Raw genomic sequence first — 50,000 nt, 5'->3', positions numbered from 1 at the left:
GTCGACGCGTGAGCAGCCCGCCCGTGACCTCCCGCCCCGGCGACCTGCTGGTGCTCGCCGTCTCCGCGGCCCGCGAGGCCGCGGCGCTCGTGCGCGAGGCGCGCACCGGCGTCGTGCAGGTCGCGGACACCAAGAGCAGCTCCGTCGACGTCGTGACCGTCACCGACCGCGCGAGCGAGGCGCTGATCCGTGACCGGATCCTGGCCGCCCGCCCCGACGACAGCTTCCTGGGGGAGGAGGGCGGCCGCAGCATCGACGGCTCGAGCGGGATCCGCTGGATCGTCGATCCGATCGACGGCACCGTCAACTTCCTCTACGGCATCCCCGACTTCGCCGTCTCGATCGCGGCCGAGCGCGTCGACTCCGACGGGTCCGGCAAGGGCGAGGTGATCCTGGGCGTCGTCATCGACGTGGCCACCGGCACCGAGTACGCCGCGACCCACGGCGGCGGTGCCACCCGCGACGGGCGACCGATCGGCGTACGGGGAGAGGTTCCGCTGGCCGAGCGGCTGGTCCTGACCGGGTTCTCCTACTCCTCCGAGATGCGCGCCGTCCAGGCCGCGAGCGTGGCGCGGATGCTGCCGAGGGTGCGCGACATCCGCCGGCTCGGCTCCTGTGCGCTCGACCTGTGCCGCATCGCGGCCGGCAACGCCGACGGGTACGTCGAGGAGGGCACGCAGCTCTGGGACCACGCCGCCGCCGGGCTCATCGCGCGTGAGGCTGGCGCCCGGGTCGAGATCACGCGGGGCACCTTCGGTCGCGACCTGGTGATCGCTGCGCCTGAGCAGGGCTTCGCGGAGTTCCGGACGCTGGTCGTGGCCTGCGGCTTCCTCGGCTGATCGCGGGAATAGAACGCACCGCCGCACAGTTCACGGCACGCAACACTGCGATGCACGTGCATAGACGCTGGCGATGGTGCACAATCTGGCGCGCCGCCGTCGGGAGTTGCACGGAGCTACGGCGGTAGACGGAAGACCTGGGAGATACGCATGGCGACTGATTACGACGCACCTCGCAAGACCGAGGAAGAGCAGAAGGAAGACTCGATCGAGGAGCTCAAGGCTCGTCGAAACGACAAGACCTCGGGCAAGGTGGACGAGGACGAGGCGGAGGCCGCCGAATCATTCGAGCTGCCCGGCGCCGACCTCTCCCACGAGGAGCTGACCGTCGAGGTCAAGCCCAAGCAGGAGGACGAGTTCACCTGCATGAGCTGCTTCCTGGTGCACCACCGCAGCCAGCTGGCCGACGAGAAGTCGATGACCTGCCGCGACTGCGCCTGATCGCTGGGCCTGTTCACCGGGCCTGATCCAGGATGCGCGAAGGCCGCTGTCCCCTCGGGAACAGCGGCCTTCGCGCGTCTTCAGGCGAGCGTCACTCGACGCTGGCACCGACGATCGTGCCGAGGTCGTCGGAGGGGGAGTCCTTCGACTTCTTGCGCTTCCCCTTGCTCGACGCGGGCGCCTTGTTGCCGTCGGCCTGCAGCTCCGCGGGGAGGTGGCCTGTCGACTTGAGGTAGTAGTTCGCCGCCCGGCGGGTCGCCAGCATCTTGAGGATGTTGACGAAGGTGCCGCTCGCAGCGGCCCAGGCGACCGCCTCCCAGACGTTGACGTCGGGGTCGGCCGGGTTGGCCGGTGGCGTCTTGCCGGTGGCCTTGGTCCAGCCGGTGTTGAGCGTCTTCTTCGCGACCGCAGCGCTGCCAACGGCGGCACCGAGCGACATGATCGACCAGGCCTTTGAGCCCTTAGCCATCGGTGAACCCTTCCTCGGGGTGGACGTTTCCGACCACCCTAGTGCGGAAGCAGTCTCAGCGAGCGAGGCGACCGGCCAGCGCCGCTGCGAGCTGCTTCGGCCGGCGGGTCGAGATCAGCCAGTACGGCGTCGGGTCGGCCGGATCGGTGATCTCGACGCGGACCGAGCGCTTGACGTAGGGGCGCATCGCGAGGTGAGCGCGCGCATTGGCGTCGCGTCCGGCGAGGAGGCGGGTCTGCTCCTTGTCGAGCGGCGTCACCTCGCCGACGTACGTCAGGGGGAGGTGGGCGCGGCCCGCACGGAGCTGGCCGTCGACGACCTCGACGCGGAAGGCGCCGAACCGCACGAACGCCGCGGCGACCAGGGCAGCCATCGCGCCGACGATCAGGTTCGCCGCAAGGAGGGGCACGGCCACGACCAGGGCCAGCCAGAAGGTCGCCACGAGCATGGTCGCCTGCACCCACCACCGCAGGGGGACGAACAGGCGCTCGGTGTACTCCACGGGGGAGATCCTGACATCCCGCCCTCGCGGGCACGCAGGTAGGGTCGTCGATCATGTGTGAGATCGCCATCGTCCGGCTCGACCCGGACGTGCCGCTGCCCGGCTACGCGCACCCCGGCGACGCCGGTGCCGACCTGGTCACGACCGTCGACGTGACGCTCGCGCCGGGGGAGAGGCAGCTGGTCCCGACGGGCATCGCGATCGCCCTCCCCGACGGCTTCGTCGGTCTCGTCCACCCGCGCAGCGGGCTCGCCTGGAAGGCCGGCCTCTCGATCGTCAACGCCCCGGGCACCGTCGACTCCGGCTACCGCGGCGAGATCAAGGTCTGCCTGGTCAACCTCGACCCGTCGACGCCCATCGAGCTGCGCCGCGGCGACCGGATCGCCCAGCTCGTCGTCCAGCGCGTCGAGCACGCGCGCTTCGTCGAGGTGGACGCGCTCGACGAGACCGCACGCGGAGCCGGCGGCCACGGTTCGACCGGCGGCTTCGCCTCCTCCACCATGCCCACCCCTACTGGCTTCACTGCTGGGAGCACCCACTGATGTTCAACCGCCGCAAGAAGAACGACGACGTCACGACGCTGGGCGCGCAGCCTGCTGCGGACGAGGCGCCTGCGGCGCCCGCCCAGCCCGCCCCGCCCCGTCCCCTCGACATCAGCGAGGTCGACCTCGAGGACGGCACCCCCCGCGTCGACCTCGGTGGTCTGGTGCTGGTCCAGGTCGAGGGCTTCGAGCTCCGGATGCAGGTCGAGGAGGCCACCGGTCAGGTGCAGTCGGTCCTCTTCGCGGCCGAGGAGGGCGCCCTCGAGGTCCGTGCCTTCGCCGCCAGTCGGGGCGACAGCATGTGGGACGAGATCCGGCCGCAGATCGCTGCCGACGCTGCCAAGCGAGGCGGCACCGCCACCGAGGCACCGGGGCGCTTCGGTCCCGAGCTGGTCTGTAGGGTCCCCGCGGCGCTGCCCGATGGCACCCAGGTCCTGCAGGAGACGCGGATCGTCGGCATCGACGGCCCGCGCTGGTTCGTCCGAGGCACGTTCATCGGCGCTCCGGTGCGCGACGACCTGGTCCGCGGCCCCTACGACGACGCGCTGGCCTCGCTCGTGGTCCGGCGTGGAGCCGGTGCGATGGCGCCCGGCGACCCGTTGCCGCTGACGGTTCCCGGCAACGCGCGCCGCGCCTGAGTTCTGCGCCTAGGCTGGAGCCATGGGAGACGGACGCTCGCGCCTGAGGCGCACCATCAGCCGCTGGGCCGACAGCTCCGACCAGCACGCCCGCGACCTGCAGCGGACGGTCGAGGGCTCGGGCTGCTGCTCGATCGCAGCCGCGCCCGACCGCACGCACCTCAGCCTGCAAGGGGCCCTGCGCACCGTGACGCTCCGCCCGCGCGGCGGTGTCCCGGCCCTCGAGGCCGAGCTCTTCGACGGCTCCGACGTCCTCACCCTGGTCTGGCTCGGCCGACGCCGGATCACCGGCATCACGCCCGGTCGCGAGCTCCGGGTCGAAGGCCGGATCGGGCTCCAGGACGGTCACCGGGTGATGTACAACCCGCGCTACGAGCTCACGTCGTGAACGACATCGCGGACCTCCGCGGCCTGGGAGACCAGCCCGCGACCACCGAGACGGTCGAAGCCGTCGTACGCCGCCAGCTGGCCACCGCGCTCGGTGGCAAGCGCGGCATGGTCGAGGCGGCCGTGCCGACGATCGTGTTCACGGTGCTCTTCCTGACCACGCGCGACCTCCGGTTGGCGCTGGCCCTGAGCCTGGGCGCCGCGCTGGTCGCGCTCGCCGTCCGCGTGGTGCAGAGGCAGACGGTGCAGTTCGCCGTCAACGCGCTCTTCGGCATCGGCATCGGTGCGGCCTTCGCGTGGCGGGCGGCCCGCGGCGGGGGCAGTGCCGACGAGCAGGCGCTGGCCTACTTCCTGCCCGGGGTGCTCTACAACGCCGGCTACGCGGCGGTGCTGATGCTCTCGATCCTCACCCGCTGGCCGGTGGTCGGCTTCATGGTCGGCAGCGTGACGGGTGACCCCACCGGGTGGCGTGAGGACTCCCAGGTCCGCAAGCTGTGCAGCCTGCTGACCTGGGTGCTGGTGGCGCCGTGCATCCTGCGCGTCGTCGTGCAGGCGCCGGTCTACCTCGCCGCCAGCCAGGGCCCCCTCGACACCGGCGTCGCCGTCGGCATCCTGGGTGTGTGCAAGCTGGTCATGGGCTGGCCGCTGCAGCTGGCGTCGCTGGCGCTGATGGTCTGGCTGCTCGGCCGTGACCGCACGCCGGTCACGCCCCAGTCGGCCGCCTGACGCAGCGCCGCCGCGGTCACCCGTGGGTGCGCGGCGACAGCAGGTGCTCGAGCTCCGCCTCGACCTCGGCACCCGCGACGAAGAGGAGCTCGTCTCCGGACTCGAGCGGCTGGTCGGCATCAGGCGCATAGACCTGGCCGTCGCGCAGAATCGTGACCAGCGCGCAGTTGGCCGGCCACTTCACCTGACCAGCGGGGATCCCGACGTGCGGTGAGTCCGCGGGAAGCACCATCTCGACGAGGTTGGCGTTGCCCTTGCGGAAGGTGAAGAGGCGGACCAGGTCACCGACCGAGACGGCCTCCTCGACGAGCGCCGACATGATGCGCGGTGTCGAGACACTGACGTCGACCCCCCAGGCCTCGGTGAAGAGCCACTCGTTGTTGGGGTGGTTGATCCGGGCCACCGTGCGCGGCACCCCGAACTCGGTCTTCGCCAGCAGCGAGGTGACCAGGTTGACCTTGTCGTCACCGGTGGCCGCGATCACCACGTCGCAGTGCTCGAAGCGTGCCTCCTCGAGCGAGCTCAACTCACAGGAGTCGGCCAGCAGCCACTCGGCGTTGGGGACCCGCTCGGGGCGGATGGAGTCGGGCTCCTTGTCGACGAGGAGGACCTCGTGTCCGTTCTCGATGAGCTCGCGGGCGATCGAACGGCCCACGGCACCTGCTCCAGCGATGGCGACCCTCATCAGTGCTCCTCCGGGCCCTTCGAAATGACGTCGTAGACCGAGCCCGCGGTCTCCTCGCGCATGACCAGGTGGAGTCGGTCGCCCTCCTGGAAGAAGGTCTCGCGCGTCGGGAGGATCCCCTCACCGAGCCGGTCGATCCAGGCGACGCGAGCGCCCGACTGGATCTGGAAGTCGATCATCTTGTGGCCGATCCAGGCCTCGGGTGCGGCGATGTGGTCGACGCGGATCGTGCCCGACGGGTCGCGGAAGTCCGGCTCGGCGCCCGCCGGCAGCAGCCGCCGGAGCACCTGGTCGGCCGTCCACTTGACCGTGGCGACCGTGGTGATGCCGAGCCGCTGGTAGACCTCGGCGCGACCCGGGTCGTAGATCCGGGCGACGACCTGCTGGATGCCGAACTGCTCGCGGGCAACGCGCGCCGCGATGATGTTGGAGTTGTCACCGCTGGAGACTGCGGCGAACGCGTCGGCGCGGCGGATGCCGGCCTTCTCCAGGACCTCCTGGTCGAAGCCGTAGCCGACGACCTTCTCGCCGTTGAACGACGGGCCGAGGCGTCGGAAGGCATCGGCGTTGTTGTCGATCACCGCGACGGTGTGGTTCCGGTCCTCGAGGCTGCGCGCGAGCGTCGAACCGACGCGGCCGCAGCCCATGATCACGACGTGCACGTGAGCACCCTAGCCCGTGGCGCACCTCTCGTGGGTCGCTGGCGCAGGCGGGAGGCTGGTCAGGGTCTAGCCTGTCTGCTCGTGAGTGTCGGCGACGTATCGAAGCGCATCCTGCTGGGGCGCAAGCTCAGTTCCTCCCAGCTGGGAGAGACCTTGCTCCCGAAGCGCATCGCGCTTCCCGTCTTCGCCAGCGACGCGCTCTCGTCGGTCGCCTATGCGCCCGACGAGGTCTTCATCATGCTCTCGGTGGCTGGCGCCTCGGCGTACGTCTGGTCCTGGAAGATCGGCATCGCGGTCGCGCTCGTCATGCTCACCGTGGTCGCGTCCTACCGCCAGACCGTGCACGCCTACCCCTCCGGTGGCGGCGACTACGAGGTGGCGACCGTCAACCTCGGCCGCACCGCCGGTGTGACCGTCGCGAGCGCGCTGCTCGTTGACTACGTCCTGACCGTCGCGGTGTCGATCTCCTCGGCAGCGCAGTACGCCGCGGGCGCGATCCCGTCGCTCATCGGCCACGAGGCGATGGCGGCAGCGGTGGCCGTCGTCGCCCTGGCGGCCATGAACCTCCGCGGCGTGCGCGAGTCGGGTGCGTTCTTCGCGGTGCCGACCTACCTCTTCATGCTCGCCATCCTGGGGATGTGCGGCTACGGCCTGATCGAGCTGGCCAACGGCACGCTGCCCCTGGCCGAGAGTGCCCACCTCGAGATCGACCGGGCGGAGGGCTGGGAGGGGCCGCTGACACAGGTCGGCCTGATGCTGCTCCTCGCGCGGGCGTTCTCGTCCGGCTGTGCGGCCCTGACCGGTGTCGAGGCGATCTCCAACGGCGTGCCCGCCTTCCAGCGTCCCAAGTCGAAGAATGCCGCGACCACGCTGCTCCTGCTGGGCCTGATCGCGATCTCCATGATGATGAGCGTCATCGTGCTCGCCAAGCAGATGATGATCCGCTACGTCGACCCGCACGAGCTCGACCGGCTGCGAACGTCGGCAGGGGGAGCGCTGCCCGACGGCTACGAGCAGCACCCGGTCATCTCGCAGATCGCTGCCGGTGTGTTCGCCGACTTCTCGCCGGGCTTCTACTTCGTCACGACGGTCACGGGTGTGATCCTCGTGCTCGCTGCCAACACGGCGTTCAACGGCTTCCCGGTGCTCGGCTCGATCCTCGCGCAGGACGGCTTCGCGCCCCGGGCGCTCGCCTCGCGTGGTGACCGGCTCGCCTACAGCAACGGCATCATCTTCCTGGCGGTGATGGCGATCGTGCTGATCCTCGCCTTCGACGCGGAGACGACCAAGCTGATCCAGCTCTACATCGTGGGCGTCTTCGTGTCGTTCAACCTCAGCCAGCTCGGCATGATCAGGCACTGGACACGCCACCTGAAGACCGAGCGTGAGCCGGCCGTACGCCGCCGCATGGTGCGCTCGCGGATCATCAACGCCTTCGGCCTGGGCATGACGTCGGTCGTCCTGGTCATCGTGCTGGTCACCAAGTTCCTGGCCGGCGCGTGGATCACGATCATTGCGATGGTCGTCTTCTTCATCATCATGAAGGGCATCCGCTCGCACTACGACCGGGTCGCGGTCGAGCTCGAGGCGGACGAGCAGGACAAGATCATGCCGACACGCGTGCACGCGGTCGTGCTGGTCTCCAAGCTCCACAAGCCGACCTTGCGCGCGCTCGCGTTCGCGAAGGCGACCCGGCCCAACACCCTCGAAGCGGTCTTCGTCGACATCGACGACAACGCCACCCGGCGCCTGCTCGACCAGTGGGACGAGCGCGGCATCGACGTACCCCTCAAGGTCCTGCACTCGCCGTACCGCGAGATCACCCGGCCGATCGTCGACTACGCCGTGGAGGTCCGGAAGCAGTACCCCCGCGGCGTCGTCGCGGTCTACATCCCGGAGTACGTCGTCGGCCGGTGGTGGGAGCAGCTGCTCCACAACCAGACCGCGCTGCGCCTGAAGGGCCGGCTTCTCTTCACCCCCGGCGTGATGGTGACCTCCGTTCCGTTCCAGCTGCGGTCCTCCGCGGTGGCGCTGGAGCGTGAGCTGCGCGACGAGGGTCGCGTGCACGCCGGCGACCTGCGCAGTGGACGTGCGCGTGACAATGACAGTGACAACGTGGGGAACGAGACCGAATGAGCACCAACCAGCACCGCCGCCGCAACCCGCGGGTCAACCGTGAGCGGAAGGCGCGCGGCGCCTCCGTCGTCGGCCAGCGGCACACCGTCGAGGTGGGCAACATCGCCCACGGTGGCTTCTGCATCGCCCGCGTTCCGGTCGGTGAGGCGGGCGAGACCCGTGTCGTCTTCGTCCGGCACGCGCTGCCCGGGGAGACCGTCGTCGTCGAGCTGACGGAGGGCACCGAGGGCGACCGGTTCTGGCGCGGTGACGCCGTCGAGGTGCTCACGCCGTCGAAGGACCGGGTCACCGCGCCGTGCGACGTCGCCGGGCCTGGCGGGTGTGGCGGTTGCGACTTCCAGCACGTGAAGCCGGCGGCGCAGCGCGAGCTCAAGGCGACCGTCGTGCGCGAGCAGCTGGTCCGCATCGCGAAGCTCGACCCGGCTGACCCGCTGGTCACCGGGCTCGTGGTCGAGGACTGCTCCGGCGGCGACAAGCAGCTCAAGGCCGGCCTGCGCTGGCGCACGCGGACGACGTTCGTCGGGCTGCCCGGTGCGCCCGGCCGCAAGGGTCTGCGCAAGCACCGCTCGCGCGACGTGATCGAGGTCGACGACTGCCTGATCACCGTCCGCGAAGAAGCCGACCACCCGGCCGACGGCGGTGGGATCGTCAGCCGCACCGTGACCGCGGACGCGGGGGAGCGGACCTACCAGGTGGAGGCCGACGGCTTCTGGCAGGTGCACCCGCACGCGCCGCGGATCCTGGTCGACACGGTGCTGTCGCAGCTCGATCCCCAGCCGGGGGAGAAGGCGCTCGACCTCTACTCCGGCGTGGGCCTCTTCGCGGCGTACCTCGCGGAAGCAGTCGGTGCGGGCGGCAAGGTCGTCGCCATCGAGGGTGACGCCGTGGCGACGACGCACGCCAAGCGCAACCTCGCAGCGTTCCGGCACGCGACGGCAGTGGCCGGCGGGGTCGCCGAGACGCTCAAGGAGTCCTACGACGAGCCGTTCGACCTCGTCGTCCTCGACCCGCCCCGCGAGGGCGCCAAGCAGGCTGTCGTCACGCAGATCGTCGACCGCGCTCCGCGGACCGTCTCGTACGTGGCGTGCGACCCCGCCGCCCTCGCCCGCGACGTGGCGCTCTTCGGCCAGCACGGCTACCGGCTCACGGCGCTTCGCGCGTTCGACCTCTTCCCGATGACGCACCACGTCGAATGTGTAGCCCGTTTCACTCGACGTGATGTATCTTGATATCAAGAGACTTCGGTTTCTGAGACTTCCACCGTCGCACTACCCGCCACCGCGGGTGCACGGCAGGATGGGTCCGAGTTGCGCAGCACTACCAACACGAGGAGTAAGTGACTGATGGCCAGTCAGGACAGCTTCGGCGCCAAGGGCGCCCTCGACGTCAACGGGACGTCGTACGAGATCTTCCGGCTCAACGCCGTCGCGGGCGAGGGCCTCGACGTCGACAGCCTTCCCTTCTCCCTCAAGGTGCTGCTGGAGAACCTCCTCCGCACCGAGGACGGCGCGGACATCACGGCCGACGACATCCGTGCGCTTGCCGGTTGGGACGAGACCGCGGAGCCCGACAAGGAGATCCAGTTCACGCCTGCGCGCGTGATCATGCAGGACTTCACCGGCGTCCCCTGCATCGTCGACCTCGCCACCCTGCGTGAGGCTGCGGCCGACCTCGGCGGCGACCCGTCGAAGATCAACCCGCTCTCGCCGGCCGAGATGGTCATCGACCACTCCGTCATCGCCGAGGCGTTCGGCTCGAAGGACGCGTTCGAGAAGAACACCGAGATCGAGTACCAGCGCAACCGTGAGCGCTACCAGTTCCTCCGCTGGGGCCAGACGGCGTTCGACGACTTCAAGGTCGTCCCGCCGGGCACCGGCATCGTCCACCAGGTCAACATCGAGCACCTGGCCCGCACGATCTTCACCCGCACGGTGGACGGCGTCCTCCAGGCCTACCCCGACACCTGCGTCGGCACCGACTCGCACACCACGATGGTCAACGGCCTCGGCGTCGTCGGCTTCGGCGTCGGCGGCATCGAGGCAGAGGCGGCCCTCCTCGGCCAGCCGGTCTCGATGCTCATCCCGCGCGTCGTCGGCTTCAAGCTCACCGGCGACCTGCCCGAGGGCACGACCGCGACCGACCTGGTCCTCACGATCACCGAGCAGCTCCGCAAGCACGGCGTCGTCGGCAAGTTCGTCGAGTTCTACGGCGCCGGTGTTGCCGCGCTCCCGCTCGCAAACCGCGCCACCATCGGCAACATGTCGCCCGAGTTCGGCTCTACGATCGGCATCTTCCCGATCGACGACGAGACGATCAACTACCTCCGGCTGACCGGCCGTGACGAGCAGCAGCTCGCGCTGGTCGAGGCGTACGCCAAGGAGCAGGGCCTCTGGCTCGACCCCGACGCGGAGCCGCGCTTCTCCGAGAAGCTGGAGCTGGACCTCTCGACGGTCGTCCCGTCGATCGCCGGCCCGAAGCGTCCGCAGGACCGTGTCCAGCTCACCGATGCGGCCACGTCGTTCGCCGGCCACCTGCCGACGTACACGACCCAGGTCGACGCCAAGGTCCCGGTCACGCTGGCCGACGGCACGTCGTTCGAGCTGGAGAACGGCGCCGTCACCATCGCGTCGATCACCTCCTGCACCAACACGTCCAACCCGTCGGTCATGCTCGGCGCCGCGCTGCTGGCGAAGAAGGCCGTCGAGAAGGGCCTGACCCGCAAGCCGTGGGTCAAGACCACCCTCGCGCCCGGCTCCAAGGTCGTCACCGACTACTACGACAAGTCCGGCCTCACGCCGTACCTCGAGAAGCTCGGCTTCGACCTCGTCGGCTACGGCTGCGTGACCTGCATCGGCAACTCCGGCCCGATCATCCCCGAGGTCTCCGCCGCGGTGAACGAGCACGACCTCGCCGTCGTGTCGGTCCTCTCCGGCAACCGCAACTTCGAGGGTCGTATCAATCCCGACGTGAAGATGAACTACCTGGCCTCCCCGCCGCTGGTCATCGCCTACGCCATCGCCGGCAACATGAACATCGACCTGTTCAACGACGCGATCGGCCAGGACACCGACGGCAACGACGTCTTCCTCAAGGACATCTGGCCCTCGCCGACCGAGGTCGAGCAGGTCATCGCCGAGTCGATCACCCAGGAGATGTTCACCAAGGACTACGCCGACGTCTTCGCCGGCGACGAGCGCTGGCAGTCGCTGCCCACCCCGGAGGGCAACACCTTCGAGTGGGACGAGTCCTCGACGTACGTCCGCAAGGCTCCGTACTTCGACGGCATGTCGCTGGAGACCTCCCCGGTCACCGACGTCACCGGTGCGCGCGTCCTGCTCAAGCTCGGCGACTCGGTCACCACCGACCACATCTCGCCGGCGGGCAACATCAAGGGCGACACCCCGGCAGGCCAGTACCTCACCGCCAACGGCGTGGAGCCGCGTGACTTCAACTCCTACGGCTCGCGCCGCGGCAACCACGAGGTCATGATCCGCGGCACGTTCGCCAACATCCGCCTGCGCAACCAGGTGGCCCCGGGCACCGAGGGTGGCTACACCCGTGACTTCACCGTCGAGGGTGGTCCGGTCGGCTTCATCTACGACGCCTCGCAGAACTACCAGGCCGCGGGCATCCCGCTCGTCGTCCTGGCGGGCAAGGAGTACGGCTCGGGCTCGTCGCGTGACTGGGCCGCCAAGGGCACCTCGCTCTTGGGCGTCAAGGTCGTCATCGCCGAGTCGTACGAGCGCATCCACCGCTCGAACCTGATCGGCATGGGTGTCCTCCCGCTGCAGTTCCCGGCCGGCCAGAACGCCGACTCGCTGGGCCTGACCGGCGAGGAGACCTTCTCGGTCACCGGCGTCACCGAGCTCAACGAGGGTCGTACGCCGAAGACGGTCCGCGTGTCGACCGACACCGGTGTGGAGTTCGACGCGGTCGTCCGCATCGACACCCCCGGTGAGGCGAACTACTACCGCAACGGCGGCATCCTGCAGTACGTCCTGCGCAACCTGGTCAACAACGGCTGACGCTGTCGCTGACGATCCGGGCCGCCCGGGAAACCCTGCCTGTGCACGGTTTCCCGGGCGGTTCCGGCATTTCACGGGTGTGAAACCGTTCCTGTGCACGGTTTCCCGGAGCCGACCCCTCCTTATGCCCCGCTCGTGGCGTGAGTACAGGTGAGACTTCATCCCGAGGAGGAGCGATGACCGAGCAGCTGCACCAGCGCCTGGCCGACCTGGCCGGTGATGTGGCGTCACCGGGGCCCGCTGATCCCGCTGTGTTGTGGCGCGCGGGCAAGCGGCGGCAGCGCCGGCGTACGGCGGCGGCAGGGCTCGCCGCCTGCGCGGTGCTCGCCGGCATCGGTGCGACCGGGCTGGCACTTCCGGGGACCGGGTTGGTGACCACCCCCGTGCCTGCGGTCCAAGGTGACACGTTGCGTGTGCCCGACCGGCTGCACGTGCCTTCCGCGTGGCTCCCGACGACAGCAGAGGAGGGGCCGATCGGCCCGCTCGCGCTCGTGATCACGGGTGGCGTGGAGCGTGACCTGGTCGGAGGCGAGACGGCGTACGTCGGTGTCTCCGCGGTGACGGGGCAGTATCGCTTCCTTTCGCTGCCGGGTCTGAGCACGACTGGTGGGGCATGGGGCGACACCATCGCGCTCTCCGCAGATGGCCGGAAGCTGGCCTACTGGTACGGCGGGGGTGGGCATTCCGCCGACGAGTTCGCCATCGAGGCCGACGGAATCGCGGTCTACGACACCGTGACCGGCGATGTCGTGCGCCGCGCCATCGACTCGCCTCATGGGATCGGTGGCGAGCGCCCGGCATGGGTCGGTGACAAGGTCTGGGTCTCGTGGTTCGAGCGGGTGGAGGGGGACCCGAGCTCGGGCGTCAACGGACGCACGATGTCGTGGGACCCCGAGACCGACCGCATGGAGCGACTCCCGGGCGGTGTCGTCCTGCCGGGGGAGATGGCCACGACCACGGGCTCCCGAGCCGTGCTCTCGGGCCGGTCCGGCGTGACGATCCTGGATGCGCGCGGCCGCACCGAGCGGACCGTCAAGGTCGCGCGCGGATGGGAGGGCGAGCTCCTGCTGAGCCCCGGCGGAACGATGCTCGCCGGACGCCATGATCCAGACGGAGACCCATCGAGCTACAGCAACGAGCCGGCACCCGTGCTCGTCGGCCCGGCATCGGAGGCGGAGGCGGCCCGGCTGCAGTCCGGTGCCGTCTGCAAGGTCTGCCCGGCTGTGAGGTTGGACCAGGTTCCTCGCTCGACGGGCCTCACGCCGGTGGCGTGGCGCGACGAGGAGCACCTCGTCGTCACCAGGGTGGCGGACCGGAACACCGATCACGAGCGCTGGGAGTACGTGGTGCTGGACGTCGAGACCGGTGCCGTCGACGAGTTCATCGAGCCTGCCCGGGCAACTGGAAGTGGCAATCACCTTTTCGCAGCCGACGCGTGGACCTGGCCCACGTGGGACGCCCCGGCCCCCGATGCACCGCTGAATCCGCGCGTCGTCCTCGGCGTCGGCCTCGTGATCGTCCTGGCCAGCGGGCTCGGTTCCCTCCTGCTGTGGAGGCGTTCCCGTGTCGTCCGTTGAGGAGCAGTTCACCGCGTACGTCGGAGCGCGGCGCCCGGCGCTGGTGCGCACGGCGTACCTGCTCACCGGCAACGGAGAGGACGCCGACGATCTCGTGCAGACAGCCCTGATCAAGGCCGTGCCCAAGTGGGGGCGGATCGCTGACGACCCCGAGCCCTACGTCCGCGCAATCCTTGCCCGGGAGAGCGTCAACCGCTGGCGCCGTCGGCGCTGGCGCGAGATCGCTTCCGCGGAGCTCCCGGAGCAGCACCAGCCCGACGTCGACGTGGCCGGGCGCGAGGCGCTCCGCTCCGCTCTTGCAACCCTCGCGCCGCGGCAGCGGGCGGTCATCGTGCTGCGCTACTACGAGGACATGACCGAGCGGCAGACGGCAGAGGCGCTCGGCATCTCGGTCGGCACGGTCAAGTCGCAGTGCCGTGACGCGCTCGCTCGCCTGAGGGTGAGCGACCTCGTGCCGGGTGTCGGAGCCCCGCACTAGCCTGACGCCATGCGCTCCGAGGTGATCCAGGTCCACACCGGCCGGCAGGAGGTCGTGCTCGACCTCACCGCCAGGTGCGCCGACTTCGTCGCAGCAGCAGCCGATGGCCTCCTCCACGTCTTCGTCCCGCACGCCACGGCGGGGGTGGCGATCCTCGAGACCGGTGCGGGCTCCGACGACGACCTGCTCCACGCGCTCGCTGACCTCCTCCCCAAGGACGACCGGTGGCGCCACCGGCACGGCAGCAGGGGGCACGGTCGCGACCACGTGATGCCGGCCTTCGTGCCGCCGTACGCCACCATCCCGGTCATCCAGGGCCAGCTCGCGCTCGGCACGTGGCAGAGCATCTGCCTGGTCGATCTCAACGTCGACAACCCCGACCGCGAGGTCCGGCTCAGCCTCCTCGAGGGCTGACGTGGCCGAGCGACCGGACCCGCCACCGGAGTGGGTCGACCGCATCGACGCGACGCTCAGCAGGCTCCCGCAGTGCAGGCAGGCCCGGGCCTGGACCGGCACCAGCTGGAAGGTCGGAGCAGCGACCGTCGCCCACGTCTTCGGGGGCGAGGACCAGCTGATCCGCCTCGTCGTACGTGCGGAGCCCGACGAGGTGATGGCGCTGCAGCACCTCGGGCCGCCGTACTTCAAGGCGAGCTGGGGAGCGAACGTCGTCGGCCTCGCGCTCGACGATGACACCGACTGGGACGAGATCGCCGAGCTGCTCACCGACTCCTACTGCGTGCAGGCCCCTGCGCACCTGGCCGAGCAGGTGCCGCGCCCGGGTGGGAGACTGGACGCATGATCGTGGCGTTCAGCATCAGCCCCAGCACGGGTGACGAGACCGGCGGTGTCAGCGAGGCGGTCGCCGCTGCCGTCCGCGTCGTCCGCGAGTCCGGGCTGCCGCACGAGACCAACGCCATGTTCACCAACATCGAAGGTGACTGGGACGCCTGCATGGACGTCGTGAAGCGCGCCGTCGAGGCGGTGGCGGCTGTCAGCCCGCGGGTCAGCCTGGTGCTGAAGGCTGACGTCCGGCCCGGCTGGGACGGTCAGCTCGCGGCGAAGGTGGAGCGCATCGAGGCCCTGCTGGGCCCGGAGAACCCGCAGACGCCGGAGACCCCCGGGAGCGACGCGAACGCCGAGGGCTCCGCGTGAGCCGCGCGCCCTGGGTGGCAGTCGGCCTCGCGGGGGTGCTGGCAGTCGGTGGGCTCGGTGCCGCGATCGCGGTGCCCGACGAGGAGACATCGGTCAACGACGTCCGCGCCTACACGATCACCAGCCGCGACCACGTCCTGGAGCCCCACTGGGAGACCTCACCGCCGGCCGGCGGTGAGCACGCGCCCCAGTGGCTCGCCTGCGGCGTCTACGACCGCCCGGTCGACGAGGGCCTCGCCGTCCATGCCCTCGAGCACGGCACGGTCTGGATCACCTACGAGCCGGGCCTCGACGAGGACGACGTCGCCGACCTGGCCCGCAAGCTTCCCGCCGAGGGCATCCTCTCGCCGTACGACGGGCTCCCCGGTCCGGTCGTCGCGACTGTCTGGGGCCGCCAGCTCGTCCTCACCGGTGCCGACGACGAGGGCCTGGACGCCTTCCTGGAGGAGTACGCCGACGGTCACACCGCTCCGGAGCCGATGGCGAGCTGCGCGGGTGGCGTGGTCCGCTACGCCACCTCGGCGGGCACGGCGGCCTGAGCCGTGCACCGCACTGTCAACGTCCTGCTCGTCAATACGGCCGGTGAGCTGCTCCTGCAGGAGCGCGATGAGCTCGCCCCGCGCTGCCCCGACCAGTGGGGGCCGCCGGGTGGCCATGTCGAGCTGGGTGAGAGCCATGAGGACGCCGCCTACCGCGAGCTCGCCGAGGAGACCGGCGTCGTGCTACCGGCGGGGTCGCTCCGGCTCTGGCGCGACGAGGTCTTCCGCTACGCCGAGGAAGACCGCGTTGCGCACTACCAGCTGTGGGCCGGCCGGGCGGCGCTGACCGACGCCGAGGTCGTCTGCCACGAGGGTCGGCAGATGGTGTTCGTCGATCCGGCGACGGTGCAGGGGCTCGACCTGTGGGAGTCCGCACGCCACTTCGTCCCCGCCTTCCTCGCCTCGACCACGTACGCCGCGCTGGCGGGCGGCCGATGACCGCCGGGTGTGCCGCCAACCGGGCCGTCGACCGTGTCTTCGCCAGCGTTGCGCTCGTCGATCCGCGTGGCTGGATCCTCATGCAGGAGCGCGACGAGCACCCCGAGATCGACCCCGAGAAGTGGGGCCTGCCCGGAGGCCACGTGGAGCCGGGGGAGGAGCCCCTCGCAGCGGCGTACCGGGAGCTGCTCGAGGAGACCGGCCTGACGCCGGACGGGCCGCTGGAGGAGATCGGCGTCGCGCTCGTCCAGCACCGTCCGGGGCGGCTCGACGCCGTCCACCTGTACGCCGGGGCCACCGCGGCCACCGATGCCGACGTCGTCTGCGGGGAGGGACGGCAGATGGTCTTCGTGGCAGGCGAGGCCGTGCTCGCACTCGACCTGACGCTGGGTGCCGCGGCGCTGCTGCCCGGGTTCGTCGGCTCGGCGAGCCACAGCGCGCTGGCCGGGCATCCGCACGGCTAGACTTCCCATTCATCCACAGCGAGGCCGGAGGAGATCAATGGGCTACCTGGAGTCGATCTCGACCCCTCGTGACCTCGACGGCCTGACCGCCGCGCAGCTCGACGAGCTGGCTGCGGAGATCCGCGAGACGCTCGTGCAGACCTGCTCGCGCACGGGTGGGCACCTGGGCCCCAACCTCGGCGTGGTCGAGCTGACGCTGGCGATCCACCGGGTCTTCGACTCGCCGCATGACCGGGTCGTCCTCGACACCGGCCACCAGTCCTACGTTCACAAGCTGCTGACCGGCCGCGCGGGCCTCTTCGACACGCTCCGGCAGGAGGGCGGCCTCTCCGGCTACCCGAGCCGTGCCGAGTCCGAGCACGACGTGGTGGAGAACTCCCACGCGTCGACCAGCCTCAGCTACGCCGACGGGCTGGCCAAGGCCTACGCCCTGCGTGGGGAGGACCGCCACGTGGTCGCCGTGATCGGTGACGGCGCGCTCACCGGCGGCATGGCCTGGGAGGCGCTCAACAACATCGCGATCTCCCACGACAGCCGGCTGGTCATCGTCGTCAACGACAACGAGCGGTCCTACACGCCGACGATCGGCGGCCTCGCGACCGCACTCACCAGCCTGCGGACGGACCCGCGCTACGAGCAGGCGCTCGACGTGGTCAAGCGCCGCCTCAACGCGATCCCCGGTGTCGGTCCGCTCGCCTACGACGCCCTGCACGCGATGAAGAAGGGCGTCAAGGACGCCATCGCCCCGCAGGGCCTCTTCGAGGACCTCGGCTTGAAGTACGTCGGCCCGATCGACGGCCACGACCGCGAGGCACTCGAGCAGGCCCTCGCGCTGGCCAAGCGCTTCAACGGCCCGGTGATCGTGCATGCCTTGACCCGCAAGGGCAACGGCTACGTCGCAGCCGAGCAGCACGAGGCCGACCAGTTCCACGCGCCCGGTCCGTTCGACGTCGCGACCGGTGAGGAGCAGCCGAAGGCTGCGATCTGGACCGACGTCTTCGCCGACGAGATGGTGAAGCTGGGGGAGGAGCGCAGCGACATCGCCGCGATCACGGCGGCGATGATGCACCCGGTGGGCCTCGACCGCTTCGCCGCGCGGTTCCCCGAGCGCACCTTCGACGTCGGCATCGCCGAGCAGCACGCGGCGACGTCCGCCGCCGGCCTGGCGATGGGTGGGGTCCACCCGGTGGTGGCGGTCTACGCGACCTTCCTCAACCGCGCCTTCGACCAGGTCCTCATGGACGTCGCGCTGCACCGCTGCGGGGTCACCTTCGTGCTGGACCGTTCGGGCGTCACCGGTGACGACGGCGCGAGCCACAACGGCATGTGGGACATGTCGATCCTCCAGGTCGTCCCGGGGCTGGCGATCGCCGCGCCGCGCGACGGCGCCCGCCTGCGCGAGCTGCTCCGCGAAGCGGTCGCGGTCGAGGACGCCCCGACCGTGGTCCGCTTTCCCAAGGGCCCGCCGCCGCTCGACCTGCCGGCCGTCGACCGCGTCGGCGGTGTCGACGTGCTCGCGCGCGGAGCGGCCTCCGACGTCCTGATCGTCGCCGTCGGCGCGATGGCCGCGCCGGCACTCGAGACCGCGGCGCTCCTCGAGGCGCGCGGCATCGGCGTCACCGTCGTCGACCCGCGCTGGGTCAAGCCGGTCGACCCTGCACTCGTGGAACTCGCTCGCACGCACCAGCTGGTGGTGAGCATCGAGGACAACGGCGTCATCGGCGGTGTCGGCGCCGCGCTGCTGCAGACGCTCACCGCCGCCGGCGTCCGCACGCCGGTCCAGCTCCACGGCATCCCGCAGGAGTTCCTCGACCACGCCAAGCGTGCCGTGATCCTGGAGCGGGTCGGCCTGAGCCCGGAGCGCCTCACCGAGGCGATCGCAGCTGCTGTCGATGCCCAGCGCGTCGGCTGACCCGCGACGCGGCCCGCGCCGGCCGCTGGCGACCTTGGTGCTCGGCACCCTGCTGCTCGCGGGGTGCACCTCGCCGACCACCAGCGCACCGGAGCCGTCGCCCGACAGCCCGTCGGCCGACGCGGCGCTCACCTCGCTTCTCGCCGGCCGCGCGAAGGCGGTCATGCTCCACGACCAGCCGGCGTTCATGGACTCCGTCGACCCACGGCCGTCGCCGTTCCGGAAACGCCAACAGCGGCTCTTCGCCAACCTCCAGGAGCTGCCGCTCGCGGCGTACGACCTCGAGGCGCACGGCGTCACGCAGCTCCCTGACGGCCGCGCGCAGGCCGAGGTCACCGTGATCATGCAGCTCGAGGGGTACGACGCGGTGCCGGTGCGCACGCCGGCGCTCTTCACCTTCGCCCGGGTGGACGGCGAGTGGGAGCTGGCCTCCGACCACGATGCGACGTACGACGGCGCGCACGACGTCGACCTGCAGCCGTGGGAGCGCACCCGCATCGAGGCAGAGCACGAGGGTGGCGTGCTCGGCATCTTCGACACGCGCAGCATCGACGACGCCCACCAGGTGATGCGCGCGGTCCGACGCGGCCTGGCTGACATCGCACCGCGCATCCCCGTCGAGTGGTCCCACCACGTCGTCGTCTACGCGCTCAGCGACGTCGCGCAGATGGCCTCGCTCGACGAGCTGCCGGGCGGCGACCCGGAGCGGCTCGAGGGGGTCGCGTTCAGCGTGCCGGCCGGGGGCAGCAACCCCGCGCTCGCCTCGGTCCGGTTCATGCTGCATCCGCGCATGCTCGGTCGCGACGAGCCCCGGCGAGACCGGCTGATCCGTCACGAGCTGACCCACGTGGCGATCGCCGAGCGTGACGACCGGGTCCCGATCTGGCTCGCGGAGGGCATCGCGGAGTGGGTCTCCGTCCGCGACGTCCCGCGCGAAGAGCGGGTCATCGCGCGTGACGCGGTGGAGATGGCACAGGGTGGCCTGACCGCGCTGCCGGGCGATGCCGACTTCAACGCCGAGCACACCTCCGCCAACTACGGCATCTCGTGGTGGGCCTGCGAGGTCGTCGCCGACCGCTTCGGCGAGGACCGGCTGTGGGCGCTCCTGGCCGAGATGGGGGCGGGCGACGGCACCACCGAGAGCGGGCAGGACGAGGTGCTGCAACGCGTCGTCGGGATGACCGGCTCCGAGCTCGCCGCTGAAGCGGGGCGCCAGATCGTGAGGAACTTCGGCTGACCCGCGTCCGCTAGCGTTTCGGGCATGAACGTACTGCGCACCAAGTCGGTCGAGGAGTCCCTCGCCGAGACCGCCGAACCCGAACACCGGCTCCGCAAGGACCTGACCGCCCTCGACCTCACGGTCTTCGGTGTGGGTGTGGTCATCGGTGCCGGCATCTTCACCCTCACCGGCCGGGTCGCCCGCGACTACGCGGGGCCGGGTGTCGTGATCTCCTTCCTCATCGCAGCGTTCTGCTGTGCGCTGGCCGCCCTCTGCTACGCGGAGTTCGCCTCGACGGTGCCGGTCGCCGGGTCGGCGTACACGTTCTCCTACGCGACGCTCGGCGAGCTGGTCGCCTGGATCATCGGCTGGGACCTGCTCCTGGAGTGCCTGCTCGGTGCGAGCGTGGTCGCCCAGGGGTGGAGCACCTACTTCGTGACCTTCCTGGACCAGCTGGGCGTCACCTGGCCCGCGGGCCTCGGCCCCGACGGCACGTTCAACCTCGCGGCGTTCGTGCTGGTCGCGCTGCTCGGTGCGCTGGTCTGCTACGGCATCAAGGAGAGCATGCGGGTCAACCTGGTGCTGGTGGCGGTGAAGCTCTTCATCGTGCTATTCGTGATCGTCGCGGGCATCGGTTTCATCGACGGCGGCAACTACGCGCCCTTCGTCCCGGAGGCCGCGGGCACCGCTGGTGCCCAGGGCGGCTGGCTGCACACTCCGCTCGTCCAGAGCCTCTTCGGCATCGAGCCGCAGGTGTACGGCGTGCTCGGCATCGTGTCGGCCGCGTCGGTCGTCTTCTTCGCCTACATCGGCTTCGACGTCGTCGCGACGACCGCCGAGGAGGCGCGTCGGCCGCAGCGCGACCTGCCGATCGGCATCCTCGGCTCGCTGGCGATCTGCACAGTCCTCTACGTCGCCGTCGCGCTCGTGATCACCGGCATGGTCCGCTACGACCAGATCGACCCCGACGCAGCGCTCGCGAAGGCCTTCATCACGCACGGCAAGGACGGCTACGCCACGCTCATCTCGGCGGGTGCCGTCGCCGGCCTGACGACCGTGGTGATGACCCTCATGATCGGCGCGGTCCGCGTCGTCTTCGCGATGGCGCGTGACGGGCTGCTGCCCGAGGGGCTGGCGAAGGTCAACGGCCGCACCGGCACGCCGCTGGTCATCAGCGCCGGCATCACGCTGCTCGTCGCGGTGGTCGCCTCGCTCACGCCGATCGGCAAGCTGGAGGAGATGGTCAACATCGGCACGCTGGCGGCGTTCGCGCTGGTCTCGCTCGCAGTGCCGGTGCTGCGCCGGACGCGTCCGGACCTCGAGCGCGGCTTCCGCGTGCCGTTCTCGCCTGTGCTGCCGGTGGTCGCGTCGCTGGTGTGCGTCTACCTGATGCTCAACCTGAGCGGCGAGACCTGGCTCCGCTTCGGCATCTGGATGCTCATCGGCGCGGTCGTCTACGCGGTCTACGGATACCGCCACAGCCGGGTGGGCACGGTGGCGCGCGTGGGCGGTTACGACCCGGTCTGACTGGCGTCCGCACCCACAACGTCATAGGACCTGGCTGCTAGAGCAGCCAGGTCCTATGACGTTAGTGCGCAGTGGTGCTCGATCAGGCGTGGAACTTCTTGCCGGTGACCTTCTCGGAGATGCCCTCACGGTCGAGCAGCTTCGTGATGCCACCGTTCCAGAACTGGAAGCCGGCACCCGTGATCATCGCCAGGTCGATGTCCTCCGGAGCGGAGGCGACACCTTCCTCGAGCATCCGGTTGATCTCGTCGGCCATCGCCTCGAGGACCGCGGTGCGCGTCTCCTCGACGGTCTTGACGACCGGGTTGGCCGGCTTCTCCAGCAGCGCCTCGACCTCGGGGGCGACGCTGCCGTCGGCACCGTAGAAGCCGGGGAGCTTCGCCTCGACGACCCGCTGCAGCGACGGCGAGACGTACATGCGGTCCGGGAAGGCCCGGTGCAGCGTCTCGTTGTTGTGCAGCGCGATCGCCGGGCCGACCAGGCCGAGCAGCACGAACGGCGGCATCGGGGTCAGGCCGGCGAAGGCGGCGTCGCCGTCCTTGACCGGGGTGCCCTCGTCGACGATCTGCGCGACGGTGCCCATGAAGCGGCCGAGCAGGCGGTTGACGATGAACGACGGCGAGTCCTTGACCAGGATCGAGGTCTTGCCGAGGCCCTTCGAGGTGGCGAACGCCGTCGCGAGCGCCTCCTGGGAGGTCTTCTCGCCGGTGATGATCTCGACGAGCGGCATGATCGCGACCGGGTTGAAGAAGTGGAAGCCCACGACCCGCTCGGGGTGCTCGAGGTCGGCTGCCATCTCGGTGATCGACAGCGACGAGGTGTTGGTCGCGAAGACCGCCTCGGCCGGGGCCACCTTCTCGGCGTTCGCGAAGACGGTCTTCTTGACGCCCATCTCCTCGAAGACGGCCTCGATGATGAAGTCGGCGTCCGAGAAGGCCTTCTCGTAGTCGACCTCAGCGGTGACGAGGGCCTTGAGCCGGTTCGCCATGTCGGTCGTCACGCGGCCCTTGGCGGCCAGCTTGTCGATCTCGCCGTGGACGTAGGCGACACCCTTGTCGGCGCGCGACTGGTCGAGGTCGGTCATCACGACCGGGACCTTGAGGCGGCGGGCGAAGAGCAGCGCGAACTGCGAGGCCATCAGGCCGGCGCCGATGATGCCGACCTTGGTGACCTTGCGGGCCAGTGCCTTGTCGGGCGCACCGGCCGGGCGCTTGGCGCGCTTCTGGACCAGGTCGAAGGAGTACAGCGAGGCCTCGAGCTCCGGGGTCTGCGCCATGTCGACGAGCGCCTGGTCCTCGAGCGCGAAGCCCTCGGCCTTGGTGTTGCTCTTGGCTGCCTCGACCAGGTCGAGCAGGCGGGTCGCGGAGACCGACTTGCCACCGGTCTTGCCGGCGGCGACGGCGCGGCCCCAGGCGACGGCGTCGTCCCAGGCCTGGCCGCGGTCGACCTCGGGGCGCTCGACGGTGATCTCGCCGGTGAGCACCTTGCCGGCCCACACGAGCGACTGCTCGAGGAAGTCGGCACCACCGAACGACGCGTCCGACAGGCCGGCCTCGAAGAGCTCGGTGCCCTTGAGGACCTTGCCCTGGTTGAGGGGGTTCTCGAGCGCGATCTTCACGGCGCCGGCGGCACCGATGAGGTTCGGGACGAGCCACGCGCCACCCCAGCCGGGCACCAGGCCGAGCATGACCTCGGGCAGGCCCGCGGCGGGCAGGGAGTCGATGGACGTGCGGTAGTCGCAGTTGAGCGCGACCTCGAGGCCACCGCCGAGGGCGAGGCCGTTGATGAAGCCGAAGGACTTCTTGCCGCCGACGGCCGAGTCGAGCTTGCCGAAGACGAAGTGGCCGAGCTCGGCGATGGTGCGGATCGCGTCGGCGGAGCCGGCGGACCGCAGGGCGGTCAGGTCGGCACCCGCAGCGAGGATGAACGGCTTGCCCGTGACGCCGATCGAGGTGATCTCGTCGTCGGCGAGCGCGGCGTCGATCGCCGTGTTGAGCTCGAGGAGCGAGCCCGGGCCGAAGGTGTTCGGCTTGGTGTGGTCGAGGCCGTTGTCGAGGGTGATCAGGCCCATGACGCCCGCGCCACCTGCGAGGGTGACCTTGCGGAGCTTGGCCTTGGTGATGACCTCGGAGTCCGTGACGAGCTCCTGGGCGCGCGCGATGACGTCGCTCACTTGGCGTTCTCCTTCTTCTCGCCGTTCCAGTTGACGTTCTCCCAGACGACCGTGGCGCCCTGGCCGAGGCCGACGCACATGGTCGTGATGCCGTAGCGCTTGGCCGGGTCCTGCTTGAACTGCGCGGCGAGCTGGTTCATCAGGCGCACGCCGGAGGAGGCCAGCGGGTGGCCGAAGGCGATCGCGCCGCCGAACGGGTTGACGCGCGCGTCGTCGTCAGCGATGCCGTAGTGGTCGAGCAGCGAGAGGACCTGGACGGCGAACGCCTCGTTGATCTCGAAGGCGTCGATGTCGTCGATGGTCAGCCCGGCCTGGGCCAGCGCCTTCTCCGTCGACGGGATCGGCCCGGCGCCCATGAACTCGGCCTCGATGCCGGCGTAGGAGAAGGAGACCAGGCGCATCTTCGGCTCGAGGCCGAGCTCCCTCGCGACCGGCTCGGCCGCGAGGAGAGCGGCGGTCGCGCCGTCGTTGATGCCCGCGGCGTTGCCCGCGGTGACGCGGCCGTGCGAGCGGAACGGCGTCTTCAGCGCGCCGAGCGACTCCATGGTCGTCTGCGGGCGCATCGGCTCGTCGGTGGTCGCCAGGCCCCAGCCGTCCTCGGCGGAGCGGGTCGCGATCGGGACCAGGTCCGGCTGGATGATGCCAGCCTCGTACGCCGCAGCGGCCTTCTGCTGGGAGCGGACGGCGAACGCGTCGGCGCGCTCCTTGGTGATCGCGGGGTAGCGGTCGTGGAGGTTCTCCGCGGTGTTGCCCATGGCCAGGGCCTCGGGGTCGACCAGCTTCTCGGAGATGATCCGGGGGTTCGGGTCGACGCCCTCACCCATGGGGTGGCGGCCCATGTGCTCGACACCGCCTGCGATGACGACGTCGTACGAGCCGAAGGCGATGCCGCCGGCGGTCGTGGTGACGGCGGTCAGCGCGCCGGCGCACATGCGGTCGATGGCGAAGCCGGGGACCGTCGTCGGCAGACCCGCCAGGATGCCGGCGGTGCGACCGAGGGTCAGGCCCTGGTCGCCGATCTGCGTGGTCGCGGCGATGGCGACCTCGTCGATGCGCTCGGGCGGGAGGCTGGGGTTGCGGCGCAGGAGCTCGCGCATGCACTTGATGACCAGGTCATCGGCTCGGGTCTCGGCGTACTGGCCCTTGGACCGGCCGAACGGAGTACGAACGCCGTCAACGAAGACGACGTCGCGGAGCTGTCGGGACAACAGGGATCTCCTCGATCGTTCGTGGATGTCGCAGGGAATGCTACCCGCCAGTAACACGTTCGGGGCAGGCGTACTGAAAGTGGGGCTGCCCACTAGGCTCAGACCATCGAGAAACTACCCCTGAGGAGCGCCGCGTGACGGGCAATCGGTTCGTGCACATCGTCGACGACGTCGACGGCCTGGGGGACGCGCCCGTGCTCGTCGTGGCGCTCCACGGCTTCCTCGACGCCGGCAACGGCACGGTCCTCGCCGTCGACCACCTGGAGGGTGGCGGAGTCGGGCCGGTGGTCGCGACGTTCGACGTCGACGCCTTCCACGACTACCGCGCCCGCCGACCTGCCATCTCCTTCGTCGAGGACCACTACGAGGCGTACGACGCGCCCCGCCTCGTCGTCCGTCTCCAGCGTGACGCGGCTGACCGTCCATTCCTGCTGCTCTCCGGGCCGGAGCCGGACAACCGCTGGGAGGCGTTCGTCGGCGCGGTCCGCGAGGTCGTCGACCACTTCGGAGTCAGCCTCGTCATCTCCCTCGGCTCGGTGCCGATGGCGGTGCCCCACACCCGGCCGATCGCCGTCACCCAGCACGCCAACCGACGCGAGCTCATGCGCCGCGTCAACCACTGGCGGGGCGAGCTGCGGATCCCGTCGTCGGCGCACGGGCTGCTCGAGGTGCGACTGGGGGAGAGCGACCACCCGATGACCGGCTGGGTCGCCCACGTGCCGCACTACCTCCAGGGAAGCGACTACCCGGAGGCCGCGCGGGCGCTGCTGACCGGTGTCGAGGACTCGACGGGCCTGACCTTCGACCTCGACGCGCTCAAGGTCGCGGCCGAGCAGCGCCTGGCGGAGGTGACCGAGCACCTCGAGGAGAACCCCGACGTGGCCGAGCTGGTCGCGGGCATGGAGCATCAGTACGACGCATTCCAGCGTGGGGGCGACGAGAGCCTCCTCGCGACCGAGCAGCCGCTGCCCACGGGGGAGGAGCTCGGCGCCGAGTTCGAGCGGTTCCTCGCCGGCCTCGACGGCCCCGACACGACCGCCCCCGAGGCCCCTGAAGGAGAGAACTGAATGCCGACCTCGGTCGAAGAGCTGGTGGACCTGCTCGACCTCGAGACGATCGATGCCAACCTCTACCGCGGCCGACAGCCGATCACGTTCTTCCAGCGGGTCTTCGGCGGACAGGTCGCCGGCCAGGCCATGGTCGCGGCCGAGCGCACGGCTCTTGAGGGCATGACCATGCACTCGCTGCACAGCTACTTCCTGCGCCCCGGTGATCCGAACGTCCCGATCGTCTATGACGTCGAGCGGATCCGTGACGGCTCGTCGTTCGCCACGCGACGGGTGGAGGCGCGCCAGCACGGTCGCCCGATCTACTACCTGACCGCGAGCTTCCAGATCGAGGAGGAGGGTCTCGAGCACCAGGACGCCATGCCCGAGGTGCCCTCGCCCGAGGAGTGCCCGGCCAACCTCGACCTGCTGCGCAAGCGCGCCCCGGAGAAGTACGTCAAGGTGCTTGAGCAGGAGTGGTCGGTCCTGGACATGCGCGCGGCCGGCGACTCACGTCCGGGTGGCCTCCTCGACGGCGACCCGCACCACCCCGCCCGTCAGCGCTTCTGGATCCGCGTCGACGGCCGGCTGCCCGACGGCCCCATGATCCACAAGGCCGCGCTCACCTACCTGACCGACGTGACCCTTCTCGGCAGTGCGCTCGTCACCCACGGCGTCAACTTCGCCGAGCCGCGGATGCAGGCGGCCTCGCTCGACCACACCATCTGGTTCCACCGCCCGTTCCGGGCGGACGAGTGGCTGCTCTACGACCAGGTCTCGCCGAGTGCGTCCCAGGCCCGCGGACTCGCGATCGGCCGGCTCTTCACCCAGGACGGCCGGCTCATCGCGAGCACGGCCCAGGAGGGCCTGATCCGGCTCCACCCCGAGGCCTGACTCTGCCCCGACATGCGCAACTGGTCTTGAGTGGCCCGATTTCCTGACGGAAACCTGCCACCCAAGACCAGTTGCGTGGAGGGACGACCTCAGAGCGCCCGGGTGCGTCCCAGGACGTGAGGGGCGCCGGTCTTCGGGTTGGCCACGGCGAAGTCGAGACCGCCGTCGACCGGAACGGCGCCGAAGCGGACCTTGCCCGGCAGGAAGATCGGCGTCTTGAAGGCGACGTCGAGCCGCACGGCGTCGGGCATCCGCGCCTCGAGGGTCGCCGCGGCCTTCGACAGGGTCCACATGCCGTGGGCGATGTGACCCTTGAAGCCGAGCGCCTTCGCGGTGAGCGGATAGAGGTGGATCGGGTTGTGGTCACCGGAGACCGCGGCGTAGCGGCGGCCGAGGTCAGTCGGGAGCGACCAGATCGCACCGGTTGCGTCCACGTCGGCCAACGCCATGCCGGCGTCGCCGTTCTCCTTGTCGCCACCGCCCACGCGGAGGTAGGTCGACGTCTCCTCCCAGACGGTCTCGCCGCCGACGCGGACCGTCGTCAGCATGTCGAACGCCTTGCCCTTGGTGGACTTCCGGAGGTTGGCAGCCCGGACATCGACGTCGACCTTCTCGCCGAACGCGATCGGGCGGAGCTGCGAGATCGAGTTCTCCAGGTGGACCAGGCCCATCGCCGCGAACGGGAAGGTCTGGTCGGTCAGGAGCGCCATGTGCAGCGGGAACGCCAGGTTGTGCACGTACGGCAGCGGGGCGACGTCCTTGGCCGGGAAGCCGGCGATGGCGGCGTACGGCGCGACGGAGGCACGCGTGATCTCCACGGCCTCGCGACGGAGCACGAGGTCGGGGAGCTCCTTCGACGTCTTCTTCACGCCCGGGAGCTGGTTGACGCCGGGGACCGTCGGGAGGACGGCCTTCAGCATCGCGCCGGCCCCCGAGGTGCCGGAGACGACTCGGGTCTCGCCCATGTCAGGCGCCCAGCATCATCAGGCCGCACACGCGGACGACGTTGCCGTTGACGGCCGTCGAGGCGGGGGAGGCGTACCAGGCGATGGTCTCGGCGACGTCGATCGGGAGGCCACCCTGCTGCATCGCGTTCATGCGCTGGCCGACCTCGCGGGTGGCGAAGGGGATCGCGGCGGTCATCGCGGTGATGATGAAGCCGGGCGCCACGGCGTTGATGGTGATGCCGTCCTTGAGCTCGTCGGCGAGCGAGTCGACGAAGCCGATGACGCCGGCCTTGGAGGCGGCGTACTGGGTCTGGCCCATGTTGCCGGCGATGCCGGCGATGGAGGAGACGCCGATGATCCGGCCGTTCTTCTTGATCGCGCCCTGGGTGAGGAGCTCGCGGGTGATCCGCTCGGGAGCGGTCAGGTTGACCGAGATGACCGACTGCCAGCGCGCCTCGTCCATGTTCGCGAGCTTCTTGTCGCGCGTGATGCCGGCGTTGTGGACGACGACGTCGACGCCACCGAACTGCTCGTTGACGAAGTGCGCGATGCGCTGCGGGGCGTCGGCGTGGGTGATGTCGAGGGTCAGCGAGACGCCGTCGATCTCGCCCATGACGGCGGCGAGGTCGGAGGCTGCCTGGGGGATGTCGATGCCGAGGACGGTGGCGCCGTCACGGTGCAGGACGCGGGCGATCTGCTCGCCGATGCCACGCGAGGCGCCGGTGACGATGGCGACCTTGCCGGCGAGCGGCTTCTCGACCTCGACCTTGACGGCCGCCTTCTTGGCGTTGGTGCCCACGCGGACGACCTGGCCCGACACGTAGGCGCACTTGGGGGAGAGGAAGAACGCGAGGGTGGAGTCGATCGCGGTCTCGGCACCCGGGGTCACGTAGACCAGCTGGACGGTCGCGCCCTTGCCGATCTCCTTGCCGAGCGAACGGGTGAAGCCCTCGAGCGCGCGCTGCGCGATCCGAGCGCCACCCTTCACCTCGGAGGGGTCGGTGCCGATGACGACGACGCGGGCGCACGACTCGAGCTTGCGCATGACCGGCGTGAAGAACTGCTGGAGCTGGACCAGGTCGGCCTCGGAGTCGAAGCCGGTGGCGTCGAACACGAGGCCCTTGAACTTCGCGCCCTCCTCGACCGAGGTGGCCGTCTCGATGCCGAGGCCCTGCAGGGTGGCGGGGAGGGAGCCGGCCAGCTTCCCGCCACCGCCGACGAGCACGGTGCCCTTCACCAGGGGAGCGCCCTCGGTGTAGCGCTCGAGCTCGACGGGGTTGGGCAGGCCGAGCTGCTTCACGAGCAGCTTGCCGATCGACGACTTCGCGAAGCCCTGGTAACGGTCGGTCATTGCGTGGTTCCTCCACTGGGATGAAGTCTTGGCCAGGCAGGGCCGTCACTGCGGCGCCCGGCAGGATGGGAACATGTAACTAGACGTGTAACTCAGTGTCCACATTTCGTGATCTGGCACTCACACCGTTCCATCACGCGTCCCGACCGGCAAGGATAGGGACATCTCAGACCTCTAGAGGAGTGACCATGCAGGCCAAGACCCGCCGCGTCGCCATCATCGGCGGCAACCGCATCCCGTTCGCCCGGTCCAACACCGTCTACGCCGAGGCATCGAACCAGGAGATGCTCACCGCGGCCCTCGACGGCCTCGTGTCGCGCTTCAGCCTCGAGGGCGAGAAGCTCGGCCTCGTCGCGGGCGGCGCCGTCGTCAAGCACTCGCGCGACTTCAACCTGGTCCGTGAGTCCGTGCTCGGCACCAAGCTCGACCCGGCGACGCCGGCTGTCGACGTCCAGCAGGCTTGCGGCACCGGCCTCTTCGCCGCCAACATCGTCGCGCTCCAGATCGCCACCGGCCAGATCGAGGCCGGCGTGGCGTGCGGTTCGGACACCACCTCCGACGCCCCCATCGCGATCTCCGAGAAGCTCCGCAAGAAGCTGATCAAGATCAACCAGATGAAGACCAACAAGGACCGCGTCAAGGCGCTCCTCGGCATTCGCCCCGGCGACATCGGCCTCCTCCCGCCGGCCAACCAGGAGCCGCGCACCGGCCTGGCCATGGGTGACCACCAGGCGATCACCGCCCTCGAGTGGGGCATCACGCGCGAGGACCAGGACGAGCTGGCCGCGAAGTCGCACCAGAACCTCGCCCGCTCGTGGGACGAGGGCTGGCAGGACGACCTGGTCACGCCGTTCCGCGGCGTCGAGCGCGACAACCACCTGCGCCCCGACTCGACCGTCGAGAAGCTCGCCAAGCTGAAGCCGGTCTTCGGCAAGGGCGAGGCCGCCACGATGACCGCCGGCAACTCGACCCCGCTCTCCGACGGCGCCTCCGCCGTCCTCCTCGCCTCCGAGGAGTGGGCCAAGGCCCACGGCTACGAGCCGCTCGCCTACCTCACCGACTTCGAGGTGGCCGCGGTCGACTTCGTCGGTGGCCACGAGGGCCTGCTGATGGCCCCGGCGTACGCCGTCGCGAAGATGCTCGAGCGCAACAACCTGACGCTCCAGGACTTCGACTACTACGAGATCCACGAGGCGTTCGCCGCGCAGGTCCTCTCCACGCTGAAGGCCTGGGCCGACCCGGTCTTCTGCAAGGAGCGCCTGGGTCTGGACAAGCCGCTCGGTGAGATCGACCGGTCCAAGCTGAACGTCAACGGCTCGTCGCTCGCCGCGGCGCACCCGTTCGCCGCCACCGGCGGCCGGATCATCCCGGTCGCGGGCAAGCTCCTCAAGGAGAAGGGCAAGGGGCGCGTCCTCGTCTCGCTCTGCGAGGCCGGTGGACAGGGCATCGTCGCGATCATCGAGCGCTGACGACTCCGCTCCTGACGCAGGAAGCCCCCGCCTTCGGGCGGGGGCTTTCGCGTTGGTGGAGCTCGCCCGGTCGGTCGGGCTGTCGGGAGCTCAGGTCCGGGTGAGCGCCTTCGCCGTCTCGACCATGTAGGCCTTCACCTGCTCGGCCGGCAGGGCGACGACCGTCGGGATGCCGGGGGAGGCCGGCCGCACCGTGATGCCGAGCCGGGCCAGCTGCAGGGAGCCCAGCCCGGCGGCGTACAACGTGTTGATCAGCTGGTACGGATCGCTGACCTTCATCTCGCCGGCATCGTTGCCACGCTGCACGACGTCGGCCATCTTCTCCATGCAGCCCGTGATGCCGCGGCCGAGGCGGAACATCGCGCTCTCGCTGACCTCCTCGAGCAGCTCCGGCCCCGGGCGACGCATGAGGGTGAGGCAGCAGTCGACGAACGCGGGGTACTCCATGCCGAAGTCGGCGAACGCCTCGACGGCCGACGCCAGCTGCTTCATCGGACTGCGGCGGCCGGCGACGGCCGTCTCGATGCGGGCGTCGAGCTCCTCGAGATAGCCGCAGAGCGTGAGCGCGAAGAGCTCCTCCTTGCCAGAGAAGTGGCGGTAGATGATCGCGCGGTTGATGCCGACACTCCGCGCCACGTCCTCGATCTGCACGTCGCGCACGCCGCGCTCGTCGAAGAGCTCACGGGTGGCGGCGATGATCTGGGTGCGACGTTCGCGACGCCGCGAGGCTGCGGCCGTGCGGCGTCCGTCCGTGGCGGCTGTCGTCATGGAGCCAGCATAAAGCGAGGTGCAACACCGAGTTACATACGTGTTCGGTAAGTTGCGCGCATGACGGCGATCGAGCGCACCTGGCGCCCGCCCTGGCCGTGCCCGGTCGGCCAGGTGCTGGGCGCGGCCCGTCGCGGCGCAGGGGACCCGACGTACGTCGTCGAGGGTGGCGCAGGGCGCATGAGCCACTGGCGCGCCTTCCGTACGCCGGACGGGCCGGCCCGCCTGCAGGTCACGGCTCGCCCTGCGCTGGGCGAGGTGGAGGCGCGCGCGTGGGGGCAGGGGTCGACCTGGGCGCTCGACGCCCTCCCGGGCATGCTCGGGGCGCTGGATGACCCGTCGGGCTTCGAGCCGCGGCACCCGGTGCTCGTCGAGGCCCATCGACGCCATGCGCACCTCCGCATCGGCCGGACCGGCCTGGTCTTCGAGGCGCTGCTCCCCGCCGTGCTCGAGCAGAAGGTGACCGGGCAGGAGGCGTTCGCGGGCTTCCGCCGCCTCGTGCGCCGCCACGGCGAACCGGCGCCGGGGGAGGGCCCGGCGCTCCTGCTCCAGCCGGCGCCTGCCGCGGTGGCCGCCGTGCCGAGCTGGGAGTGGCTGGACCTGCACGTCGACCCGGCGCGCTCGCGGACCCTCGTGGCCGCGGCGGCGAGGGCCGCTGCGCTGGAGCGGATCGTGGTCGACGACCTCGCCGCTGCGGACCGGAAGCTGCGGTCCCTTCCGGGGGTCGGAGTCTGGACCAGTGCGGAGGTCCGCGCACGTGCGCTCGGTGACGCCGATGCGGTCAGCTTCGGCGACTACCACGTGGCGAAGGACGTCGGCTGGGCGCTGACCGGCGCGCCGGTCGACGACGCAGGACTGGCCGCGCTCCTCGAGCCGTGGCGTCCGCACCGGCTGCGGGTCCAGCTCCTGATTGGCGTTGCAGGCTTGGGAAAGCCGCGTCGAGGTCCGCGAATGGGACCTCGCAGACATTTGCCCGGACGAGATGTCGATAGGCCGTGACAAACCGCACAGTCGGACGTTGTGCAGTCCAGCAGGGGCCGGTCCTCCGTCACTTTGGTCACTTGAGTGACCAAGGGTGTGATTGCCGTTACGCTGCGCTGACGGTTGAGTTATGTGAGTCAAGGAGTCACAGGTGACACGGACCAGGGCATGTGCCCCCAAGTGTGAGGGGCAGGCGGAATGAGCGCAGTGACTGCACTCGTCAGCGACATGACGGGCCGGACCAAGAAGGGCGTGACCACCCTGGGTGGCATGGCGCTTCTCTCGGTGGAGTCCGTGATCGCCATTGCGGGAGACATCGTCAAGCGCAACTTCTCCTGGAGTGAGTTCTTCTTCCAGTGCTGGTTCATGATCCGCGTCGGCCTCGCGCCCGCGATCATGGTCGCGATCCCCTTCGGCATCATCGTCTCGGTGCAGGTCGGCGCGGTCGCCAACCAGATCGGTGCCGGTTCGTTCGCCGGTGCGGTCAACGGCATCGGCGTCCTGCGCCAGGGTGCGCCGCTGGTGACCTCGCTGATCATCGCGGGCGCCGTCGGCTCTGCGATCTGCGCCGACGTCGGCGCGCGGACCATCCGTGAGGAGGTCGACGCGCTCAAGGTCATGGGCATCAACCCGGTCAACCGGATCATCGCGCCCCGCCTCGCCGCCGCGATCGTCGTGGCCCTCATGCTCAACGTCATCGTCGCGGTGGCAGCCATCACGACGGGCTTCCTGCTCAACGTGCAGAGCGGCAACGTGAGCTCCGGCACCTACCTGACCGGCTTTGTGGCGTTCGCCCAGCCGACCGACCTGATCCTCGCGGAGTTCAAGGCGTTCCTCTTCGGCTTCATCGCGGTGATCGTCTCCTGTTACAAGGGGCTCGCGGCCTCCGGCGGCGCCAAGGGTGTCGCCGATGCGGTCAACCAGTCCGTCGTCATCAGCGTGGTGGCTCTCGCGGTCGTGAACGTCGCGATCACGCAGGCCTACGTCATGCTCGTCCCGCAGTCGGTGGCCTAGGAGTGCCTGTGTTCACGAAGCAAGTCTCCGCCGTCAAGGGCGGCCTCGAGCGTGGGGGTGACCTCGCCTCCTTCATGGTGCGGGTGCTCGTCTCCGTACCCGTTGTCCTGAAGAACTATCACCGCGAAGTGCTCCGGCAGATCATGGACATCGCCTGGGGCTCCGGCGCGATCCTCGTCGGCGGCGGCACGATCGGCATCATGATCCTGCTGGGTCTCTCCTCCGGCACCTCGCTCGGCATCGAGGGCTTCAACGGCCTCGAGCTGATCGGCCTGGCGCCGATCACGGGCTTCGTCTCCGCCTCCGTCAACACCCGCGAGCTCGCGCCGCTCGTCGCCGCGCTCGCACTCGGTGGCCAGGTCGGCTGTCGCTTCACGGCTCAGATCGGCTCGATGAAGCTCCACGAGGAGATCGACGCACTGGAGGTCATGGCGGTCAACCCGATCCACTTCCTGATCACCACCCGCGTCATCGGCGCGATGGTGGCGATCGTCCCGCTCTACTTCATCGGCCTGCTCGGCTCGTGGCTCGCCTCGAAGTTCGCGGTCGTCGTGATCTTCGGCCAGTCCGGCGGTCAGTACGACCACTACTTCTACGCGTTCCTGCAGCCCAGGGACGTGATCCTGTCGGTCATCAAGATGCTGGTCTTCGCGCTCATGGTGGCGCTGATCCACGCATGGTTCGGCTTCAACGCGTCCGGCGGTCCGGCGGGAGTCGGTGAGGCGACGGGCCGCGCGATCCGCGCCTCCATCGTCTCCATCGTCATCGCCGACATGCTCCTGACCCTCGCGTTCTGGGGCAACGACCCCGGATTCCGGATCCAGGGCTGAGGAAGGCAGAACATGAACATCCGTGATGTCCTGGCGGGCAACGGTCGCCCGCCCACCTCCTCGGTGCTCCGCTTCCGCGGCGTGCTCTTCATCATCGTGCTCGCACTGGTGCTCGCCGGCCTCGTGGCGGTCAGCAAGGGCGCCCTCGCCGACCGCATCGGTGCCACCGCGGTCTTCCGCAATGCGGGCGGCTCCCTCATCAACGGTGCCGACGTCAAGTACGAAGGCGTCAATGTCGGCAAGCTCTACCAGTTGCGCGAGGGCGAGGGCGGTGCCGCGGTCGGCGGCATCGAGCTCGACATGCACATCCAGGACAAGTTCGCCGGCGACATCCCCTCGAACGTCACTGCGCGCGTCATGCCGCAGTCGATCTTCGGCACGTCGTTCGTCGACCTCGTCCGCCCGGCCTCGATCGAGAGCGTCGGTCTGAAGGACGGTGCCCGCATCACGCAGGACACCTCCAAGGAGACCCTCGAGCTGCAGACCATCCTCGACGGACTCGACCGCGTCGTCGCCGCACTCGGTCCGGCTGACCTGGCCGAGATGCTCGGTGGCCTCTCCGGAGCGCTCGACGGCAAGGGCACGACCCTCGGCCAGACGCTGACCAATCTCGACGCCTACCTCGGCAAGCTCAACCCGAAGCTGCCGCTGGTCACGCAGAACCTCGACCTGCTGGCCGGCAACCTCGAGGCGCTGCAGAAGGCGGCCCCGGATCTCTTCCAGGCGACCGACGACCTGCTGGTCACGGCGCGCACGCTGGCGAAGAACCAGGCCAACTTCACCAAGCTCGTCTCCAGCGTCACCCCGTTCATGGCGAAGACCAACAAGGTCCTCTCCGCCAACGAGCAGGCGCTGGTCGACACGCTCGCACACACGGCGATCGTCGTCGACGCCCTCTACGACGAGCGGTCCGACCTGGTCCGCGGCGTCATCGCCATCGGCAATCTGGCAAGGAAGCTCTCTTCGGTGACCAAGGACAACGCAATGGTCCGCGTCGAGGCGACAGTCGTCGCGGGAACGCCGGACGACTACTCGCAGGCCCAGTGCCCGTCGTACAACGGCGTGCGGGGACGGGGGTGCTGACATGACCGGATTCCGTTCCACGATGATCAAGGTCGTCGTCTTCGCCATCATCTGCCTGCTCTTCTTCGTGATGCTCTACAACACGATGAGCAACGTGGTCGAGGACGAGCACCAGACCTGGCGCGCCAACTTCACCTCGGCCAGCGGCCTGCGGCCGGGGGACGACGTCCGTGTCGCCGGCGTCAAGGTCGGCCGTGTGGAGAAGGTCGAGGTGACGGCCGACAACCAGGCGGAGGTCACCTTCGACCTGGTCACCGACCAGAAGATCTACCAGTCGACCCGGCTGGCGCTGCGTTACCAGAACCTGCTCGGTCAGCGGTACCTCTCGCTGACCGCGGGCGCTGACCGTGGTGCGGAGCTGTCGCCGTCGAAGGTGATCGGTGCCGGGATGACCAACCCGGGCTTCGACCTGACCGCACTCCTCAACGGCTTCAAGCCGCTCTTCGAGACGATCGACCCGGCCGAGGTCAACAAGTTCGCCAACAACATCGTCGCCGTCCTGCAGGGCCAGGGCCCTGCGGTCGAGTCGCTGCTGCAGTCGACGACCTCCACCGCGAAGTTCCTCGCCGACCGTGACAAGGCGTTCACCGAGGTGCTCGACAACCTCACGCCGGTGTTGAAGAACCTCGCGGCCCAGTCCGACGACCTCGACGCCACCGTGCAGCAGCTCACCGCGCTGATGTCGGGGCTTGCCAACGAGCGCCAGACCTTCGGCAACTCGATCGACACGCTCGGCGGCCTCTTCGGCACCACGTCGCAGCTGGTCAAGGAGATCCGCCCGTCGGTCCGCGCGGACGTGAAGGCGCTGAAGACGACCAGCGGGATCCTCGTCCAGAACCGTGACCGCGTGGTCAAGGGAGTCGTCTCCCTCGGAAGCGTGACCGGAAGCCTCGCGCAGATCACGTCGTACTACTCGGCGCTCAACATCTACTTCTGCAACTTCGGCATCATCGCCGATGGCATCACCAACACGCCGATCTGGGTCGGCACTGACGGTGGCCCGTACTCGGAGGTGTGCAAGTGAAGCCGATCTACCAGTACGACAAGTACCGGACCGGTCTCGTGGCGTTCGGAGCGCTCGCGATCCTCGTCGCGCTTGTCGTCGGCGCCAGCCGGCTCAACATCGGCGCGCGCGGCTACTCCGCGCAGCTCGCCAACACCGGCGGCCTCCGGGTGTCGGAGCCGGTGCAGGTGGCCGGTGTCAACGTCGGCAAGGTCACCAGCGTCACGCTCGGCGGCGACACGGTCGACATCGAGTTCACCGTCGACAAGGACATCCGCCTCGGTGACCAGACCCGGATCGAGGTCAAGGTCGCGACGCTGCTCGGCACGCACTTCCTGGCGGTCACGCCCCAGGGTGCCGGCGACATCGGCGACAAGCCGCTGCCGGTCTCGCAGACCCGTGTGCCCTACAACCTGCAGGACGTCATCGAGGAGGGCACGCCGGAGGTCAACGAGTTCGACGTCGATGCCATCGAGCGGTCCTTCCAGGAGATGTCGAAGGTCCTCAGCGTCGCCGGTGACGACGTCAAGCCTGCGCTGGTCCAGGTGAGCCGCCTCTCCTCGCTGATCGCCTCGCGCAGTGACGACCTGGGCGACCTGCTGAAGGCGACGTCGGACGTCTCCCGGCAGCTGACCGAGAGCAGTGACGACATCATCGCGCTGATGAAGGCCTCCGACCTGATCCTCGACACGCTCAACTCCCGCCGGGATGCCATCCACAAGCTGCTCGTCGACCTCAACACCCTCGGCACGCAGCTCAACGGCATCGTCCAGGAGAACCGCGCCGACCTCGGCCCCATCCTGAAGAACCTCAACATCGTGATCGCGACGCTCAAGCAGAACGAGAAGGTCGTCGGCAAGGCCGTGGACAACCTGGCCATCGCCGGCCGCTACGTGTCCAACGCTGCGGGCGGCGGTCCGTTCGTCAACCTGTACGCCAAGGGCGGCGCGCTGCCTGACAACGCTGCGTGCGGAAGGGGAATCCTGTGCTGACGACCCGCAAGCGCATGGTCGGGGCGATCGCCGCCCTGGCCCTCACGGGCGCCACCACCACCGCCTGCTTCCCGCTGGGCGGAGGCGGTCGCACGGTGACGGCGTACTTCGACGACACCGCCGGTCTCTTCGTCGGCAACCAGGTCGGCGTGCTCGGCGTCCCGGTCGGCGAAGTGACCGACATCGCCGCCGAGGGCGACAAGGTCAAGGTGACGCTGGACATCACCGACGGCGACCTCAAGATCCCGGACGACGTCGGCGCCCTGGTGGTCGCTCGCTCGGTGGCGACCGACCGCTACGTCGAGCTGGCGCCGGTCTACCACGAGGGCGACGCGGAGCTGGCGGACAATGCCTCGATCCCGCTCGACCGGACCCGCACTCCCGTCGAGTGGGACGAGATCATCTCGGCCCTCGACCGGTTCACGAAGGGCCTCGCGGGCGAGGACGGCAAGGCCGGTGCGCTCAGCAACCTGATCTCGGTGGGTGCCAAGTCGCTCTCGGGCACGGGTGAGCTGGCCAACAAGACCCTGACCGACGTGGCCAAGGCGGCGACGGCGCTCTCCGACCACCGCGGCGACATCTCGACCTCGATCGACAACCTCGCCTCCCTCACGAACGTGCTCGCCGCCAACGGACGCACGATCGACGAGTTCTCCGCGAGCGTCACCGCCGCAGCCGCGCTCTTCAACAGCGAGAAGGAGGAGTTCGGCTCCGCCCTCAAGGCGCTGAGCGCCGCCCTCAACGGGCTCGCCGGCTTCGTCCGCGACAACCGGGCCGCGCTGAAGACGTCGATCTCGGGCCTGACCGACGTCACGGGCAACCTGCTGGAGCACAGTGCAGAGCTCGGGGAGACGGTCGAGACCCTCCCGCTCGCGTTCGACAACCTGGGTCGCGCCGTGACCGTCAGCGGCACGGTCAACGTGCGGATCCCGCTCCAGGACCTGTCGCCGCTACCCGACCTCACCGGTGCGATCTGCAACGCGCTGGGTGACCTCTGCAATGCGCTGAGCCTCAGTCCGACGACCTCGATCGAGCACCTGCTCGAGATCCTGGGAGGTGCCCGGTGAACCGGCGACTCGCAACTGCCGCCCTCGCGGGCGTGGGCCTGCTCGTCTCGGGCTGTGGGTTCACGGCCGGCGACCTGGCCCGCGCCAACAACAACCGCGGCGACGGTTACCTCGTCACGGTGGCGGTCCCCGACGCGCTCAACCTGCCCGACGGCTCGCCGGTCCGCATCGGCGGTGTCTCGGTCGGCAAGGTCGACACCGTCCACGCCAAGGACTACGAGGCGATCGTGCGGCTGAAGATCAAGGAGGACACGCGCCTCACCGACCAGGCGAAGGTGCGGCTGCGCTACACCACGGCGCTCGGTGAGATGTATGTCCAGATCGAGCCCTCCGCGTCCGGTACGCCGCTCAAGGGCGGCGAGATGCTGGATCGCACCCAGTCCGAGACGGCGCCGTCCGTCGAGGACGCACTGGCGTCCGCGTCGCTCCTGATCAACGGTGGTGGCCTCGGGTCGATCCAGACGATCGTCTCCGAGCTCAACAAGGCCGTCGAGGGTCGGGTGCCCACCACGCACGCGCTCATCAAGAAGCTCGACACCTTCATGACGACGGTGACCGGCAGCCAGCGTGAGATCGACCGGATCCTGACGGCGCTCGCGTCGACGTCCAAGACTCTCAACGCGCGCGAGGAGACGATCAACCAGGCGCTGCGGGACATCCGGCCGGCCGCCAAGACGCTGACCGACAACACCCCCGGCCTGGTGGCCCTCCTCAAGGAGGCCAACAAGCTCGGGGCGACGGCGAAACGGATCGTCGATGCCAACCGCAACGATGTCGCGCTGATCGTCAAGGAGCTCGGTCCGGTGCTGCAGGAGGTCAACGCGAACAGCGACGCCATCCTCGGTGCCCTGGACCAGATCCGTGCAGCTGCGCCGATCATCCGCAATGTCGCACGTCCGAGCTACGCGAACCTGTACGCCAAGATCCGCATCGGTGTCGGGGGCATCCTCGGCACGGGCGGTGGCGTGCTCCCGGGCGGTTCGACGGGCGGAACCTCGACTGGCGGCCTGGTGCCGAGCCTCGGTGGCCTCACCGGCGGTAGTACAAGCGGATCGACCAGCGGCGGCCTGCTGGGCCTGGGCATTGGAGGCCTGTGATGCTGAAGAAGTTCGACAAGCTCACCCTGAGCTTCATCGCCCTCGTCGCCGTCTTCGTGTTGCTGATGATCTACATGGTCACGGCGGTGCTCAAGCTCCCACTGACCGGCAGCCCGGACCGGGTCACGGTCCACTTGGCGCAGACCGGTGGCCTCTTCGAGGGCTCGGCGGTCAACTACCGCGGCGTCCGCGTCGGCACGATCACCGACATCAAGGTCGGCAAGGACGGGCCTGACGCCACCGTCACCTTCAAGAACGGTGCGAAGGTGCCCACGTCGGCCAAGGCCGAGGTCATCAGCCTCTCGCCGATCGGTGAGCAGTTCCTCAACCTGATCCCGACCTCCGCGGAAGGGCCGTACCTCGAGGACGGTGCAGAGCTCGACGCGGCCTCGGTCACGCTGCCGATCACGGTTGCCTCCGCTGCGGACAACCTCGACAAGTTCCTCGACGAGATCAACGACCAGGACGTCAAGGTCCTGCTCCAGGAGCTCAGCACGGCCGTCAGCGACAGCAGCGACGACCTCGACCAGCTGCTGACCTCGAGCAACGAGCTCGTCTCGACGCTCGACGACGCGTGGCCGCGCACCGATGCGCTGCTCAACGACGGTCTGACCGTGAACCAGATCCTGGCCCGGCACCAGCAGGACCTCGTGACGTTCTCCGCCTCGGCCAAGGAGCTGACCGCCTGGCTGGTGAAGTTCGACCCGACGTTCCAGCGGATCCTCAGGGAGGCTCCGTCGGACATCGCCACGGTCGGACAGCTGATCGACGACCTCGGCCCGCTGCTGCCGGCGCTGCTGAAGAACCTCAACGCCACGACCAACCTCCTGGCCGACCGTGACGCGAGCGTCCGCGCTCTGGCCCAGGTCACCCCGGTTGCGCTCGGCAAGGTGAGTGCGTCGCTCCACGGCGGCTGGTGGCACCTCCGGGCCTTCCTCGAGGGCGAGGCGCTCTGCGACTATGGCGGTCCGAAGTCGAACCCGTCGGTGATCGACCCCAACCCGGTCAACCGCAACGGCCACTGCGGCGCGAGCCCGACTCGCTGGCGCGGTGCCAACCACGCCCTGCCGCCGATCGACCGCTGACCGGCGCACAGCACAGCACGACCGGAAGCCCGGTCCCGTGAGGGACCGGGCTTCCGGCATTTCCTCGTGTGGCTCCGCTCCGCGCGGGCCGGAGGTGGCGGCACCTCCGAGCGTCGAGCCGGAGCGAGCGCCAGCGAGCGCAGCGCGAGCTGCAGGGACGAGGGGGCGCCGCCGCAGGCCCGTGGGAGGGGTCTCAGAGAAGCGGGCGGAGTGGGCCCAGGATCGCCTCGGTGAAGCGACGGTAGATGTCGCGCGACTCCCACTCATCCATCGTCAGCTCGGCGCAGTTGGTCAGGTCGTTCTCGAAGATCTCCTCCATCACGCGGGCCTGGCCCTCGTCGATGAACTCGACGTTGATCTCGTAGTTGCCCTGCATGCTGAGGCGGTCGACGTTCGCCGTTCCGACGGTGGACCAGCTGCCGTCGATCGTGGCCGTCTTGGCATGCACCATCGCGTCGCGGAAGCGGAAGACGCGGATTCCGGACTCGAGCATCGATGCGAAGTATCCGCGTGAGATCCAGTCGGCGACGATGTGGTTGGACTTGCGGGGGAGCAGCACCCGTACGTCGACACCGCGCTGCGCTGCCTCGCGCAGGGTGTCGACGAAGTTGGCGTCGGGGATGAAGTACGCATGCGTGAGCCACACGCGGCTCGCCGCACGGTTGATCGCCTCGAGGTACATCGAGCGGATCGGGAAGCTCCAGAGCGTCGGGATGTTGCGGTGGAAGCGCACGCGGGAGTCCCACACCGACGTCGTCCCGAGCAGCAGCGGCCGCTCGTTGGAGCGGAACCGGCGCTTGCGGTGGAGGTTCCAGAAGTCGGCGAAGGCGCGCTGGAGGTCCCACACGCCGGGGCCGGTGATGCGGCAGTGGGTGTCGCGCCACTCCGTGGCGTAGGCCGAGCCGATGTTGTAGCCACCGACGAAGCCGACCTCGTCGTCGACGACGAGGATCTTGCGGTGGTCGCGGCCGTAGTGCCGCAGGTCAAAGAAGCGGATGCCGGCGTTGTAGACGGGGAAGCGGAGCACCTTGATGCCGGGCGGGAACCGCTTGAACGTCGGGGGCACCACCAGGTTGGCGAAACCGTCGTAGATGACGTGGACGGCGACGCCGCGACGCGCGGCCCGGATCAGGGCCTGCTTGAACCGCTGCCCGATCTCGTCGTCCTTCCAGATGTAGGTCTCGAAGAGGATCTGCCGCTGGGCGGAGTCGATCGCGGTCAGCATCGCGTCGTACAGGTCCTGGCCGTAGGTGTACGTCGTGACGGTGCCGCCGCCGACGGGGACCTCGGTCGGAGGTGTGACCGGGAAGGGCTTCGGCTTCTTGTTGCGACGGCGGTAGGAGTCGACCAGGGTCAGCGAGATCGCGAGCGCCAGCTGGACGCCGAAGATCGTGAGCAGTGCCCGTCGTGCGAAGCGTGTGGTGCGTTCGACGGTAGTGGCTCGGCTCACGGGGTCAATCTAGCTGTCAGTGGTCGCAACTACGCTGGCGGCATGCGACCTGTGACCGATCTGGAGCGGCGTGTCGCGCCGTTCCGTGTGATCTCCGACTACGAGCCGTCCGGCGACCAGCCCGCCGCGATCGCCGAGATCAGCAAGCGCCTCGGCGCCGGCGTCCAGGACGTCGTGCTCCTCGGCGCGACCGGCACCGGCAAGACCGCGACGGTCGCGTGGGTCGCCGAGCAGGTCCAACGCCCGATGCTGGTGCTCCAGCCCAACAAGACGCTGGCCGCGCAGTTCGCCAACGAGCTGCGCCATCTCTTCCCCGACAACGCGGTGGAGTACTTCGTCAGCTACTACGACTACTACCAGCCCGAGGCCTACGTCCCGCAGACGGACACCTACATCGAGAAGGACTCCTCGATCAACGAGGAGGTCGAGCGCCTGCGCCACTCGGCGACCAACTCGCTCCTCACCCGGCGCGACGTCATCGTGGTCTCGACCGTCTCGTGCATCTACGGCCTCGGCACCCCGCAGGAGTACGTCGACCGCATGGTCCGGCTGAAGGTGGGCCAGGAGCACGACCGCGACCTGCTGCTGCGTCGCCTGGTCGACAACCAGTACACCCGCAACGACATGGCCTTCACCCGTGGCACGTTCCGGGTCCGGGGCGACACGCTCGAGGTCTTCCCGGTCTACGAGGAGCTCGCGATCCGGATCGAGTTCTTCGGCGACGAGGTCGAGCGGCTGATGACGCTCCACCCGGTGACGGGCGAGGTGGTCACGGAGGACCAGGAGCTCCACATCTTCCCGGCGACCCACTACGTCGCCGGTCCCGAGCGCATGGAGCGGGCGATCAGTGGCATCGAGCACGAGCTGGAGGACCAGCTCGAGACGTTCAAGCGCCAGGGCAAGCTGCTCGAGGCGCAGCGGCTGCAGATGCGCACGACCTACGACATCGAGATGATGCGCCAGGTCGGCTCCTGCTCCGGCATCGAGAACTACTCGATGCACATGGACGGCCGCCTCCCGGGCAGTGCGCCCAACACGCTCCTCGACTACTTCCCCGAGGACTTCGTGCTGGTCATCGACGAGTCGCACGTGGCGGTGCCGCAGGTCGGGGGCATGTTCGAGGGCGACATGTCGCGCAAGCGCAACCTCGTCGACCACGGCTTCCGGCTGCCGAGCGCGATGGACAACCGTCCGCTCAAGTGGGAGGAGTTCGTCGAGCGCATCGGCCAGACCGTCTACCTGTCGGCGACACCGGGCAACTACGAGCTCGACAAGGTCCAGGGTGATGTCGTCGAGCAGATCATCCGTCCGACCGGCCTGGTCGACCCCGAGGTGGTCGTGAAGCCGACGAAGGGCCAGATCGACGACCTGATCCACGAGATCCGTGAGCGCACCGCCAAGAACGAGCGCGTGCTGGTCACGACCCTCACGAAGAAGATGTCGGAGGACCTCACCGACTACCTCCTCGACGCCGGCATCCGCACGCGCTGGCTCCACTCGGAGGTTGACACCCTCAAGCGCATCGAGCTCCTGCGCGACCTGCGACTGGGGGAGTACGACGTCCTCGTCGGCATCAACCTGCTCCGCGAGGGCCTCGACCTCCCGGAGGTGTCGCTGGTGGCGATCCTCGATGCTGACAAGGAGGGCTTCCTCCGCTCCGACAAGTCGCTGATCCAGACGATCGGCCGTGCGGCGCGCAACGTGTCCGGCCAGGTCCACATGTACGCCGACAAGATCACCCCCTCGATGGAGAAGGCGATCGAGGAGACCAACCGCCGCCGGGCGATCCAGGTCGCCTACAACACCGAACGGGGCATCGACCCGCAGCCGCTGCGGAAGAAGATCGCCGACATCACCGAGATGCTGGCGCGCGAGGCGGAGTCGACCGACGAGCTTCTCGCCGACTGGCAGAAGTCCGACCACAAGAAGTCGCCGACCCCGAAGCTCTCGAAGCTGCACGCGGTCGCGCCCGACACGGCCGGGCTGCCGACCAGCGACCTGGCCCAGCTGGTCCAGGAGCTGACCGACCAGATGAAGGCAGCGGCGGCCGAGCTGCAGTTCGAGCTCGCGGCGCGCCTTCGCGACGAGATCGGTGACTTGAAGAAGGAGCTCCGCCAGATGCTCGAGGCGACCAAGTGACGCCCCGCACGCGCGCTGGCCGCGTTGTCGTCGGTCGAAGTCCGCTGCGCTGCGCTCCGCACACGGACTCCTTCCCTCCTCCGCCTTGCGGGGAGGCGGCTACGTGAGCGCGGGCCCGCACCACCACGACGTCGACCTGCTCGTGGTCGGCGCGGGTCCGGCCGGCCTCTTCGCGACCTACTACGCCGGCTTCCGGGGCCTCTCGGTCGCCTTGGCCGACGCACTCCCGGAGCTCGGTGGACAGATCACGGCGATGTATCCGCACAAGCCGATCCGCGACGTGGCGGGCTTCCCGGACATCAGCGGCACCGACCTGGTCGCCGGCCTAGTCCGGCAGGCGGCGACCGCCCACCCGGCGTACCTCCTGGGGCGGGTGGCGACCACGCTCGAGGCGCGCGACGACGGGGTCGACATCTCCTTCGACGACGGCACCACGGTCGCGGCCCGGGCGGTCCTCCTGACCACCGGCATCGGCCGGTTCCGGCCGCGTCCGCTGCCGGCGGCGGGGGAGGAGTGGACCGGCCGGGGCGTCGACCACTTCATCACCGAGGCCACGCCGTACGCCGGCGCTGACGTGCTCGTCGTCGGAGGCGGCGACAGTGCACTCGACTGGTCGCTCCACCTGGCCCCGGTCGCCCGCTCGGTCACGCTGGCGCATCGTCGCGACGCGTTCCGCGCCCACGCCGGGCTGGTCGCGCAGGCGGAGGCGGCAGGCGTCGAGATCGTGACGCGCGCGGAGGTCGCGGCCGTCCGCGGCGCCGGCTGGGTCGAGGAGGTCGACCTCACCATCGCGGGAGCCACACGGACCCTGCAGGTGCAGCGCATCGTGGCTGCGCTGGGCTTCGTCGCCGATCCCGGCCCGCTGGCGCGATGGGGCCTCACGCTCGATCAGCACCACGTCGTCGTCGACACCGCCATGCGGACCAATCTGCCGCGGGTCTTCGCCGCCGGCGACATCACGGCGTACCCCGGGAAGGTCCGGCTCATCGCGGTCGGATTCGGGGAGGCGGCGACCGCTGTCAACAACGTCGCCGTCGCGATCGACCCCGCGGCGCACCTCTTCCCGGGCCACTCGACCGACGCCACCTGAGGCGTGTGTGGCACGTCACGTCGTGCCGCGGGACGGTACATCGTGTACCCGTCGTTTCCTTTCACGACTAGGCTGACCCCTCGTGCCGTCACGGCGCGAGTGTCGGAGAGGAAGGTGCGACATGCGCATCGCACTGTTGTCGTATCGCAGCAAGCCCCACTGCGGTGGGCAGGGCATCTACGTCCGACACCTGAGCCGAGAGCTCGTCGCTCTCGGCCACGAGGTCGAGGTCTTCTCCGGCCAGCCCTATCCCGAGCTCGACGAGGGCGTGACGCTGACCAAGGTCCCGAGCCTGGACCTCTACCGCGAGCCGGACCCGTTCCGCATCCCGAAGCTGCGGGAGTTCCGCGACCTGATCGACGTGCAGGAGTTCGCGATCATGTGCACGGCCGGCTTCCCGGAGCCGCGCACGTTCGCCAAGCGTGTCATCAAGCTCCTCCGCGAGCGCAGGGACGAGTTCGACGTCGTCCTCGACAACCAGGTCCTCGGCGATGCCCTGCTCGAGGTCGAGGAGCTGGGCCTGCCGATGGTCACGGCGATCCACCACCCGATCACGTTCGACCGCCGGATCGACCTCGCCGCTGCGAAGGGGATCCGCCGCAAGGTGAGTCTCCGCCGGTGGTACGGCTTCCTCGGCATGCAGGGGAAGGTCGCGCAGGCCGCCCGCAAGGTGATCACCGTGTCGGAGTCGTCGTACGCCGACATCGTCAAGGACTTCGGGGTGGACCCGGCGAGGATCGAGGTCATCCACCTCGGTGCCGACCAGGAGTTCCAGCCGCCCAAGGTCGCCCGCGTGCCCGGCCGGATCCTGGCGATGGCCAGCGCCGACTCGCCTCTCAAGGGCATCGACGTCCTCCTCGAGGCGTTCGCCAAGCTTCGCACCGAGCGCGACGTCCACCTGATCCTGGTCTCGAAGCCGCAGGCCGGGGGCCCGACGGAGAAGCTGATCGCGGAGCTCGGCATCGCGGGCTCCGTCGAGTTCCGCAGCGGCCTGACGCAGACCGAGCTGGTGGAGCTGATGGGCTCGGCCGAGCTGGCGTGCGTACCGTCACGCTACGAGGGCTTCTCGCTGCCGACGGTGGAGCTGATGGCCTGCGAGACGCCGCTCGTCGTGAGCCGCGCCGGCTCGATCCCCGAGGTCGTCGGTCCTGACGGTCTCTGCGCCGACCTCGTCCCGCCGGGCGACGTGGAGGCGCTGCGCGACGCGATCGCCGCGCTGCTCGATGACCCCGAGCGCCGCGCCCGCTACGGTGCCGCCGGTCGCAAGCGGGTCGACGAGACCTTCAGCTGGCATGCTGCCGCCACCCACACCGCCGAGGCGCTGGCCGAGGTCGTTCACCAGAAGAGCCTCGAGCAGGAGCAGGAGAACCACGAATGCTGACCGTCGACTTCGACCGCCTGGGCCTCGAGCCCGGCGACCGTGTCCTCGACATGGGGGCCGGTGCCGGTCGCCACTCCTTCGAGATCTACCGCCGTGGCGGCAACGTGATCGCCTTCGACCAGAACGCCGAGGAGCTCGACGAGGTCCGCAACCTCTTCGCCGCGATGAAGGAGGTAGGTGAGGCGCCCGAGGGTGCCGAGGCCGACGTGAAGGAGGGCGACGCGCTCTCGTTGCCCTTCGCCGACGGCGAGTTCGACCGCGTGGTCTGTGCCGAGGTGCTCGAGCACATCCACCGCGACGTCGACGCGATCAAGGAGCTGATCCGGGTGCTGCGGCCGGGCGGCACGATGGCGATCACCGTGCCCCGCTGGCTCCCCGAGGTCATCAACTGGAAGCTCTCGGACGACTACCACAACGCCGAGGGCGGCCACATCCGGATCTACACCGACCACGAGCTGGTCGACAAGGTCACCAAGGGCGGCCGGATGAACGACGGCACCGACGGCGACGCGATGGTTTTCGAGGGCAAGGCCTACGCCCACGGCCTCCACTCGCCGTACTGGTGGCTGAAGTGCGCGGTCGGGGTCGAGAACAACGACCACCCGCTCGTCAGGGCGTACCACCAGGTGCTGGTCTGGGACATCATGAAGACGAAGGGCTGGAGCATCCTGACCCGCGGAGCGGAGAAGGCCCTCAACCCGGTCATCGGCAAGTCGATGGTGCTCTACTTCCGGAAGCCGCTCGACGCGTGACGCCGCAGATCCCGTACGTCGAGGGCGTGCTCTCCGCCGACGACGTGGCCGCGACGGCTGCGTCGATCGCGCGCATGCAGGAGCCGTGTGGCGCGATCCCGTGGACCGTCGGCGAGCACGTCGACATCTGGAACCACGTCGAGGCCGCCATGGCGCTCCTCGTCGGCGGTGAGGTCGCGGCCGCAGAGAAGGCGCTGCGCTGGGTGCCGACCCTGCAGCGCGCCGACGGCTCCTGGCCGATGAAGATCGTCGCCGGCGAGGTCGAGGACGCCCGCGGCGAGGTCAACATGTCGGCGTACCTCGCGGTGGGGCTGTGGCATCACTGGTTGCTCCGCCGTGACCGCCGCTTCGTCGAGGAGCTGTGGCCCAGCGTCCGGGCGGGGCTCGACTTCGTCGTCTCGCTCCAGCAGGAGTGGGGCGGCATCCAGTGGACCCCGCAGGACGACTTCTGCCTGCTCACCGGCTGCTCGTCGATCTACCAGTCCCTGCGCGCGGGCGTTGCCCTCGCCGATCTGATGGATGAGCCGCAGCCGGAGTGGGAGCTGGCCGGTGGCCGGCTTGGCCATGCGATCCGGCAGCACCCCGACCGGTTCGCCGACAAGTCGAAGTACTCCATGGACTGGTACTACCCGGTCCTCGGCGGCGCGGTCCGTGGCACGGACGCGCGCGACCTGCTCGCCACGCGCTGGGACGACTTCGTCGTGCCGGAGCTGGGCTGTCGCTGCGTCGACACCAACCCGTGGGTCACGGGCGCAGAGACGTGTGAGCTGGTGATGGCGCTGGACGCCATCGGCGATCACGAGCGTGCACTGCGCCTGCTGCAGGACATGCAGCACCTGCGTGCCGGGGACGGCTCCTACTGGACCGGCTGGGTCTACGAGCTCGAGGGCTACGAGAACGAGAACCCCAACGTCTACTGGCCGGTCGAGCACACGACGTACACCGCCGCGGCGGTGCTGCTGGCCGTCGACGCCCTGGGCGAGCGGTTCGGTGGCTGCACGCCGGGCTCAGGGATCATGCGGGGCGAGACGCTCGCCGCCGACTTCCGCGAGCTCGCGCTCGAGTGCGGCTGCGCCGAGGTCAGCACACCCCGCTGACCGCAGCGCTCCGGGTGGGCGCAGCCGTGGCCGGGACGGTACGGCCCGCACGGTCGAGGGTGAAGTAGCGGATCCAGTCGGCCGCGAGTCGCGTGTGCGTCATGGCCGTGCCCGGGGTCCCGTCGAGCACCATCCGCGGGACCAGCCCCGTCGTCGGGAACGCCGTCGGGGCCTGCGCCGAGGTGAGTCGCGCCCGTGGCTGGCCGTCCACGAACCAGGTCATGGTGGTGTCGCGCAGCTCGAAGCCGAAGGTGTGGAAGGTGTTGGCGTTGTTGAGGCTGAGGCCCTTCGTCCACCGGTCGGCGCCGCGGCGGATGCCGAACGTCGTCGACGACCCGAAGCCGGTCCACCTGGCGAGGGTGACGGTGACGCCGCCGCAACTGCCGGGAGCGGTGTTGGCAGGCACCAGCTCGAGGCGCATCGGGTAGGCCTTCGCAGCTGCCCACTGCTGAGCCTTGACGCGGAACTCCCACCGACCGCGCGAGCGGCCCGTGCCGGCCTTCCAGGTCACCACGTCGCCGGTCGCCGTCTTGTTGAACGCTGCGGGACCGCTGTCGACGGCGAGCTGGCCGTAGTAGATGTCGACGCGACCGCTGCCGTCGGCCCACGTTCCCCAACCGGTGCTCGACTCGCCGCGCTCCCAGTCGCCGACCTCGGCGATCCTGCCCCAGTCCCAGTTGACGCTCGCCTGTGTGCTCGCGGCGGCGGATCCGAGGGGAAGCACGTGGGGTGCGGCGACGGCGGCGCTGGCGACCGCGACAGCGGTCGCGACGAGGGTGCGGAGGCGGCGGATCACGAGACCACCACCGTCGAGGGGTAGGACGGGAACCACCCGACCTGGGTGTCCTGGCCCGCGGGCTGCCACGTCGTCGCGACGGTCCGGTAGGTCCGGGCCCCGGGGCTCGGCAGAGCGAGCGTGACGGTGGCGCTCCCGCTGGACGGGGCGGTCACGGTACGGATCCGGGTCCAGGTGCCGTCGCTGTTGCGCTGCTCGAGGGCGAGCGCGCGGCCGGACCGGGCGGGTTGCCTGTTGGTCCGGTCGACGTAGACCCACCAGGCCATCGTCACCTCGATCGTGGAGCCAGCGGTGGCGGTCGCCGGCAGCGTGATCGTGGCCTCCTGCTGGACGCCACGCACCGTGCGCGCCGGGCTGATCACCTGGGGCGAGGATCCTGTCGCCGGTGCGACCGCGCGGTAGCCGTTGTAGTCCATCGCATGGACCCGGGTGTGGAACGTGTAGGCGTGGCCGGCGGTGGTCTTGCCCGTGGACCCGGTCACGTTGACCCAGTACGTGCACTGGGTCGTCGAGCCCGGGGCATAGCCGACACAGCGCTGGAGGTTCACCGTGCGGGCGGCCGGGCCGGGCAGGGCGCTGAGGCTCACCACGAGCTCCTCGCCCGGGATGCCGGCACTGCGGCTCACGCTCACGGTGCCACCGGTGATGCTGCTGCCGTCAGCCGACCAGGTGATCAGAGGGGTGGCCACGAGCGTGCCGAGCACGGCCACGGCACCGGCCACGCGGCGTACGGCTGTCTTCACGGGCTTCTCCTCTCCGGCGACGCCGCCCACGCTAGGTGGCGTCGGCCGCGAAGAGGGCAGAAGCGGGAAGAAATGGCCGATCGGTCAGTGCGTGCGGCGCAGCACCCGCATCGAGCCGAGGCCGTCGATCTCCTCGAAGTCGCCGCGGGCGAGGGTCGGCAGGTAGATCTCCTCGTACGGCGGGGG

49 protein-coding genes are annotated in these 50,000 nt (G+C 69.6%); 37 read left to right on the top strand and 12 right to left on the bottom strand.

The genetic code is table 11. The annotated features are described in order from the left end of the window. Both VLF38_RS16710 and VLF38_RS16705 read left to right on the top strand, forming a co-directional pair. Positions 1-839: inositol monophosphatase family protein (locus tag VLF38_RS16710; protein WP_325272368.1), on the top strand; the 839-nt coding region annotated here is incomplete at its 5' end. 150 nt (positions 840-989) lie between these two features. Next, positions 990-1,280, top strand: coding sequence for a DUF4193 domain-containing protein (locus tag VLF38_RS16705; protein ID WP_107699879.1), 291 nt, complete (start codon positions 990-992; stop codon positions 1,278-1,280). Between the two features lie 91 nt (positions 1,281-1,371). Here the strand turns inward: VLF38_RS16705 and VLF38_RS16700 are convergent, their stop codons facing one another. Together VLF38_RS16700 and VLF38_RS16695 are read right to left on the bottom strand one after the other, a co-directional pair. Continuing rightward, positions 1,372-1,749 (bottom strand): DUF4235 domain-containing protein, encoded by a 378-nt coding sequence (locus VLF38_RS16700; protein ID WP_325272367.1) that lies wholly within the window; start codon positions 1,747-1,749, stop codon positions 1,372-1,374. A 55-nt stretch (positions 1,750-1,804) separates the two neighbouring features. Beyond that, entirely contained in the window at positions 1,805-2,251 is a 447-nt protein-coding gene (locus tag VLF38_RS16695) for a DUF3093 domain-containing protein (protein ID WP_325272366.1), read from the bottom strand. A 53-nt stretch (positions 2,252-2,304) separates the two neighbouring features. Here VLF38_RS16695 and dut point away from each other — a divergent pair, with 53 nt between their 5' ends. The 4 genes from dut to VLF38_RS16675 are packed head-to-tail and all read left to right on the top strand — an operon-like array spanning position 2,305 to position 4,544. Then, positions 2,305-2,793 (top strand): dUTP diphosphatase, encoded by a 489-nt coding sequence (gene dut, locus VLF38_RS16690; RefSeq protein ID WP_325272365.1) that lies wholly within the window; start codon positions 2,305-2,307, stop codon positions 2,791-2,793. Continuing rightward, a complete protein-coding gene (locus VLF38_RS16685) occupies positions 2,793-3,431 on the top strand; it encodes a DUF3710 domain-containing protein (protein WP_325272364.1) in 639 nt (212 codons plus the stop codon). The genes dut and VLF38_RS16685 overlap by 1 nt, the downstream gene beginning before the upstream one ends. Positions 3,432-3,453: 22 nt before the next feature. Beyond that, entirely contained in the window at positions 3,454-3,819 is a 366-nt protein-coding gene (locus VLF38_RS16680; protein ID WP_325272363.1) for an OB-fold nucleic acid binding domain-containing protein, read from the top strand. Next, positions 3,816-4,544, top strand: coding sequence for a DUF3159 domain-containing protein (locus VLF38_RS16675; RefSeq protein WP_325272362.1), 729 nt, complete (start codon positions 3,816-3,818; stop codon positions 4,542-4,544). The genes VLF38_RS16680 and VLF38_RS16675 overlap by 4 nt, the downstream gene beginning before the upstream one ends. Before the next feature lie 16 nt (positions 4,545-4,560). On the opposite strand, the gene VLF38_RS16670 is transcribed toward VLF38_RS16675, so the two are convergent. Next, a complete protein-coding gene (locus VLF38_RS16670) occupies positions 4,561-5,229 on the bottom strand; it encodes a TrkA family potassium uptake protein (protein WP_325272361.1) in 669 nt (222 codons plus the stop codon). Next, entirely contained in the window at positions 5,229-5,876 is a 648-nt protein-coding gene (locus VLF38_RS16665) for a potassium channel family protein (RefSeq protein ID WP_414689420.1), read from the bottom strand. The genes VLF38_RS16670 and VLF38_RS16665 overlap by 1 nt, the downstream gene beginning before the upstream one ends. A 96-nt stretch (positions 5,877-5,972) precedes the next feature. Between VLF38_RS16665 and VLF38_RS16660 the strand changes: the two genes are divergently transcribed. From VLF38_RS16660 to VLF38_RS16595, 14 genes are all read left to right on the top strand, one after another. Further along, positions 5,973-8,027, top strand: a complete 2,055-nt coding sequence (locus VLF38_RS16660; RefSeq protein WP_325272359.1) for an APC family permease — start codon at positions 5,973-5,975, stop codon at positions 8,025-8,027. Then, positions 8,024-9,256 carry a class I SAM-dependent RNA methyltransferase gene (locus VLF38_RS16655; RefSeq protein ID WP_325272358.1) on the top strand — a complete coding sequence of 411 codons (1,233 nt, stop codon included), beginning with the start codon at positions 8,024-8,026 and terminating at the stop codon, positions 9,254-9,256. The genes VLF38_RS16660 and VLF38_RS16655 overlap by 4 nt, the downstream gene beginning before the upstream one ends. A 114-nt stretch (positions 9,257-9,370) precedes the next feature. Continuing rightward, positions 9,371-12,052, top strand: a complete 2,682-nt coding sequence (gene acnA, locus VLF38_RS16650; protein ID WP_325272357.1) for an aconitate hydratase AcnA — start codon at positions 9,371-9,373, stop codon at positions 12,050-12,052. Between the two features lie 176 nt (positions 12,053-12,228). Further along, a complete protein-coding gene (locus VLF38_RS16645) occupies positions 12,229-13,629 on the top strand; it encodes a hypothetical protein (RefSeq protein WP_325272356.1) in 1,401 nt (466 codons plus the stop codon). Beyond that, positions 13,616-14,107, top strand: coding sequence for a SigE family RNA polymerase sigma factor (locus VLF38_RS16640; protein ID WP_325272355.1), 492 nt, complete (start codon positions 13,616-13,618; stop codon positions 14,105-14,107). The genes VLF38_RS16645 and VLF38_RS16640 overlap by 14 nt, the downstream gene beginning before the upstream one ends. A 9-nt stretch (positions 14,108-14,116) precedes the next feature. Beyond that, the gene (locus tag VLF38_RS16635) at positions 14,117-14,521 is read left to right on the top strand and encodes a secondary thiamine-phosphate synthase enzyme YjbQ (protein ID WP_325272354.1); all 405 of its coding nucleotides are present in this window, start codon (positions 14,117-14,119) and stop codon (positions 14,519-14,521) included. 1 nt (position 14,522) lies between these two features. Further along, entirely contained in the window at positions 14,523-14,906 is a 384-nt protein-coding gene (locus VLF38_RS16630; RefSeq protein WP_325272353.1) for an MmcQ/YjbR family DNA-binding protein, read from the top strand. After that, positions 14,903-15,259 (top strand): thiamine-binding protein, encoded by a 357-nt coding sequence (locus tag VLF38_RS16625; protein WP_325272352.1) that lies wholly within the window; start codon positions 14,903-14,905, stop codon positions 15,257-15,259. Before VLF38_RS16630 ends, VLF38_RS16625 begins: the two co-directional genes overlap by 4 nt. Beyond that, entirely contained in the window at positions 15,256-15,798 is a 543-nt protein-coding gene (locus VLF38_RS16620; RefSeq protein ID WP_325272351.1) for a DUF3105 domain-containing protein, read from the top strand. Before VLF38_RS16625 ends, VLF38_RS16620 begins: the two co-directional genes overlap by 4 nt. Positions 15,799-15,801: 3 nt before the next feature. Continuing rightward, on the top strand, positions 15,802-16,236 hold the full coding sequence (locus VLF38_RS16615) for an NUDIX hydrolase (RefSeq protein ID WP_325272350.1): 435 nt from the start codon (positions 15,802-15,804) through the stop codon (positions 16,234-16,236). Continuing rightward, positions 16,233-16,700, top strand: a complete 468-nt coding sequence (locus tag VLF38_RS16610; RefSeq protein WP_325272349.1) for an NUDIX domain-containing protein — start codon at positions 16,233-16,235, stop codon at positions 16,698-16,700. Before VLF38_RS16615 ends, VLF38_RS16610 begins: the two co-directional genes overlap by 4 nt. A 37-nt stretch (positions 16,701-16,737) precedes the next feature. Beyond that, positions 16,738-18,612 (top strand): 1-deoxy-D-xylulose-5-phosphate synthase, encoded by a 1,875-nt coding sequence (dxs, locus tag VLF38_RS16605; RefSeq protein WP_325272348.1) that lies wholly within the window; start codon positions 16,738-16,740, stop codon positions 18,610-18,612. Continuing rightward, a complete protein-coding gene (locus tag VLF38_RS16600) occupies positions 18,593-19,849 on the top strand; it encodes a hypothetical protein (RefSeq protein ID WP_325272347.1) in 1,257 nt (418 codons plus the stop codon). Before dxs ends, VLF38_RS16600 begins: the two co-directional genes overlap by 20 nt. Before the next feature lie 24 nt (positions 19,850-19,873). Continuing rightward, a complete protein-coding gene (locus VLF38_RS16595) occupies positions 19,874-21,358 on the top strand; it encodes an amino acid permease (RefSeq protein WP_325272346.1) in 1,485 nt (494 codons plus the stop codon). Between the two features lie 82 nt (positions 21,359-21,440). Here VLF38_RS16595 and VLF38_RS16590 read toward each other — a convergent pair whose 3' ends face one another. Beyond that, on the bottom strand, positions 21,441-23,531 hold the full coding sequence (locus tag VLF38_RS16590) for a 3-hydroxyacyl-CoA dehydrogenase NAD-binding domain-containing protein (RefSeq protein ID WP_325272345.1): 2,091 nt from the start codon (positions 23,529-23,531) through the stop codon (positions 21,441-21,443). Next, positions 23,528-24,739 carry a thiolase family protein gene (locus VLF38_RS16585; protein WP_325272344.1) on the bottom strand — a complete coding sequence of 404 codons (1,212 nt, stop codon included), beginning with the start codon at positions 24,737-24,739 and terminating at the stop codon, positions 23,528-23,530. Before VLF38_RS16585 ends, VLF38_RS16590 begins: the two co-directional genes overlap by 4 nt. 134 nt (positions 24,740-24,873) lie before the next feature. Between VLF38_RS16585 and VLF38_RS16580 the strand changes: the two genes are divergently transcribed. Together VLF38_RS16580 and tesB are read left to right on the top strand one after the other, a co-directional pair. After that, the gene (locus VLF38_RS16580; protein WP_325272343.1) at positions 24,874-25,806 is read left to right on the top strand and encodes a PAC2 family protein; all 933 of its coding nucleotides are present in this window, start codon (positions 24,874-24,876) and stop codon (positions 25,804-25,806) included. Beyond that, positions 25,807-26,679: an acyl-CoA thioesterase II gene (gene tesB / locus VLF38_RS16575; protein WP_325272342.1), complete on the top strand. Its 873-nt coding sequence runs from the start codon at positions 25,807-25,809 to the stop codon at positions 26,677-26,679. It abuts the gene before it with no gap. A gap of 89 nt (positions 26,680-26,768) precedes the next feature. Here the strand turns inward: tesB and VLF38_RS16570 are convergent, their stop codons facing one another. Together VLF38_RS16570 and VLF38_RS16565 are read right to left on the bottom strand one after the other, a co-directional pair. Further along, a complete protein-coding gene (locus tag VLF38_RS16570) occupies positions 26,769-27,644 on the bottom strand; it encodes a MaoC family dehydratase (protein ID WP_325272341.1) in 876 nt (291 codons plus the stop codon). 1 nt (position 27,645) lies between these two features. Next, positions 27,646-28,977, bottom strand: coding sequence for a 3-oxoacyl-ACP reductase (locus tag VLF38_RS16565; protein WP_325272340.1), 1,332 nt, complete (start codon positions 28,975-28,977; stop codon positions 27,646-27,648). 188 nt (positions 28,978-29,165) lie between these two features. Between VLF38_RS16565 and VLF38_RS16560 the strand changes: the two genes are divergently transcribed. Continuing rightward, positions 29,166-30,446, top strand: a complete 1,281-nt coding sequence (locus tag VLF38_RS16560; protein ID WP_325272339.1) for an acetyl-CoA C-acetyltransferase — start codon at positions 29,166-29,168, stop codon at positions 30,444-30,446. 90 nt (positions 30,447-30,536) lie between these two features. Here VLF38_RS16560 and VLF38_RS16555 read toward each other — a convergent pair whose 3' ends face one another. After that, on the bottom strand, positions 30,537-31,214 hold the full coding sequence (locus tag VLF38_RS16555; RefSeq protein WP_325272338.1) for a helix-turn-helix domain-containing protein: 678 nt from the start codon (positions 31,212-31,214) through the stop codon (positions 30,537-30,539). Between the two features lie 60 nt (positions 31,215-31,274). Between VLF38_RS16555 and VLF38_RS16550 the strand changes: the two genes are divergently transcribed. The 9 genes from VLF38_RS16550 to VLF38_RS16510 all read left to right on the top strand — a co-directional run bounded on the left by VLF38_RS16550 (position 31,275) and on the right by VLF38_RS16510 (position 40,366). Continuing rightward, positions 31,275-32,213, top strand: a complete 939-nt coding sequence (locus VLF38_RS16550) for a DNA-3-methyladenine glycosylase 2 family protein (protein WP_325272337.1) — start codon at positions 31,275-31,277, stop codon at positions 32,211-32,213. Positions 32,214-32,393: 180 nt separating this feature from the next. Continuing rightward, entirely contained in the window at positions 32,394-33,209 is an 816-nt protein-coding gene (locus VLF38_RS16545; RefSeq protein ID WP_325272336.1) for an ABC transporter permease, read from the top strand. An 8-nt stretch (positions 33,210-33,217) separates the two neighbouring features. Next, entirely contained in the window at positions 33,218-34,039 is an 822-nt protein-coding gene (locus VLF38_RS16540; RefSeq protein ID WP_414689418.1) for an ABC transporter permease, read from the top strand. 12 nt (positions 34,040-34,051) lie between these two features. Then, positions 34,052-35,122 (top strand): MCE family protein, encoded by a 1,071-nt coding sequence (locus VLF38_RS16535; protein WP_325272335.1) that lies wholly within the window; start codon positions 34,052-34,054, stop codon positions 35,120-35,122. A gap of 1 nt (position 35,123) precedes the next feature. After that, positions 35,124-36,146, top strand: coding sequence for an MlaD family protein (locus VLF38_RS16530; protein WP_325272334.1), 1,023 nt, complete (start codon positions 35,124-35,126; stop codon positions 36,144-36,146). Continuing rightward, positions 36,143-37,117: an MCE family protein gene (locus VLF38_RS16525; protein WP_325272333.1), complete on the top strand. Its 975-nt coding sequence runs from the start codon at positions 36,143-36,145 to the stop codon at positions 37,115-37,117. Before VLF38_RS16530 ends, VLF38_RS16525 begins: the two co-directional genes overlap by 4 nt. Further along, entirely contained in the window at positions 37,111-38,184 is a 1,074-nt protein-coding gene (locus VLF38_RS16520; RefSeq protein WP_325272332.1) for an MCE family protein, read from the top strand. Before VLF38_RS16525 ends, VLF38_RS16520 begins: the two co-directional genes overlap by 7 nt. Continuing rightward, positions 38,181-39,281: an MlaD family protein gene (locus VLF38_RS16515; protein ID WP_325272331.1), complete on the top strand. Its 1,101-nt coding sequence runs from the start codon at positions 38,181-38,183 to the stop codon at positions 39,279-39,281. The genes VLF38_RS16520 and VLF38_RS16515 overlap by 4 nt, the downstream gene beginning before the upstream one ends. Further along, positions 39,281-40,366 (top strand): MlaD family protein, encoded by a 1,086-nt coding sequence (locus VLF38_RS16510; RefSeq protein ID WP_325272330.1) that lies wholly within the window; start codon positions 39,281-39,283, stop codon positions 40,364-40,366. The genes VLF38_RS16515 and VLF38_RS16510 overlap by 1 nt, the downstream gene beginning before the upstream one ends. A gap of 193 nt (positions 40,367-40,559) precedes the next feature. On the opposite strand, the gene VLF38_RS16505 is transcribed toward VLF38_RS16510, so the two are convergent. Continuing rightward, positions 40,560-41,816, bottom strand: coding sequence for a phospholipase D-like domain-containing protein (locus VLF38_RS16505; protein ID WP_325272329.1), 1,257 nt, complete (start codon positions 41,814-41,816; stop codon positions 40,560-40,562). Between the two features lie 42 nt (positions 41,817-41,858). Between VLF38_RS16505 and uvrB the strand changes: the two genes are divergently transcribed. From uvrB to VLF38_RS16480, 5 genes are all read left to right on the top strand, one after another. Then, positions 41,859-43,955 carry an excinuclease ABC subunit UvrB gene (gene uvrB / locus VLF38_RS16500; protein ID WP_325272328.1) on the top strand — a complete coding sequence of 699 codons (2,097 nt, stop codon included), beginning with the start codon at positions 41,859-41,861 and terminating at the stop codon, positions 43,953-43,955. A gap of 103 nt (positions 43,956-44,058) precedes the next feature. Further along, positions 44,059-45,045: an NAD(P)/FAD-dependent oxidoreductase gene (locus tag VLF38_RS16495; protein WP_325272327.1), complete on the top strand. Its 987-nt coding sequence runs from the start codon at positions 44,059-44,061 to the stop codon at positions 45,043-45,045. Between the two features lie 121 nt (positions 45,046-45,166). Further along, positions 45,167-46,426 carry a glycosyltransferase family 4 protein gene (locus VLF38_RS16490; protein ID WP_325272326.1) on the top strand — a complete coding sequence of 420 codons (1,260 nt, stop codon included), beginning with the start codon at positions 45,167-45,169 and terminating at the stop codon, positions 46,424-46,426. After that, positions 46,420-47,178: a class I SAM-dependent methyltransferase gene (locus tag VLF38_RS16485; protein WP_325272325.1), complete on the top strand. Its 759-nt coding sequence runs from the start codon at positions 46,420-46,422 to the stop codon at positions 47,176-47,178. The genes VLF38_RS16490 and VLF38_RS16485 overlap by 7 nt, the downstream gene beginning before the upstream one ends. After that, complete coding sequence (locus VLF38_RS16480; protein ID WP_325272324.1) at positions 47,175-48,275, top strand: prenyltransferase; 1,101 nt, start codon at positions 47,175-47,177, stop codon at positions 48,273-48,275. Before VLF38_RS16485 ends, VLF38_RS16480 begins: the two co-directional genes overlap by 4 nt. Here VLF38_RS16480 and VLF38_RS16475 read toward each other — a convergent pair. Continuing rightward, a complete protein-coding gene (locus tag VLF38_RS16475) occupies positions 48,259-49,071 on the bottom strand; it encodes a hypothetical protein (protein WP_325272323.1) in 813 nt (270 codons plus the stop codon). The two genes, VLF38_RS16480 and VLF38_RS16475, sit on opposite strands and share 17 nt — an antisense overlap. Beyond that, positions 49,068-49,814 carry a hypothetical protein gene (locus VLF38_RS16470; RefSeq protein ID WP_325272322.1) on the bottom strand — a complete coding sequence of 249 codons (747 nt, stop codon included), beginning with the start codon at positions 49,812-49,814 and terminating at the stop codon, positions 49,068-49,070. The genes VLF38_RS16475 and VLF38_RS16470 overlap by 4 nt, the downstream gene beginning before the upstream one ends. Positions 49,815-50,000 lie beyond the last annotated feature (186 nt).

This window comes from Nocardioides sp., assembly GCF_035481145.1.
Taxonomy (GTDB): domain Bacteria; phylum Actinomycetota; class Actinomycetes; order Propionibacteriales; family Nocardioidaceae; genus Nocardioides.
This window is presented reverse-complemented; position numbering and strand designations above follow the sequence as displayed.

Excerpts from the sequence above, each read along its gene's own strand:
- VLF38_RS16665 (WP_414689420.1), bottom strand. The coding sequence starts at position 5,876 with ATGGGCTGCGGCCGCGTCGGTTCGACGCTCGCGCGCAGCCTCGAGGAC.
- VLF38_RS16545 (WP_325272336.1), top strand. The coding sequence starts at position 32,394 with ATGAGCGCAGTGACTGCACTCGTCAGCGACATGACGGGCCGGACCAAG.
- VLF38_RS16510 (WP_325272330.1), top strand. The coding sequence starts at position 39,281 with ATGCTGAAGAAGTTCGACAAGCTCACCCTGAGCTTCATCGCCCTCGTC.
- VLF38_RS16550 (WP_325272337.1), top strand. The coding sequence starts at position 31,275 with ATGACGGCGATCGAGCGCACCTGGCGCCCGCCCTGGCCGTGCCCGGTC.
- VLF38_RS16685 (WP_325272364.1), top strand. The coding sequence starts at position 2,793 with ATGTTCAACCGCCGCAAGAAGAACGACGACGTCACGACGCTGGGCGCG.
- acnA (WP_325272357.1), top strand. The coding sequence starts at position 9,371 with ATGGCCAGTCAGGACAGCTTCGGCGCCAAGGGCGCCCTCGACGTCAAC.
- VLF38_RS16610 (WP_325272349.1), top strand. The coding sequence starts at position 16,233 with ATGACCGCCGGGTGTGCCGCCAACCGGGCCGTCGACCGTGTCTTCGCC.
- VLF38_RS16705 (WP_107699879.1), top strand. The coding sequence starts at position 990 with ATGGCGACTGATTACGACGCACCTCGCAAGACCGAGGAAGAGCAGAAG.
- dxs (WP_325272348.1), top strand. The coding sequence starts at position 16,738 with ATGGGCTACCTGGAGTCGATCTCGACCCCTCGTGACCTCGACGGCCTG.
- VLF38_RS16490 (WP_325272326.1), top strand. The coding sequence starts at position 45,167 with ATGCGCATCGCACTGTTGTCGTATCGCAGCAAGCCCCACTGCGGTGGG.
- VLF38_RS16595 (WP_325272346.1), top strand. The coding sequence starts at position 19,874 with ATGAACGTACTGCGCACCAAGTCGGTCGAGGAGTCCCTCGCCGAGACC.
- VLF38_RS16555 (WP_325272338.1), bottom strand. The coding sequence starts at position 31,214 with ATGACGACAGCCGCCACGGACGGACGCCGCACGGCCGCAGCCTCGCGG.
- VLF38_RS16645 (WP_325272356.1), top strand. The coding sequence starts at position 12,229 with ATGACCGAGCAGCTGCACCAGCGCCTGGCCGACCTGGCCGGTGATGTG.
- VLF38_RS16570 (WP_325272341.1), bottom strand. The coding sequence starts at position 27,644 with ATGGGCGAGACCCGAGTCGTCTCCGGCACCTCGGGGGCCGGCGCGATG.
- VLF38_RS16485 (WP_325272325.1), top strand. The coding sequence starts at position 46,420 with ATGCTGACCGTCGACTTCGACCGCCTGGGCCTCGAGCCCGGCGACCGT.
- VLF38_RS16530 (WP_325272334.1), top strand. The coding sequence starts at position 35,124 with ATGACCGGATTCCGTTCCACGATGATCAAGGTCGTCGTCTTCGCCATC.
- VLF38_RS16655 (WP_325272358.1), top strand. The coding sequence starts at position 8,024 with ATGAGCACCAACCAGCACCGCCGCCGCAACCCGCGGGTCAACCGTGAG.
- VLF38_RS16680 (WP_325272363.1), top strand. The coding sequence starts at position 3,454 with ATGGGAGACGGACGCTCGCGCCTGAGGCGCACCATCAGCCGCTGGGCC.
- VLF38_RS16635 (WP_325272354.1), top strand. The coding sequence starts at position 14,117 with ATGCGCTCCGAGGTGATCCAGGTCCACACCGGCCGGCAGGAGGTCGTG.
- VLF38_RS16535 (WP_325272335.1), top strand. The coding sequence starts at position 34,052 with ATGAACATCCGTGATGTCCTGGCGGGCAACGGTCGCCCGCCCACCTCC.
- VLF38_RS16670 (WP_325272361.1), bottom strand. The coding sequence starts at position 5,229 with ATGAGGGTCGCCATCGCTGGAGCAGGTGCCGTGGGCCGTTCGATCGCC.
- VLF38_RS16625 (WP_325272352.1), top strand. The coding sequence starts at position 14,903 with ATGATCGTGGCGTTCAGCATCAGCCCCAGCACGGGTGACGAGACCGGC.
- uvrB (WP_325272328.1), top strand. The coding sequence starts at position 41,859 with ATGCGACCTGTGACCGATCTGGAGCGGCGTGTCGCGCCGTTCCGTGTG.
- VLF38_RS16700 (WP_325272367.1), bottom strand. The coding sequence starts at position 1,749 with ATGGCTAAGGGCTCAAAGGCCTGGTCGATCATGTCGCTCGGTGCCGCC.
- tesB (WP_325272342.1), top strand. The coding sequence starts at position 25,807 with ATGCCGACCTCGGTCGAAGAGCTGGTGGACCTGCTCGACCTCGAGACG.
- VLF38_RS16560 (WP_325272339.1), top strand. The coding sequence starts at position 29,166 with ATGCAGGCCAAGACCCGCCGCGTCGCCATCATCGGCGGCAACCGCATC.
- dut (WP_325272365.1), top strand. The coding sequence starts at position 2,305 with ATGTGTGAGATCGCCATCGTCCGGCTCGACCCGGACGTGCCGCTGCCC.
- VLF38_RS16565 (WP_325272340.1), bottom strand. The coding sequence starts at position 28,977 with ATGACCGACCGTTACCAGGGCTTCGCGAAGTCGTCGATCGGCAAGCTG.
- VLF38_RS16600 (WP_325272347.1), top strand. The coding sequence starts at position 18,593 with ATGCCCAGCGCGTCGGCTGACCCGCGACGCGGCCCGCGCCGGCCGCTG.